This window comes from Candidatus Paracaedibacteraceae bacterium (genome assembly GCA_019636055.1).
Taxonomy (GTDB): Bacteria; Pseudomonadota; Alphaproteobacteria; order Paracaedibacterales; family Paracaedibacteraceae; genus Paracaedibacter.
Window position 1 is genome coordinate 346,029 of record JAHBYH010000001.1, and the last position, 57,671, is coordinate 403,699.

Annotated in this window: 56 protein-coding genes (2 of these 56 cut by a window edge); 26 read left to right on the plus strand and 30 right to left on the minus strand. The window is 40.6% G+C overall.

All coding sequences use genetic code 11. The features are described from left to right. The 5 genes from ileS to KF820_01670 all read left to right on the plus strand — a co-directional run. On the plus strand, nt 1–2,599 hold the 3' portion of the coding sequence (gene ileS / locus KF820_01650) for an isoleucine--tRNA ligase (protein MBX3457052.1). Its footprint begins 155 nt before the window's first position; the window shows 2,599 of its 2,754 coding nt (coding positions 156–2,754); its start codon lies off the left edge, out of view; it ends in the stop codon at nt 2,597–2,599. Next, nucleotides 2,599–3,090: a signal peptidase II gene (gene lspA, locus KF820_01655; protein MBX3457053.1), complete on the plus strand. Its 492-nt coding sequence runs from the start codon at nt 2,599–2,601 to the stop codon at nt 3,088–3,090. Before ileS ends, lspA begins: the two co-directional genes overlap by 1 nt. Further along, nucleotides 3,083–3,544: a DUF3035 domain-containing protein gene (locus tag KF820_01660; GenBank protein MBX3457054.1), complete on the plus strand. Its 462-nt coding sequence runs from the start codon at nt 3,083–3,085 to the stop codon at nt 3,542–3,544. Before lspA ends, KF820_01660 begins: the two co-directional genes overlap by 8 nt. A 109-nt stretch (nt 3,545–3,653) precedes the next feature. Beyond that, nucleotides 3,654–4,970: an insulinase family protein gene (locus tag KF820_01665; protein MBX3457055.1), complete on the plus strand. Its 1,317-nt coding sequence runs from the start codon at nt 3,654–3,656 to the stop codon at nt 4,968–4,970. After that, nucleotides 4,967–6,289 (plus strand): insulinase family protein, encoded by a 1,323-nt coding sequence (locus tag KF820_01670; GenBank protein MBX3457056.1) that lies wholly within the window; start codon nt 4,967–4,969, stop codon nt 6,287–6,289. Before KF820_01665 ends, KF820_01670 begins: the two co-directional genes overlap by 4 nt. Nucleotides 6,290–6,452: 163 nt before the next feature. On the opposite strand, the gene KF820_01675 is transcribed toward KF820_01670, so the two are convergent. From KF820_01675 to KF820_01695, 5 genes are all read right to left on the minus strand, one after another. Beyond that, complete coding sequence (locus tag KF820_01675) at nt 6,453–7,196, minus strand: DUF1963 domain-containing protein (GenBank protein MBX3457057.1); 744 nt, start codon at nt 7,194–7,196, stop codon at nt 6,453–6,455. 103 nt (nt 7,197–7,299) lie between these two features. After that, entirely contained in the window at nt 7,300–8,523 is a 1,224-nt protein-coding gene (locus KF820_01680; GenBank protein ID MBX3457058.1) for a hypothetical protein, read from the minus strand. 190 nt (nt 8,524–8,713) lie between these two features. Further along, a complete protein-coding gene (locus tag KF820_01685; GenBank protein ID MBX3457059.1) occupies nt 8,714–9,424 on the minus strand; it encodes a Bax inhibitor-1/YccA family protein in 711 nt (236 codons plus the stop codon). A gap of 104 nt (nt 9,425–9,528) precedes the next feature. Beyond that, nucleotides 9,529–9,888, minus strand: coding sequence for a hypothetical protein (locus KF820_01690; protein ID MBX3457060.1), 360 nt, complete (start codon nt 9,886–9,888; stop codon nt 9,529–9,531). A 6-nt stretch (nt 9,889–9,894) separates the two neighbouring features. Continuing rightward, on the minus strand, nt 9,895–10,599 hold the full coding sequence (locus KF820_01695) for a 1-acyl-sn-glycerol-3-phosphate acyltransferase (protein MBX3457061.1): 705 nt from the start codon (nt 10,597–10,599) through the stop codon (nt 9,895–9,897). A 183-nt stretch (nt 10,600–10,782) separates the two neighbouring features. Between KF820_01695 and KF820_01700 the strand changes: the two genes are divergently transcribed. The 5 genes from KF820_01700 (at nt 10,783) to KF820_01720 (ending at nt 14,676) form a co-directional block, all read left to right on the plus strand. Beyond that, the gene (locus KF820_01700; protein ID MBX3457062.1) at nt 10,783–11,019 is read left to right on the plus strand and encodes an acyl carrier protein; all 237 of its coding nucleotides are present in this window, start codon (nt 10,783–10,785) and stop codon (nt 11,017–11,019) included. 72 nt (nt 11,020–11,091) lie between these two features. Beyond that, complete coding sequence (gene fabF / locus KF820_01705) at nt 11,092–12,360, plus strand: beta-ketoacyl-ACP synthase II (GenBank protein ID MBX3457063.1); 1,269 nt, start codon at nt 11,092–11,094, stop codon at nt 12,358–12,360. A 16-nt stretch (nt 12,361–12,376) separates the two neighbouring features. Continuing rightward, nucleotides 12,377–12,799, plus strand: coding sequence for a nucleoside-diphosphate kinase (gene ndk, locus KF820_01710; GenBank protein ID MBX3457064.1), 423 nt, complete (start codon nt 12,377–12,379; stop codon nt 12,797–12,799). A 179-nt stretch (nt 12,800–12,978) separates the two neighbouring features. Further along, nucleotides 12,979–14,163, plus strand: coding sequence for an acetyl-CoA C-acyltransferase (locus KF820_01715; protein ID MBX3457065.1), 1,185 nt, complete (start codon nt 12,979–12,981; stop codon nt 14,161–14,163). 183 nt (nt 14,164–14,346) lie between these two features. Continuing rightward, nucleotides 14,347–14,676, plus strand: a complete 330-nt coding sequence (locus KF820_01720) for a hypothetical protein (protein MBX3457066.1) — start codon at nt 14,347–14,349, stop codon at nt 14,674–14,676. Nucleotides 14,677–14,714: 38 nt separating this feature from the next. On the opposite strand, the gene KF820_01725 is transcribed toward KF820_01720, so the two are convergent. The 5 genes from KF820_01725 to KF820_01745 all read right to left on the minus strand — a co-directional run bounded on the left by KF820_01725 (nt 14,715) and on the right by KF820_01745 (nt 20,704). Continuing rightward, nucleotides 14,715–15,197 carry a GyrI-like domain-containing protein gene (locus KF820_01725; GenBank protein ID MBX3457067.1) on the minus strand — a complete coding sequence of 161 codons (483 nt, stop codon included), beginning with the start codon at nt 15,195–15,197 and terminating at the stop codon, nt 14,715–14,717. Between the two features lie 54 nt (nt 15,198–15,251). After that, nucleotides 15,252–16,472, minus strand: coding sequence for an AAA family ATPase (locus KF820_01730; GenBank protein ID MBX3457068.1), 1,221 nt, complete (start codon nt 16,470–16,472; stop codon nt 15,252–15,254). Nucleotides 16,473–16,612: 140 nt separating this feature from the next. Continuing rightward, complete coding sequence (gene ctaD / locus KF820_01735; protein MBX3457069.1) at nt 16,613–18,211, minus strand: cytochrome c oxidase subunit I; 1,599 nt, start codon at nt 18,209–18,211, stop codon at nt 16,613–16,615. A gap of 55 nt (nt 18,212–18,266) precedes the next feature. Continuing rightward, nucleotides 18,267–19,028 carry a cytochrome c oxidase subunit II gene (gene coxB / locus KF820_01740; GenBank protein ID MBX3457070.1) on the minus strand — a complete coding sequence of 254 codons (762 nt, stop codon included), beginning with the start codon at nt 19,026–19,028 and terminating at the stop codon, nt 18,267–18,269. Nucleotides 19,029–19,186: 158 nt separating this feature from the next. Beyond that, nucleotides 19,187–20,704: a S8 family serine peptidase gene (locus KF820_01745; protein ID MBX3457071.1), complete on the minus strand. Its 1,518-nt coding sequence runs from the start codon at nt 20,702–20,704 to the stop codon at nt 19,187–19,189. Nucleotides 20,705–20,838: 134 nt separating this feature from the next. Between KF820_01745 and KF820_01750 the strand changes: the two genes are divergently transcribed. Continuing rightward, on the plus strand, nt 20,839–21,900 hold the full coding sequence (locus KF820_01750; GenBank protein ID MBX3457072.1) for a hypothetical protein: 1,062 nt from the start codon (nt 20,839–20,841) through the stop codon (nt 21,898–21,900). Here the strand turns inward: KF820_01750 and KF820_01755 are convergent. Beyond that, nucleotides 21,827–23,065 (minus strand): MFS transporter, encoded by a 1,239-nt coding sequence (locus KF820_01755; protein ID MBX3457073.1) that lies wholly within the window; start codon nt 23,063–23,065, stop codon nt 21,827–21,829. The genes KF820_01750 and KF820_01755 overlap by 74 nt on opposite strands. 104 nt (nt 23,066–23,169) lie before the next feature. Between KF820_01755 and KF820_01760 the strand changes: the two genes are divergently transcribed. Then, on the plus strand, nt 23,170–24,072 hold the full coding sequence (locus KF820_01760; protein ID MBX3457074.1) for a DUF898 family protein: 903 nt from the start codon (nt 23,170–23,172) through the stop codon (nt 24,070–24,072). 61 nt (nt 24,073–24,133) lie between these two features. Here the strand turns inward: KF820_01760 and KF820_01765 are convergent, their stop codons facing one another. Next, nucleotides 24,134–25,834 (minus strand): AMP-binding protein, encoded by a 1,701-nt coding sequence (locus KF820_01765; protein ID MBX3457075.1) that lies wholly within the window; start codon nt 25,832–25,834, stop codon nt 24,134–24,136. Between the two features lie 272 nt (nt 25,835–26,106). On the opposite strand from KF820_01765, the gene KF820_01770 reads away from it, so the two are divergent. Next, nucleotides 26,107–28,158, plus strand: coding sequence for a phosphotransferase (locus KF820_01770; protein MBX3457076.1), 2,052 nt, complete (start codon nt 26,107–26,109; stop codon nt 28,156–28,158). Here the strand turns inward: KF820_01770 and KF820_01775 are convergent, their stop codons facing one another. The 4 genes from KF820_01775 to KF820_01790 all read right to left on the minus strand — a co-directional run bounded on the left by KF820_01775 (nt 28,159) and on the right by KF820_01790 (nt 32,536). Further along, entirely contained in the window at nt 28,159–28,584 is a 426-nt protein-coding gene (locus KF820_01775; GenBank protein ID MBX3457077.1) for a type II toxin-antitoxin system RatA family toxin, read from the minus strand. Between the two features lie 163 nt (nt 28,585–28,747). Further along, nucleotides 28,748–30,655 carry a threonine--tRNA ligase gene (thrS, locus tag KF820_01780; protein ID MBX3457078.1) on the minus strand — a complete coding sequence of 636 codons (1,908 nt, stop codon included), beginning with the start codon at nt 30,653–30,655 and terminating at the stop codon, nt 28,748–28,750. A 129-nt stretch (nt 30,656–30,784) separates the two neighbouring features. Continuing rightward, nucleotides 30,785–31,315 carry a response regulator transcription factor gene (locus tag KF820_01785; protein ID MBX3457079.1) on the minus strand — a complete coding sequence of 177 codons (531 nt, stop codon included), beginning with the start codon at nt 31,313–31,315 and terminating at the stop codon, nt 30,785–30,787. A gap of 18 nt (nt 31,316–31,333) precedes the next feature. Continuing rightward, nucleotides 31,334–32,536: an ActS/PrrB/RegB family redox-sensitive histidine kinase gene (locus tag KF820_01790; protein MBX3457080.1), complete on the minus strand. Its 1,203-nt coding sequence runs from the start codon at nt 32,534–32,536 to the stop codon at nt 31,334–31,336. Nucleotides 32,537–32,623: 87 nt separating this feature from the next. Between KF820_01790 and KF820_01795 the strand changes: the two genes are divergently transcribed. The 13 genes from KF820_01795 to KF820_01855 all read left to right on the plus strand — a co-directional run bounded on the left by KF820_01795 (nt 32,624) and on the right by KF820_01855 (nt 45,640). Beyond that, a complete protein-coding gene (locus tag KF820_01795; GenBank protein MBX3457081.1) occupies nt 32,624–33,265 on the plus strand; it encodes an SCO family protein in 642 nt (213 codons plus the stop codon). A gap of 10 nt (nt 33,266–33,275) precedes the next feature. Further along, nucleotides 33,276–34,094 (plus strand): hypothetical protein, encoded by an 819-nt coding sequence (locus KF820_01800; GenBank protein ID MBX3457082.1) that lies wholly within the window; start codon nt 33,276–33,278, stop codon nt 34,092–34,094. 72 nt (nt 34,095–34,166) lie between these two features. Continuing rightward, a complete protein-coding gene (locus KF820_01805; protein MBX3457083.1) occupies nt 34,167–35,153 on the plus strand; it encodes a KpsF/GutQ family sugar-phosphate isomerase in 987 nt (328 codons plus the stop codon). A 17-nt stretch (nt 35,154–35,170) separates the two neighbouring features. Then, a complete protein-coding gene (lptC, locus tag KF820_01810) occupies nt 35,171–35,794 on the plus strand; it encodes an LPS export ABC transporter periplasmic protein LptC (GenBank protein MBX3457084.1) in 624 nt (207 codons plus the stop codon). Next, nucleotides 35,791–36,297 carry a hypothetical protein gene (locus KF820_01815; protein MBX3457085.1) on the plus strand — a complete coding sequence of 169 codons (507 nt, stop codon included), beginning with the start codon at nt 35,791–35,793 and terminating at the stop codon, nt 36,295–36,297. Before lptC ends, KF820_01815 begins: the two co-directional genes overlap by 4 nt. Beyond that, on the plus strand, nt 36,294–37,037 hold the full coding sequence (lptB, locus tag KF820_01820; protein ID MBX3457086.1) for an LPS export ABC transporter ATP-binding protein: 744 nt from the start codon (nt 36,294–36,296) through the stop codon (nt 37,035–37,037). Before KF820_01815 ends, lptB begins: the two co-directional genes overlap by 4 nt. Nucleotides 37,038–37,046: 9 nt before the next feature. Further along, the gene (gene rpoN / locus KF820_01825) at nt 37,047–38,384 is read left to right on the plus strand and encodes an RNA polymerase factor sigma-54 (protein ID MBX3457087.1); all 1,338 of its coding nucleotides are present in this window, start codon (nt 37,047–37,049) and stop codon (nt 38,382–38,384) included. Between the two features lie 49 nt (nt 38,385–38,433). After that, the gene (raiA, locus tag KF820_01830) at nt 38,434–38,991 is read left to right on the plus strand and encodes a ribosome-associated translation inhibitor RaiA (protein MBX3457088.1); all 558 of its coding nucleotides are present in this window, start codon (nt 38,434–38,436) and stop codon (nt 38,989–38,991) included. Nucleotides 38,992–39,063: 72 nt separating this feature from the next. Continuing rightward, on the plus strand, nt 39,064–39,360 hold the full coding sequence (locus tag KF820_01835; protein MBX3457089.1) for a hypothetical protein: 297 nt from the start codon (nt 39,064–39,066) through the stop codon (nt 39,358–39,360). 152 nt (nt 39,361–39,512) lie between these two features. Beyond that, on the plus strand, nt 39,513–40,649 hold the full coding sequence (locus KF820_01840) for a thiolase family protein (GenBank protein MBX3457090.1): 1,137 nt from the start codon (nt 39,513–39,515) through the stop codon (nt 40,647–40,649). Continuing rightward, entirely contained in the window at nt 40,649–42,964 is a 2,316-nt protein-coding gene (locus KF820_01845; protein ID MBX3457091.1) for an enoyl-CoA hydratase/isomerase family protein, read from the plus strand. The genes KF820_01840 and KF820_01845 overlap by 1 nt, the downstream gene beginning before the upstream one ends. Nucleotides 42,965–42,966: 2 nt before the next feature. Then, nucleotides 42,967–44,754 (plus strand): acyl-CoA dehydrogenase C-terminal domain-containing protein, encoded by a 1,788-nt coding sequence (locus tag KF820_01850; GenBank protein MBX3457092.1) that lies wholly within the window; start codon nt 42,967–42,969, stop codon nt 44,752–44,754. 70 nt (nt 44,755–44,824) lie between these two features. After that, complete coding sequence (locus KF820_01855) at nt 44,825–45,640, plus strand: NAD(P)-dependent oxidoreductase (protein ID MBX3457093.1); 816 nt, start codon at nt 44,825–44,827, stop codon at nt 45,638–45,640. 4 nt (nt 45,641–45,644) lie between these two features. Here KF820_01855 and KF820_01860 read toward each other — a convergent pair whose 3' ends face one another. The 14 genes in view from KF820_01860 to KF820_01925 are tightly spaced (at most 12 nt apart) and all read right to left on the minus strand, a layout consistent with a single transcriptional unit that may run on beyond the window. After that, the gene (locus KF820_01860) at nt 45,645–46,166 is read right to left on the minus strand and encodes a class I SAM-dependent methyltransferase (protein MBX3457094.1); all 522 of its coding nucleotides are present in this window, start codon (nt 46,164–46,166) and stop codon (nt 45,645–45,647) included. After that, entirely contained in the window at nt 46,163–46,360 is a 198-nt protein-coding gene (locus tag KF820_01865) for a hypothetical protein (protein ID MBX3457095.1), read from the minus strand. Before KF820_01865 ends, KF820_01860 begins: the two co-directional genes overlap by 4 nt. 1 nt (nt 46,361) lies before the next feature. Beyond that, the gene (locus KF820_01870) at nt 46,362–47,312 is read right to left on the minus strand and encodes a GNAT family N-acetyltransferase (GenBank protein MBX3457096.1); all 951 of its coding nucleotides are present in this window, start codon (nt 47,310–47,312) and stop codon (nt 46,362–46,364) included. Beyond that, on the minus strand, nt 47,309–48,412 hold the full coding sequence (gene wecB / locus KF820_01875) for a UDP-N-acetylglucosamine 2-epimerase (non-hydrolyzing) (protein ID MBX3457097.1): 1,104 nt from the start codon (nt 48,410–48,412) through the stop codon (nt 47,309–47,311). The genes KF820_01870 and wecB overlap by 4 nt, the downstream gene beginning before the upstream one ends. Then, complete coding sequence (locus KF820_01880; GenBank protein ID MBX3457098.1) at nt 48,412–49,242, minus strand: glycosyltransferase; 831 nt, start codon at nt 49,240–49,242, stop codon at nt 48,412–48,414. The genes wecB and KF820_01880 overlap by 1 nt, the downstream gene beginning before the upstream one ends. Further along, nucleotides 49,239–50,153, minus strand: a complete 915-nt coding sequence (locus KF820_01885) for a hypothetical protein (protein ID MBX3457099.1) — start codon at nt 50,151–50,153, stop codon at nt 49,239–49,241. The genes KF820_01880 and KF820_01885 overlap by 4 nt, the downstream gene beginning before the upstream one ends. Nucleotides 50,154–50,165: 12 nt before the next feature. Then, a complete protein-coding gene (locus KF820_01890; GenBank protein MBX3457100.1) occupies nt 50,166–51,206 on the minus strand; it encodes a polysaccharide pyruvyl transferase family protein in 1,041 nt (346 codons plus the stop codon). Further along, nucleotides 51,203–52,045, minus strand: a complete 843-nt coding sequence (locus tag KF820_01895; protein ID MBX3457101.1) for a class I SAM-dependent methyltransferase — start codon at nt 52,043–52,045, stop codon at nt 51,203–51,205. The genes KF820_01890 and KF820_01895 overlap by 4 nt, the downstream gene beginning before the upstream one ends. Nucleotide 52,046: 1 nt before the next feature. After that, a complete protein-coding gene (locus KF820_01900) occupies nt 52,047–53,396 on the minus strand; it encodes a hypothetical protein (protein MBX3457102.1) in 1,350 nt (449 codons plus the stop codon). Nucleotides 53,397–53,401: 5 nt separating this feature from the next. Next, nucleotides 53,402–54,310 carry a class I SAM-dependent methyltransferase gene (locus KF820_01905; protein MBX3457103.1) on the minus strand — a complete coding sequence of 303 codons (909 nt, stop codon included), beginning with the start codon at nt 54,308–54,310 and terminating at the stop codon, nt 53,402–53,404. After that, entirely contained in the window at nt 54,285–55,310 is a 1,026-nt protein-coding gene (pseI, locus tag KF820_01910; protein ID MBX3457104.1) for a pseudaminic acid synthase, read from the minus strand. The genes KF820_01905 and pseI overlap by 26 nt, the downstream gene beginning before the upstream one ends. Beyond that, entirely contained in the window at nt 55,300–55,980 is a 681-nt protein-coding gene (locus KF820_01915; protein MBX3457105.1) for a PIG-L family deacetylase, read from the minus strand. Before KF820_01915 ends, pseI begins: the two co-directional genes overlap by 11 nt. Beyond that, nucleotides 55,973–56,764: a hypothetical protein gene (locus KF820_01920; protein ID MBX3457106.1), complete on the minus strand. Its 792-nt coding sequence runs from the start codon at nt 56,762–56,764 to the stop codon at nt 55,973–55,975. Before KF820_01920 ends, KF820_01915 begins: the two co-directional genes overlap by 8 nt. Next, nucleotides 56,761–57,671, minus strand: the 3' portion of a protein-coding gene (locus KF820_01925; GenBank protein MBX3457107.1) for an ATP-grasp domain-containing protein. Its footprint extends 79 nt past the window's final position; the window shows 911 of its 990 coding nt (coding positions 80–990); its start codon lies off the right edge, out of view; the stop codon is at nt 56,761–56,763. Before KF820_01925 ends, KF820_01920 begins: the two co-directional genes overlap by 4 nt.

Here is a 57,671-nt window from a genome sequence, read left to right on the forward strand (position 1 = left end):
TCACTTTGGCCCCCCCTATGCCAATGGGAACATCCATATTGGACATGCGTTATCAGAAACACTCAAAGACGTCATCAATAAAACTTATCAGATGAAAGGGTACGATGCCCCCATGGTGCCGGGTTGGGATTGCCATGGCTTGCCAATTGAATGGAAAGTTGAAGAAACGTACCGTGCCCAAGGTAAAAACAAAGATGAAGTGCCTGCTTTAGAATTTCGTCAAGAATGTCGCACCTTTGCCGACAAATGGATTCCTTTACAAAAATCTGAATTCCAAAGACTGGGCATCGTCGCCGACTGGAAAAATCCCTATATCACTATGGATTTTGCAGCTGAAGCGCGCACCGTTGAGCAACTTGGCAAGTTCCTTTTGAATGGAAGCTTATATCGCGGCCTTAAACCTGTCATGTGGTCTGTTGTTGAAAAAACAGCTTTGGCTGAAGCAGAAGTTGAGTACAAAGATCATACATCAGATTCAATTTTCGTCTCTTTCCCGATCATCAAACCGAGCACCCCTGCCCTAAATGGTGTCTGCGCCGTTATTTGGACAACCACACCGTGGACCCTTCCTGCTAACCGCGCGATCGCTTACGGCGCAGAGTTCGATTACGTGGTTGTTGATGTTAATGGAACTCAATATTTATTAGCAGCGGATTTGCTTGATTTAGTTGCATCATCCATTGGTTGGGAAGGCCACAAGATTGTCCATAAACTCAACGGATCAGAACTTGCCGGATCTATCGCTCATCATCCACTTCATGGTCAAGGATATGATTTCGAGGTTCCGTTCTTAGCCGGTGACCATGTTACAACAGAAGCCGGTACAGGCCTGGTTCACACAGCGCCGGGCCATGGTGTTGAAGACTTTGAGCTCGGCAAAGCCCATGGCATTGAAGTCGCCCAACCTGTTGGTCCAGATGGCATCTATTATGATCACGTCCCACTATTCGCTGGCAAGCATGTTTACAAAGTAAACCCCGCCGTTATTGAGGCTATTACTGCAACCGGACATATGTTACACACAACAAAAATTGTTCACAGCTATCCTCACTCATGGAGATCAAAGGCGCCCCTTATCTTCCGCGCCACATCACAATGGTTCGTCAGCATGGATGAAACAGGATTAAGGGACAAAGCCTTAAAAGCAATTGATACTGTTGAGTGGTTCCCGGCTCAAGGTCGCAACCGCATACACGCCATGGTAGCAGGTCGTCCGGACTGGTGCCTATCCCGTCAACGCGCATGGGGCACCCCAATGACCTTATTCGTCCATATTCAATCAGGTGAAGTCCTGCGTGACGCAGATGTTCACGCTCGCATTGTTGATGCAATCCACAAAGAAGGTGGTGATGCTTGGTATTCCAGTCCGCCAGAACGATTCTTAGGGGATAAATACAACCCTAAAGACTATGAACAAATTTTCGATGTCTTAGACGTCTGGTTCGATAGCGGGTGTACCCACGAATTTGTCCTTAGAGATCGCCCAGATCAAGCCTGGCCTGCAGACTTATATCTCGAAGGCTCAGACCAACATCGCGGCTGGTTCCAGTCATCTCTGTTAGAATCTTGTGGAACCGAAGGCGTTGCGCCTTATAAAAAAGTTTTGACTCATGGCTTTGTTTTGGACGAAAAAGGTTACAAAATGTCTAAATCTATGGGCAACGTGGTCGCACCAAATGAAATCATTAACAAACAAGGGGCAGATCTTCTTCGTCTGTGGATTGTTTCCGCAGATTACTCCGAAGATATGCGCATTGGACCAGAAATTATCCGCCAACAAGAAGACATTTACCGCCGCCTTCGCAATACATTGCGCTATCTACTGGGGGCTTTGGATGGATATAGTAATGCTGAAACCGTACCTGTCTCTGATATGCCTGAACTGGAACAATGGATCTTCCATAAATTAGCGGAACTCCAAGAGCTGCATGATACGTGCTTAGCTAACTTTGATTTCACAGCTTTTTATGCAGCACTCCACACATTCTGCACAGCAGATCTGTCGGCTTTTTATTTCGATATTCGCAAAGATTGTCTGTACTGCGATCCCATTGATAGCCTTCGTCGAAAAGCAACCCGCACAGCTATGCACCACATCTTTGATCATTTGGTTCATTGGTTAGCCCCTGTCCTTAGCTTTACCGCAGAAGAAGCCTACTTAACGCGTTACGGCAGTGATGGAAAGAGCATTCATCTGTCCCAGTTCCCGACAATTGATTCAGCATGGAAAAACCCAGAACTTGCCCAAAAATGGGATAAAATGCGCCACATGCGTCGCGTTATTACAGGGGCGATTGAAATTGAACGGGCTGTCAAAACAATTGGGTCCAGCCTTCAAGCACAAGTTACAATATTCACAACTTCAGTAAATGCTGACTTTTTAAATGATTTTAATTTAGCAGAAATTACGATCACATCTCATGCGAAAGTCACCATCGCTCAACCCCCTGCCCAAGCCTTTGTGATGGATGATGTAGAGGATATTGGTGTCGTTGTCAGCATTGCAGACGGTGAAAAATGCGTTCGTTGCTGGCGTGTCCTACCAGAAGTAACCCAAAATGAGCAAGACTTATGTCAACGCTGTGAGGAGGCAATTTAATGTTTACCAAGAATCGAGCCTTAGGATTTCTGATTGCGATTATCACTCTTGTTTCAGACTTATGGAGTAAACACAGCGTCATCTCTTGGTTCTATAAAGGCGGGGACGCGATTGAAGTTACCTCGTTCTTTAACATTATTTTAGCGTTTAACCGAGGCGTTAGTTTTGGCATGTTTCATGCAGACAGTCCCTATGGCGTTTACGCCTTACTGACAGTCGCGATCGTCTTATCTGCCCTTGTCGGCAATTGGTTATGGCATGCCGAGAACCGTCTCCAAAGTCTATGTTTTGGGATGATTCTGGGTGGTGCCCTTGGCAATCTCTATGACCGCGCAAGCTATGGAGCAGTTATTGATTTCCTTGATTTCCATACTTTAGGATATCATTGGTACACCTTTAACATAGCCGATTGTGGAATTGTAATCGGTGCTGTATTATTACTTATAGATTTAGTGTTTTTAACAAAAAAAGAGGAAACCTCTAATGACTAAAAAGCTTATTGCTTTATCAACTTTGTCCCTGTTTTTAACAGGATGTGATTCTGTAAAACACACATTCGGTTTAGACCATTACCAAGCCGATGAATATTCAATACCAACAACACCACCGCTTTCGATGCCACCAGATCACAACCTACGCGCCCCTGAAATTAATGCGCAACCTCAAGGATATACCCCAACACAAGACAAAGCAAAACAAACTCTGGGCGTCCCAAGTATATCAGGTTCGTCTGAAACTGAATCTGAATTAGACAAAAAATTAAAAAAACAAGGAACCGCTGAAGCTAATATCCGCAAAACTATCGACAGTGAAGCATCCGCTGACAAAACAGCATCCGAACGCTTGTCCGATGTCGGAAAAGAAGTCAGCGATAACTTATCAGGTCGAGGTGGGAATATTGCAGAAAACCCGGCCTCACGGAAAAATCCAGCCAGCACAAGGTAGACCCATGTCTCAGCCCTCGTCAATTCATGTTGTTCCCCAACGCCCCGCAAAGTTTTTTTTTAAACTCCTTTGCGGATGTGCCTTTCCCATGATTCTAGGAATTCAAACGATGTCCCAACCAGCCCAAGCCGATGTTCAAGTCACAGTCTCTCCATCTCCGGTGAAAATTTTCGACTACACAACAAAACTCGGCATCAAAGGCTGGCACGTAGAAACACCTGACATCCCCGTTTTAACCCTAGCCGTGACATTCAAAGAGGCAGGCGACAAAAATGATCCAAAGGGACTCAATGGTGTGGCAGAGTTCCTGTCTGGCATGCTTGACGAAGGTGCCGGTAATTATGATTCTGTAAAATTTAAGGAGCTTCTCCTCGAAAAAAATATTCGACTCGGTCTGTCCCAGAATTCAGATTCATTCACCATCACAATGCGAGGGACTAAAGACAATATTCAAGATATGTTTGATATTTTGACGCTCATCTTAACTAAGCCCCGTTTTGATGATGATGCTTTTAGTCGTGTTAAAGAACAAATCTTAACAAGCCTTAGTCAAAATATGCATTCTGAAAATGCTGTTGCAGGCGATACATTCAATAAACAAGCCTTTGTCGGACATCCTTATAGTCACACAACTCAAAATGCTATTGATGGGACAAAAAAAATCAAACGTGAACATTTAATTCAATTTATGAAGGATTATCTGACCTTTGATAAAATTCAAGTTATCTCAGCCGGTGATATTTCATCTCAGGACATTCAGACTAAATTTGATGCAGCCTTAAAAGATCTGCCTGCCTCCGGAAAGGCAAGTCATGTTGGGTTTGCTGATCTGAAGACAACAGGTAACGTTACCGTTGTGGATATGGACATTCCTCAAAGCGTGATTCTATTTTACCAACCGGGTCTAGATCGCAAGGACAAAGATTTTTATGCAGCCTATATCATGAATAGCATCCTTGGCGATGGTATGTTTAAATCCCGCCTCTGGGATGAAATTCGTGAGAATCGTGGCCTTGCTTACGGCATTAGTAGTTCGTTACAGTGGACACAGCACAGCAACTATATCATTGGTTCCACAGCAACCGCCAATAAGGATGCCGGCGAAGTGGTCAAAATCATCCGTGAAGAATGGCAAAAAATGAAAGACAAAGGGGCTAATCAAAAAGAACTTGATTTTGTCCGAGAACGAATGGTTGGATCCTACCCACTAGGGTTCACCTCAACCCCTCAAATTGTTGGCTTGATGAAAAATTACATGACGGATGGATTACCAACAGATTTTATTAACAATCGCAATGACATGATTCGTGCTGTTACGCTGGACGATGTCAATCGCGTGGCAAAATCTCTTCTTCAACCTGAAAAACTATCGTTCATCATTGTTGGAAAGCCGGAAGGCCTTACCAAGGATGGAGAGAAAAAATGAAACTTCCACTAGCAGGACTATTTATAATGCTCGCCCAATCTCTTCCAGCGAATGCTGAAATCTTCAAGCCCCAAACAGCTAAACTCGACAATGGATTGGAAATTGTCCTTATTGAAAATCATTTGGCTCCCGTGGTTTCTGTTGCCCTGACTTATCGTATTGGAACAGCGGATGATCCTATTGATATGATTGGATTATCTCACTTTTTGGAACATTTAATGTTCAAGGGGACAAAAAAAGTTCCAGCCGGAAAATTTAAAGAACTCATTATCAGCAAAGGCGGCCAAATAAACGCCTATACAACCCCGGATGTCACGGTTTATACCTGTGACATTTCAGTTGAAAATTTGGATATGTTGCTGGAAATCGAAGCTGACCGTATGTCAAACATCGTTTTTGATGAAAAAGAAACCATGGCTGAACAAAAAGTGGTTATGCAAGAACGCCTGATGCGTTTGGATAACAATCCTTTGGGGGCTGCTTATGAAACAATTCTAAGAGCTCTCTTTAAATATCATCCTTACGGGATCCCAACTATTGGCTATCCACAACATATATTAGCTTATACAAATGACGCAGCAAAAGCCCACTATCAAAAATGGTATACGCCTAATAATGCAACATTAATTATTTCAGGTGACATCACCATGGATAAGCTATTACCGCTAGTCAAAAAGCATTTTGCCGAGACAAAATCACGCCCTGTGCCAGAGCGAAAACGGGTACAAGATCCAAATGATAAAGGCGTCCTGCAAGAGATCATTATCCGTAACCCACGTATTAGTTTTGTGAATCTGGATTGGTATTATCGGACCCCGAATCACAATTCAGCCGGAAAAGAGCATTATTACCCCTTAATTGTCCTCAGTCAAATCTTAGGTGGCAATGCAAATAGTCGTCTATATAAAGAACTTGTGGACAAACAAGGGATTGCTCTTGAAGCAAGCGCAGCCTATGAAGATGAATCCATTGATCCAAAGCATTTTGAAGTCACGGCAACCCTGAACCCAAAATTTAAGCCTGAAGATCTTAGACAAGCCGTTCAGTCTTTACTTAAAACACTAGTGGAAAAAGGGGTCACAGACGACGAAGTTAAAGTTGCACAACGTGATCTACTGGCTGGTCTTGCGTTTGCTCGTGATGGCAATGGTGGCGCGATTAAAGCTTTTAGCCGTCTGGCTTTTGGTTTTAGTGTGGATGAGATTGAGTCATACCCTGACAAAATCAAAGCTGTCACGGTAGAACAAATCAATGCCGCGATTAAGGCTGTGCTAGCCCCTGGTGCTGTGGTGTATACAGAAGTGCATCCGGAGAAATAATGATCGTCATTTAACAGCGATCATTATTTCAGCATCATACCAGTAGAGTCAATAATGACTTACTAATAATTCTTGGATTACCAGTATTCCCTGCTTTCAAGAGGAGCGGATCAATACAGGTCTCAGATCAAACGTTAAAAATCTGCAACAGAAATTATTAGCCCTAAAACTGAACGTAAAGTTTAGCCTCGAGCCCCTTTTTATCCATAAATATATAGAACATTCCTCTGCCCCAATCAAAACATTCTACGCAATCAATTTGGGCGAGAAATATCATCTTGCCTGTCTTAATTTCATCTTGAATAAAATAAGGATATCCACCAATCTTAGTACCTGAAACATCATCCGGGATATCACAGTCTTCTTCAGGGCCCTCAGCACCGAGTACCAAAATAGCACGTCGCTCTGGATATTCACTTGGGCCCAGGTAAAGCTCAGTTACCTCTATAAATTCTGGTTTCTGCTTTTCCTTAACAGCTGTCTGTTCCATACTCCCAATTTTATAAGTTGGGCTAAAAATTGGATTAATGACTTTGGTAAGTCGAGGACCTTTCGGACGCGAAGTTTTAACCATTGGCAACGTGCCACCTGGCTGAATTATCACGGCAATGTCCCCACCAAGGGGTTCATAGAAATTCGAGTCCTCTGAGTTATCCATAAAAACATAAGCGACTTTACCTTTATGGTCTGGAAAGATATCCGAATCAATTGCGATTTGATACAAAAAGTTCATTGGCTTTTGCGATGTTCGTCCTATGGGCCATTGAGGTGTGTCAAGCCAATCTGGCTGACCACCAAATTTTGTGCTTACATTTTTACTCTCTGCTTTCCTGCCGAACAATTTTTGCGCAATACGAGATAGAAGTGTATTTGAACGAACTAGTTTTATATTTTTCTTAATCTTCATCTTAGACCTCTAAAAAAGATACTCTGCAAAGCATAATTATCAAGATGAGTATAAACTCGATAAAAATCAAGAGGCGTTACCGCAGATCAAATCAAAGCAGCCATTAAGGCTGTCCTAGCGCCTGGCCCTGTGGTGTACACGGAAGTCCATCCGGAGAGGTAGTACTACTCATCCCCCCTTGCGAGGCAATATTTAGAATATCTTGCGGGCAATTCACGGCCAAAAATTGTCCATCTCGCATAACCGCTAAGTTAATTTGGCTCTGCATTAAATCCGTCAGAATACCTGACAATCCAACCTGATGCCCCCAACCAAAAAAGAATAATGGCAATCCTGAATCAGGAAGAATTTTTTCTAGTGATGGTTTTGCATTATCCTCATTGAAATAAAACTTACCAACATCCGTATTTTTTTGAAAATACCCTAAGATTCTCGCTAACCATAGTTTATTTCGCTGATAGAGGGGGATAGCATCCACCGCATCAACGTTTACATTTAGGAAATGTCCCTGGGCGTAAATTAATCTAATCTGTCGTAAATAATCATCAGCCGTTACTAATACCGTATCAGGATCATACTGCTGTATAGATTCAAGAAACATAGAATCATCATTTTCTGAGTCTGATTTCCCTTTGCAATAAATAAGTGCTTCCCCAGATGACAGTTTTGCAAAATAATCAAAATTAGTACGTTCTTCAGTAGATTCTAAACCATACAAAGATCCATTTTTGGAAAACCTCTTACGTAAAGTCGCATCCACTCCAGTTAATAAAACAGCATCTGCTTGCAAATCATCATCACCTCGATCGAGCATGTACTCACTATAAATATATGCAAATAATCCAGGTTTTGTTCGTGCAAAAACAGCAAAAAACTTTTCTTGGCGAGACTCAGGAATAGATGCCCCCTTCAGAAAGGGCATCAAACAATCCTGAAAGATCACAGAAAAATCCTCTTCAGAAATAGCATCAATAATTCGCACTAAAAAGGTTTGATCCTCTGAACTCAAATCAGAGTACCACGGCAAATCACTCACATTATCCAATGAAAAATATTTACGCATTAACCTTTCATAGTCTAACTGTGACGAACACGATATCTCTGAAACACCCACTGTACATCTGGAAATATCTTCGCGAACATATTCAGGCAGTTTATCTAGAGGGCAAGCATGGTTCGTCAACAGAATTCTAGCCTCTCTCCCCTCAAACATTGCCTTAAAATACAAAGGATGCTCAATCTCTGGAAACTCATAGGCGCAGGCTATCCAGGGAGAAAAAATCAAAATAAGACTGACGCCTATACTCTTATTAAACCAATAATTCATCTATCTTTTCCCAATAATATTTCTGCCACCTATAAAGACCAACCTTATATATACTCAACTTAGCTGAAGTTGCGGAATTCTCCATGCGCATCTTCAACTAAGATGAGTATAGGATAAATAAGGATATACGAAGCTTTTTCCAATAAAAAAGGGAGCTAAGAAGCTCCCTTTTTCTCAAAAACCAATAAACTTAGTCGCGACGATTGCCGAACAAACGAAGTAAAGCCAAGAACAAGTTGATAAAGTCTAAATACAAAGTCAAGGCGCCCATAACTGCCATCTTACCAGATGTTTCTGGGGTATCAGCTTGATAATAGATGTCTTTCAATTTTTGAACATCATAGGCTGTTAGACCTGTAAAGATGATTACGGACAAAGCTGATGTTACAAGAGTCATCATATTGCTTTGCATAAAGATATTAACTATGGATGCAACGATAACGCCAATCAACCCCATCAACATAAAGGATCCCATAGAAGTCAGATCTTTTTTGGTTGTATAACCATACAAAGCCATTGAACCAAACACGCTAGCTGTAATAAAGAAAATACGAGCTACACTTTCAATTTGATACATCATCAATACAGGCGTCAGAGATAGTCCCATCAAGGCTGCATAAATCCAATAGGTTGTCTGTGCCGTAGAAAAACTCATGGAATTAATTCTAAAACTCAAGAACATAACCAAAGCCAAAGGTGCAAGTAAAACAACCCATGTCACGCCAGGCGCAAACAGAAATGCCTGAAGTGACGGATTAGTCACAGCAAAAAACGCAGCTAGCCCTGTGACTGCAAGACCCAACCCCATATAAACAAAAACACGCTGCATAAAGCCACGCAAACCTTCTTCAAAGGCAGCAAATTGGCCGGAACGTTGTACCGTACGATTTTCATAAGCCATAATTAACCTCATTCACTTATGTTACAATTAAAAATATAGTATCAGATTGATGAAAATAAAGCAAATAACGAGAATAAATAAGCTATTCTTTCTCTTTAAACTTCTTAAGCATCAGGATCCCAATCAGCATGACGTTTGCGGGATTGATTCACCTGAACCAAAGTTATAAATAAGGTTGCTGATTGTGTTGTCCCATCAACAAAAGCCAGCTGTAGCGGAATCATATCTGGTGTAGACCTTCGTCTAATATCGAGTGATGATTGTGAAAGCACCCGTCCATTTAGGTAAAAAGTTTCCATACCTAAAGCAAGGATCCTACATTGTTTTCCCCGAAGGTCAAAATACATATCCTCACCCGCACGTTCTAAGTGTTGTTGAGTAATTTGCTGAGGAATATCCATCGATTCTGGATCTAAACCACAGACAGCTTGCAACAAGGCACCCATTGCCATAAGCTTTTTCATATCCAACTACTTTCGCAAACTCTTCATTTCACCTTCGATTCTCTCTTCTAAAGTTTTCATAAACTCTGCATGAGACAATCCCGGTTGAATGGGAGGTAAAATTGACACTGTAATTGTCCCTGATTTTTTCTCAAAACCACGACGTGGCCAAAATGCACCGGAATCGAGGGCAACGGGCACAACCGGAACACTAAGCTCGGTATACATCGCCCCGATTCCCTGCCTATATCTCGGCGCATCACCAAACCCCTTACGCGTTCCTTCGGGATAAATAATAATTCTATCACCATCCGCAATCCGTTCCTTTGCTTGCCTGACCATATCAGCCTTAGCATGACTACCTAATTTTCGATTCAACATAATGGTTTTAGTTTTCATGAAATGAAAATTAAAAAAAGGAAGATACAGCAACTCACGCTTAGCAATAAAAACAGACTCGGGAAAAATATTACAAAAAGAATAGGTCTCCCATGCTGATTGATGTTTAGAGGCAATAATACAAGGCCCCTTTGGCATATTTTCAAGCCCTAAAACGCGGTAATCAAGCCCTAGGATATGCTTAGCCCCCCAACTGTTCAAAGCACCCCATGCCTGAGGTGGTCTAAAGGCTAATTTACGACTTCCAAATAGAAAAAGAACACCCAAAATAGCACTGCCGGCTGAAACAATCACAAAGTATACATTGAACAATAAAGATTTTATTTTTTGCATAAACCAAATCCTAAAATTTTTCCCCCTACAAGCAAGGGGTTTATACCCCTGATCCTATAGAAAAACCTGTTCTTTAGAAACTGTTTTTTACTTTTGCTATGGATGGCTCTTGAATTTTATAAAAAAAGAGGTTATTTCTAGTGTTGAAAAATTGTTTTATAAATTTTTAAAGGACATCTTATAATGAGCAATGTTACAAGCCGCGTTATTGAAATCGTTGTCGACCACTTAGGTGTTGACGCTTCTAAAGTTACAGAAACATCAAGCTTCGTTGATGATCTTGGTGCAGACAGCCTAGACACCGTTGAACTTGTTATGAAGTTCGAAGAAGAATTCGGTATCGAAATTCCAGATACAGCTGCAGAAAAAATCGCAACAGTTAAAGATGCGATCGCGTTCATCGAAGCAAACGCAGCTTAAGTTTTTGTATCTCTTATTTGGGCAGCTTTTACAGCTGCCCTTTTTACCTTAAATCAAAAAATTGAGGGTCCCATGCGTCGAGTTGTTATAACCGGTATCGGTCTTGTCACCCCCCTAGGGGACGGAGCTAAATCCAGCTGGGAAGGCATCCTAGCCAGCAAATCAGGAATCAAGGGAATTGAACACTTTGAGACATCTGACTTAGCTGCCAAAATTGCGGGGATTGTCCCAAGAGGCGAGACAACCATCAAAGGGCAAGGGGTATTTAACCCTAATCTGTATATGGAACCCAAAGATCAACGAAAAGTTGACGACTTTATTTTATACGGCGTTGCCGCCGCTGAACAAGCGATCCAAGATTCAGGTTGGATGCCTGAATCAGAGGAAGACCGCTGCCGAACCGGTGTTATGATCGGGTCTGGCATTGGTGGTCTTGCTGAAATCCACAAAACAGGTAGTATCTTAGATAATTCAGGCCCACGCCGTGTTTCACCATTTTTTATTCCGGCATCTTTAATAAATCTTGTCTCTGGCCATGTTTCCATCCGCCACGGATTCAAAGGTCCAAATCATGCAGTAGTTACGGCTTGTGCCACAGGAGCGCACGCCATTGGCGATGCGTCCCGATTGATTATGTTTGGCGATGCAGATGTTATGATTGCAGGCGGTGCCGAAGGAGCCGTTTGTCGCTTAGCTATGGCTGGTTTTGCCTCTGCACGCGCTCTATCGACAAGTTATAACGATACACCGACTAAAGCATCTCGCCCGTGGGATGAAGGTCGCGATGGATTCGTTATGGGCGAAGGATCTGGAATCGTCGTTCTCGAAGAATATGAACATGCTAAAAAGCGTGGCGCTAAGATTTATGCTGAAGTTATCGGTTACGGTATGTCAGGCGATGCCCATCATATTACAGCCCCTGCCGAAGATGGCGATGGTGCTTACCGCGCTATGCAAGCAGCTTTGCGTAATGCTAAGATCAATCCGGAAGAAGTTGACTATATCAACGCCCACGGAACATCAACACCATTAGGGGATGCGATTGAAATCAAAGCTGTCAAGCGCGCCTTTGGTGACCATGCCTATAAACTATCCATGTCTTCAACAAAGTCAGCAATCGGCCACCTCTTAGGTGCGGCCGGCAGCGTTGAGACTATTTTCTGTGCGTTAGCTTTACGAGATCAAGTAGCACCGCCCACCCTGAATTTGGACAATCCTTCCGAAGGGTGTGATCTAGACCTCGTTGCTCATCAAGCAAAGCAACGCCCAATTAAAATTGCGGTCTCCAATTCCTTTGGTTTTGGTGGCACAAATGCCTCACTCGTATTAAAATCTGTCTAATTACTCGGAGTATAAAATGACACTACAAAGAACATTTTCTATCATTAAGCCTGACGCAACACGTCGCAACCTAACCGGTAAAATCAACGCAACAATCGAAGCAGCTGGTCTACGTATCGTTGCTCAAAAGCGCGTTCAACTGACACAAGCACAAGCCGAAGGTTTTTACGCAGTTCACAAAGAACGCGCTTTCTTTAACGACCTCGTTTCTTTCATGATTTCCGGACCAGTTGTTGTTCAAGTTCTTGAAGGCGACAATGCTGTTGCAAAATACCGTGAAGTTATGGGTGCAACAAACCCAGAAAATGCAGATGCCGGTACAATTCGTAAAGAATTTGCTGAATCCATCGAAGCAAACTCTGTCCATGGTTCAGATTCTTTGGAAAATGCAGCTATTGAGATTGCATACTTCTTCGCCCAAACAGAAATTGTTGGTTAATACCAATCTCTGAAATATTTAAGTCAAAAGGCGTCAACTCTGACGCCTTTTCTCTACACCTATCCTCTTGATAGAGAGGCAAAAAATCCTCACTACCTACTACTTGTTAACTTTTCGTTTGCACATTTATGCTAAAATTGGTTGTATGTATGTAATAAATATTAGGATAGAGGGTTATTATAATGTCCACAGAAGTCGTCATCGTCGCAGCACAACGCACACCAATCGGTGCATTTCAAGGTGTATTTGATGGTGTAAAAACAACATCACTCGGATCAACCGCCATCAAAGGTGCCTTAGATTCTGCTAATATTTCCGGCGACTCAATCGAAGAAGTCTATATGGGATGTGTTTTACCTGCTGGACTAGGTCAAGCCCCTGCTCGTCAAGCAGCGCTCGGTGCTGGCATCCATAAACACACGCCATGCGCTACGATCAATAAAGTTTGTGGTTCCGGTATGAAAGCAATCATGCTTGGGATTGATCAAATCCGCGCAGGTGAGACAAATACAATTGTTGCAGGCGGCATGGAAAGCATGACAAATGCCCCCTATCTTTTACAAAAAGGACGCAGCGGATACCGCCTAGGTCATGGTAAAATTTTTGACCACATGTTTCTTGATGGTTTAGAAGATTCTTATACCGAAGGTGGGTTAATGGGATTATTTGCCGAAGCAACAGCTGAAAAATATGGGTTTACCCGTGAAGATCAAGATGCCTTTGCTCGTGAATCATCAATCCGCGCCAAGCAAGCTCTCCAAGATGGAGTGTTTAAAGATGAAATCACATCAGTCACGATCCAGGACCGCAAAGGCGACATCGTCATCGCCGAAGATGAAACACCAAGCAAAGTCAATCCAGACAAAATCCCACAACTCAAACCAGCCTTTAAAAAAGATGGTACGGTTACTGCGGCAAACTCATCCTCCATTTCTGATGGTGCAGCAGCGGTTGTCCTGATGTCTAAAGATCAGGCCAAAAAGTCAGGACAGGCCGTCTTGGCGACCGTCAAAGGCCATGCGACATATGCTCAAGAACCAGAATGGTTTACAACAGCCCCAGTCGGTGCCATTGATAAACTCTGCAAAAAAATCGGCTGGAAAATTGAGGAGATTGATCTCTTTGAAATTAATGAAGCTTTTGCTGTTGTCACCATGGCTGCCATGAAAGATCTAAATATCCCCCACACAAAAGTCAATGTTTATGGTGGCGCTTGTGCATTAGGTCATCCAATTGGTGCCAGCGGAGCACGCTTAGTCGTAACACTAATTCATGCCCTTCGCACTCAAGGCAAGAAAAAAGGCATTGCGTCCCTCTGCCTTGGCGGTGGTGAAGCCGTTGCGGTTGCCGTTGAAATTGAGTAATAGAAATAAGAGCCCCAAATAACGGGGCTCTTATTTATTCACACAATTACAGTCATTCCATTTAACTCTCTGGCATCGTCTTAAATGATTATAAGGCAACACAACCAAAAAAGAATAAACAAAAAATATTAAAGTATATCGCTTTTTAATATCATGTGAACACGATATACAAAGGAAAAAATAATGGTCAAACTCTCTATCGCATCTCTTTTTCTAATTAATCTATCAACAGGCCACGAAAAAGCAGACAGTATTAGTTCTTGGGATGCCTTACTCCAAAAACTCGACATTGAGATCGCTCCTTATCATATCGCTATAGAACTGACTGCCCCTCATTCGGAAGAAAGCAATGATTCGACAAAAACCCAATACCCTCCTAGATTCTTTCAACAAGAAAACCTCTATAATTTAAACAAATCAAGTTCGTCACCTTATATAGATGCAACAATCCCACAAGCCCCCCCTATACTAGAAAATGTGTTACCAAAACTAAGTAACCATCGTTCAGAATAAAACATTAGATTATTGTCTGTTTATGCGGCAGAATAGCGCTAAAGTGATGCTCTATTTATAGCCCTTATCCCAATATAAATCTCAAACTCCGTGTGATCTGGTGACATTTTGGCCATGTCGTATTTTTCGAAATCAACCAGATATGTTCTCTGGGCATTCAATGCTGAATCTGCCCAAATTTCTTGCCACGCATTAATACAAGTCTGAGGCATCGGGCCTGCGTTAGAGGCAACATGATAGGATTGTGCAGGGATTGCTAACATATTTAATCCTTCAGGCATGGTCTCAGCAGAAGTAACTTGCTCCCCTAAGAAGTAGGTATATTCACCTGTATGATCTGAGGAATAGTCTGTATAGCAAGAATAGAGTATCCCAGGATTGGCCCGATTCGGTAATTGGGAAAAAATCTCTTCGGCAAAATAACGCCCAAACATACTTGGAATTTTTGCCTCAGCAGATGCTTCAGTTGCATTTGTTGTTCGGCACGAAATTCCAACAAGAATTATTGCGTCTTTTATCATCGTTCATCCCTCACGAAATAAGGGAATCTTAACACGAATACCCTGCACTGTCTATCACATGTACATTGCCCGTATGCTTGGATTAATTTCTTCTTTTTTCGGACGATATTTCTCCAAAACCTTGACCGCATCTTTACGGGTGATTTCCATGGACTTGCCAACATGCACGCGGATATTAAAAGCAATCTCTTTCATAATATCTGAAATCATGGCATTTAGGCTTCTTGCCCCTGTACTTTGCAGAACAGCTATATCAGCAATATAATCCAAAGCATCATCAGAAAATGACAGATCAATATCATAAGCTAGTTTATATTTTGCCTTTAATTGTATCAAAACCGATGATTTTGCTGTTGTCATAATTCTTTTAAGACTATCTTTGCCTAAAGATTGAAGCTGAACAATATTTCCCAAACGCCCGGCTAATTCTGGCAACATCCCAAAACGCTCTAAATCATGTGGCGTTAAAACCTTACCATTACTCGGCTTTAGGTTTGGAAAAGCACCGCCTGCAATGAATAAAACATTTGATGTATCAAAAGCCTCACCATTATTCAGGATGATTGTTGTGCCTTGTATTGGCGGCAAAAGTTCTTGCTGAACACGCGTGACAACCTCTAGTTTACTTCCATGTTCGAGGCAGATTTTATCAAACTCATCCATAAAGACAATCCCTTGTTGAGCACAAGCAATAATTTCAGAACGTTTCGGTTTGTCTTCTTGCGACTTTTTCAAAAAGGTTTCAGCATTAAGATATAGAATATCAAACATATATTGCCATTTAGATCCGATATACCCCTGAGTCGTCCATTCAGTCGCATTTCCAACAACCATCGGCACGTTCATTATTTTAGATAAAGCTTGAATCGTCGATGTTTTACCAGTCCCCGTCGGCCCAACCATCAGTATATTGGGTTTAACAAGTTCAACGTCAGCGTATTGAGCAAGTTTAGGATCTAATTTTAGAGCAGATTTAAATCGTAAGTTAACCAAATGATCATGAACAAATGTTGCCATACCTTTCATAGCATCATCCTGACCAATTGTAGATTCCGTCAAATGTGCATATATTTCATCCGGATACAAAATATCTCCCATGTCTAACTTAGGGGGAACATACAGACTCAGGGCAGTTGGTATTGCTGATGTGTCAACAGCGGGTGTTTCGTCAACAGCCCCCTTAGGCGTTTCATCAAATAATAAATCAAGACCATAATCTTCAGAATGAACACTAAATATTGATAGAAATAGAGAAACATATACACCCTTAATCATACCCAAACCTCATTGTACTTCGTTACTTACACTTCAGTTTGGCTTATATAATATTAATAATTTACCAATTAACGTAATTATATTACAAAAATAAAAACCCTCTTTTTACTAGAGGGTTTTTATATCAAAACTAAGGTTTATTATTTTATCTTAGGTTGTTCATCAAAAGAATGGAACGCCGGTGGAGATGGTATGGTCCACTCCAGTGTGTCCGCCCCCTCACCCCATGGATTTGCAGGGCAAGGTATTTTATCTTTAAAGATACGGTACAAGACATAAAAGAAGAATAACCCGGCAAACCCTGACAAAAACCCACCTAAGGAAGCAACATAGTTCCATGGTGCAAACGCATCCGGATAATCAGGAATACGTCGAGGCATACCGGACAAACCTAAAAAGTGCATAGGGAAAAACAGAACGTTAACACCAATAAAAGTCAACCAAAAATGGATCTTACCCAATGTTTCGTTATATTGATACCCTGACATCTTACCAATCCAATAGTAAAATCCAGAGAATAAACCAAACAAAGCCCCCATAGAAAGAACATAATGAAAATGCGCCACAACATAATAGGTATCATGGAGAGCAACGTCGACAGACCCATTCGCCAAGACAATCCCTGTTAATCCACCAATGGTAAACAACAGCACAAACCCAGCAGCAAAGATCATTGGTGTTTTGAATTTCAATGCACCGCCCCACATAGTTGCGATCCATGAAAAAACCTTAATACCCGTCGGCACTGCAATAACCATTGTTGCAACAGTAAAGTACGCGTTAGCCTTTACATCCATCCCCACTGTAAACATGTGGTGAGCCCAAACAACAAATCCTAATACTGCAATCGCAACCATAGCATAGGCCATTCCTAAATAACCAAAAATAGGTTTACGTGCAAAAGTAGAGATAACTTGAGACACAATTCCAAAAGCAGGCAGAATCATAATATAAACTTCAGGGTGACCAAAGAACCAGAATAAATGCTGGAACAAAACAGGATCACCACCTCCTGCCGGGTTAAAGAACGTTGTCCCAAAGTTACGATCTGTAATCAACATGGTAATCCCACCAGCCAAAACAGGAACAGCTAACAATAGCAAAAATGCAGTGACCAACATAGACCAGACAAACAACGGCATTTTGTGGAATGTCATCCCTGGGGAACGCATGTTAAAAATGGTCACGATAAAGTTAATCGCCCCCATAATCGACGAAGCACCAGCCAAGTGAAGACTGAATAACAAATAATCAACCGCAGGCCCTGAATGATACTGAGCATCACTCAAGGGGGGATAGAATGTCCAACCGGTCCCTGCTCCGCCGGCAGTGACACCAGATAATAGTAATAAAGCGAGAGACGGAACCATGAGCCAAAAGCTAATATTGTTCATGCGCGGAAATGCCATATCGGGCGCCCCAATCATCAAGGGCACAAACCAGTTCCCAAAACCACCAATTAACGCAGGCATCACCATAAAGAAAATCATCAAAACACCATGAGCAGAAATGATGACATTATAAAGTTGATAGTCAGCCCCCAAAACCAAACTTCCCGGGTGCATTAATTGTGCTCGAATAATCATCGAAGCAGCCCCACCTAAGATCCCGCCAACCATGGCAAAAATAATATAAAGGGTTCCGATATCCTTATGGTTGGTGGATAATAACCAACGTCGCCACCCTGTGGGATGGTGATCGTGATGTCCATGGTCTGCAACTGCGGTTGTACTTGACATTTTTCACCTATTTCTTACAACTAACCTAATCTAATGCCCCATAGAGGGGCTACTTTTAACTTGCCTGTTTAGTTTTAACCCAAGTATCAAACTCTTCTTGGGAAACGACTTTCACAGCAATCGGCATAAATCCGTGCTTAACACCACAGAGTTCCGAACATTGGCCATAGTAAGTCCCTTCTTTATGGACTTTAAACCATGTCTCGTTTAAACGACCCGGAACAGCGTCTTTTTTAACACCAAACGATGGAACGGCGAAACTATGAAGAACATTGTCAGATGTTACCAATAACCGAACCGCCTTACCAACAGGAACAACGATCGGATTATCCACATCCAGCAAACGAAGCTGACCGGGTTTAAGATCCGCATCCTCAATCATTCGACTGTCAAATTCAACTTTATGATCAGGCAATTCATATGTCCAGTACCATTGACGCCCAATAACCTTAACTGTCAGATCAGCATTTTCAATACGATCACTAAAAAATAGTAACTTCAAAGACGGAATGCCAATAACAACCAAAATTAAAACAGGAACCAATGTCCAGACAATTTCAATAAAGGTATTATGAGAAACCCTTGACGGGTTTGGGTTTCGTTTTTCATTGTATCGCCATAGGGTATACCCCAACAGCAACGTCACAAAAACACCGACACTAATGATAATGACTAACAAAAGATTGTGCATCTCAGTTAATCCATCCATCGTTGGCGTTGCCGGTGACTGGAATCCGATTTCCCACGGCTTTGGTGCATCAGCCATTGCAACACTGGTAACAGCAAACAGCCAAGCCATTTTCTTGATAAAACTCATAACCCAACTACCACATAAATAAAATACTCGCTAAATGCATTGTGACGGGTTTTATCGTTCAGCACAAGAGGCTAAGACTCATTTTTCTGGTGCGCTCAATTGACGCAGACAAAAATAAAAGGGAGGATCTCCCTCCCTCTTATTAGGCATCCAGAAACTTAGGCTACATCCATCATGTCAACAAGTTTAGTCACACCGTCCCCTTTTGCCGCCTTTATTTTAATCAGTTTTTCTGCTTCGGCAAAGGCAGCGACTGCATTGACACGACCTTGACCAAATAATTCCGGTTTAAAACTAACACCATGAGTATTATCTTCCCAAAACTTATCGCAGGAACGAATTAAACAATCCTTAAGCTCAATGGCAGACAATTGTGGATAATATTTATTCATTAGTGTTAAAATCCCGGAAACATGTGGAGTTGCCATGGATGTTCCTGACATTTTATCAAATGTGTCTCGCTCAACAGTTGCCATCACATTCTCACCGGGTGCAAAAACAAAATTCTGGTGCATTGATCCGGGCAAATTAGAGAACCGACTAACCGTTTGACCATCCTCCTTTAAAGATCCGACAAGCAAAATACGGTTTGCTAACGCCTTATTCTTAGACAAAATCCACGCACCATGCGTTCCAAACCACAGTCCTTTATCCCAATAGGTCAAAAAATCAGGATTTAGGTCATCCGAAACATACTTAGAATCATTTCCCGAAGCCATGACTAAGATACGATCGTGTTTTTCCAACTCGTCTAAGAGTTTATCAAAATTACGCATTTGATTTTTGCGAACTAAATAGTGGAAGGAAGCACTAATAATTTTTGCATCACTATTTTGAATCCGCTCAATCAGCTCATCCACGCCCTGAAATTCCACAGGCAAAACGTCTGCACCAAAGGCGACCCCTTTATAATCACCAGATATCTCATCAGCAGCAATCGTTCCTGCAACGTGTGTACCGTGCTGATCATTACGATCCACCTCATCCCCCTCTTCGGGATGTTTGACATGCTCATCCTTAATCGTAAATTTAACATGACAATTATCGACAAAACCACAGTCCCACACAATAACCTTAGCCCCATCACCATTAATACCAGCAGCATGAAGCAGATCAACGCCAGTCACATGATGGGGATGCAATGGCCCATGCAACAGATAGGCTTGTGGATTGCTGTGCGTTTCAGTGTCAATATCTTTCCATTTTTGAAGTTCAATATATTCTGAATCAATAAATTCTTTAAATCGCTGTGAAAACTTAGTTTCACTAAAGTTAGGATAAGAATCATATTCATCTAAGTTAAATTGGTTCATGAATTGATTCGCGTACATAATCCAATAGTTATGATCATCAAGTTTTTTCCGAACATAATTAAATAGATCTGATTTCTTATAAAACAATTGTCCAATCGTTGGATATTGATAGGGATTATACATTTTTTGTTGGTTATACAGGTATTCTGCACGCCGAACCTCTACATTCAAATCTGATTGATCAAAATGAAAAGTGTCGTCATAGTACTCAGCTCCTAAACGGCTCACAATTTCGCTTTTTACAAGCAAAAAATCACGTTCGCGATTCATATCCATACTTTCGAGATCTGGTGGTTGCAAAGCAAATGCAGCAGATGTTAGGATTGGCAGAAACAATACTTTTATTAAATAATTATATTTCATAATTACCTCCTGTAATGAAATATTATTTTATTTGACATCACTTTTTGGAAATTATATTATACAAGGTAAAAAAACAGTTAATGACTTCAAAAAAATATTATTATTCAGCAACTTAATACAAGAGAGACAAAATCATGCAGCTCTTTAAAACTTTTTATTTAGTTTTAATCTTAAGCTTACAATCAGTTGGGAATGACCTACAAATAACGCCTTACAAGATTACAGGCGTATTGGGTTCAATCACTATGGATCGCTTGACAAAAGCGAACCCCGACAACCCTGAAGACCTAAGGGTTGACGCAAAACTATTTCTAACAAGTCATACGATTTGGGGTCACGATGATACAGATTGGCCAAACGTCACTGTAACGATTCTTCAACGGGGAGGAGAATCCTTATCCGTCTTAAAAGTCACAGATCGATTCAATAAAAAATCTGTCATTATTAAATGTTACGACCCTAAATTAGTCGATTTACAAGAACGCGTAATAAATATACAAACCGTTGCTGATTCTGACTTTATAAGACAGATCCGATCAACAACCGACCCTCATATGCCAACAGTCATTACCGCATCCTATTTAATAGCCCACAGCAACCAAATTATTGAAGTCATGAATACAGCATCAGGGTATGAATTATGGGACGTATTCTTTCACAAAACATTTAAAGAATTCCCCTTTCATCCAACCGATGAGGAATACAACCAAATCTTAAAGAAATTCGGATTGAGCTTAGCAGCCTTCCATTTAGCCGGCGTCCAACAAGAGCGCCGCCACCGTCTAAGTAACCCTCAAGATAAAATTTCATTTTTTATGACAAAAATACTGTCTGATGCCAATCTAGGGAATTTCATCTTCGATCCGGAAACCCAACATTTTTCCTTTATCGATACAGCCCTGATCGCGTTAAGCCTTGACCAACCTGAGGATTTTATAAGAGATCTTCAAATGACTTACTGGCATACATTCGATAATGCCCGGGAAGATCTGCAAATGACGCGAAAAGAATTCAACACCATCTTTATGTCTATCATTGAGGGTTATTGTAGTCACCCCCTTTTCAGTGAATCAAGCAGTGAAGCCATTAGAGCAAATATGGTTGACGCCCTAACATTCGCACCTAAACCGCATTTTCTTCGACAACTGGAAGTTTTTTTAGAGCCAAACCAGCCAAAAGACCAACCATTATTATAGCTATTGCAGGGACAAATAAGTTCTGAGTAAAATCAACCAATGCTGTCACCACATAGGGGGCAGTCCCTCCAAAAACGGCAACGCAGACATTGAACGATACACCCGCAGCGGTGTATCGAACATGGGCAGGAAATGCTTTTGTAACAAGAATAGGCAGGGTTCCATAGGCTGCTCCCATCAGACAACTAAAGATAAGCTGCAGAGATGCTAAAGCCATAACATCGCGAGAATTAATCAACCAGGAATACAAAGGCCACGCAAAAACAGCAAAACCAAGGCAAACACCTGCAAGAACGATCTTAGCCCCTATTCGATCTCCCAACCATCCAAATAGCGGAATAAAAAGGACTAAACTCCCCATAGAAACAGTATTCCAAAATAAAACAGATTCTTCGGGCATCTTAAGAAATAGCGTGGCATAGGTTGTCATAAACACAAATAAAACATAAACACCAACCCCATCTAATAGGATAATCCCCATGGATCGAAGCAAAGATGATTGGTGCTGCGTTAAAATCTCTTTAATTGGAAGCTGACTTTTGGTTGCTTTATTTTCATGTTCTGGTACATATTTTCGAATAGCTAGACCAACAATGGCAGAAAGGCTACCAAGTAGAAAGGGGATACGCCATCCAAAACTTTCAAGATTTTCCGTTGACATCATTGCCGTCATTAATGTCGCAGCACCAGAGCCTAAGAACAATCCACCCAATGTGCCAAATGAGGCTAAGCTTCCGGCAAACCCTTGGCGTCCCTTTGGTGCATTTTCGATCACAAAAATAAAAGATCCCCCATAGTTTCCGCCAACTGCCAACCCCTGAAAGAGTCGAATCAGAACTAAACCAATACTCGCCCAAATCCCAATAGAATCATAGGTTGGCAACATCCCTAACAAAGTTGTCGGAGCCGCCATCGTCAACAAAGACGCAGATAATGCATATTTTCGACCGACTCGGTCGCCAATATAACCATAAAAAATAGCCCCTAGTGGTCGCATGGCAAATCCTGATGCAAAGACAGCAAATGTCGACAAAAGAGACGTGACAGGATCAGCTGAGGGATAAAACTGCTGAGAAATAATCTTAGCAAAATAGCCAAACAGAGCATAATCGTACCACTCGAAAGCTGTAGCAAGGGAGCCAAAGACAAGAGGCTTAACGTTCATTTTGGACAGCATCGGTATTTACTTTATCTTAATAATTTAGATCTAAATTTTAAGTATAGACTATAGTGTTAGCACTGGGTTTGCAAAGAAAAAGCGAGGATCAAATGGAAAAGACAACCCCCATAAAATACGACGGAACTGTCAGCCATTTGTATTGGCTTGTTATCAAGATGTTTTTATTAAATATCGTGACACTCGGACTCTATACATTCTGGGGTTATAGCAAGATTCGCGCCTATTTAACACGATCCGTTTTAATCAACGAATCCAGATATTGCTATCATGGAACCGGCCTTGATATGCTCATCGGCTTTATGAAAATCCTATTTGGCCTTATGGCTGTGATCCTGATCCAAGGGGTCATCTTAAAGGTGGGGCTCCATTTTCTTGGATGGTCGTCAGATGGTTACATTATTACTAGTTTAGTGATGGATTACATTATTATTGTTAGTTTTCTATCTTATGTACTATGGCGTACCAGCTCTTATCAAATGAGCCAGACATCTTGGCGTGGCGTACGCTATCGCCTAAGCGGCAAAGCATGGGACTTTACTAAACTTGTGATAAAAACCCTTATTCTCAATATCATTACACTGGGCTTTTTATCCCACAAAACAATGGCAGCCTTATATGCCTATATTTTTAATCATCTGCATTTTGGCAATCAAGCATACAGACTTAAAGTTAAGGATAATCCGTTGCTGTGGAGTAACGTGATTTCAATTATCCTTTTTATACCAACCCTTGGCCTGAGTCGAGTTTGGTACATAGCAAAATTTAGACAGTATCTCTATGGGAATTTGGAATTCATGGATTTGAAGTTCAAAAACACCATCACTTTTGGCCCCCTAGCCAGACTTTATATAACCAACATTTTGATTTTCATCCTAACATTAGGTCTGGGATTACCTTGGATTATCCACAGAACAATTAAAAACTATATGGAATCCATTGAAATCATTGGCAATATGGAAAAAGCGAGATTTATTCAGATGGAAACATTGTAAAATTTTCCAAATATTTTTATGGTTTACTAGTACGGAAATTAGATCAGTCCTACAGAATAACCTAGGGTTTAAGAGCTTTTAAATCGAGACTATCCAGTCCCGGGTCAAAACTATATTCATACAATGGATCCAACAGGTCGTGAATATACAGAACAGTGGCGGCATGGCGTTTGATTTTCCCACTCGTTGTTGTTGGAATCTTCCCGCGTCGCATATAAATAATCTTATTAACCCCAAGCATATAATGTTTACGCAGCAAATATAACATCTGGCTACCATGGGCAACGGGATCAACGTCCCGATCAATTTCACGCAACACAACAACTTCAGATTCATCATGACGCGTAATCATTAATGCTGCACACCGATATGACGGATCCAGATAGTCGTGACTTTCAACAATTTCTTCTATCTCTTCTGCAGAAACAAGCCCATGGCTGGTCTTAATTGAATCTTTAATCCGGCCTGTAATGAACAGGCATCCATCAGCAGAGACAAATCCTGTATCCCCTGTTGCGATATAGGACTCATCTAGGCCATTAATTTTTCTGTTAAAAATAGCAGATGTACTTTCGGCATCTAAATAATATCCATCCGTCAAAGAATTACCAGAGACCCAAATTTCTCCTATTGAATTGGCAGGCATTAAATCCCCGGTAAATCGATCAACAATTTTTATAGACATCCCACAAATTGGATTGCCACAATTAGCGATATAAATAGGATCTGCATCATATGTTAACGGGCTAACAATGCCCTTTCTAAGAGCAAGGCGCTGAAAACCATACTGCTCCATAGCTTGGGATGATTGCGTACACGTGACCATCAGAGTTGCCTCGGCTAAACCATACGCGTTCAGCATAGCATCAGGATTTAAGCCACTTGATGCAAATGTTGCTACAAATTTGTCAGTCACCCTCGGCTGAATCATTTGCGCACTATTTACAAGAATTCGCAAACTTGATAAATCAAAGCAGTCATGTTTTGCTTTTGCTCGCCGTGCACATAAGTCAAAGGCAATACTCGGCGCAACGGAAATAGTAGCACGCACGACTGATATATATTCTAACCAACTAAGAGGATTCATCATGAAGGCTGATGGTGACATCAGGTACGTTGTAAACCCTACGTAAACAGGCAGAAAAATACAGCCGATCAATCCCATATCATGGTAGGGTGGCAACCAAGAACATCCAATATCACTCGGTGTTAAATTAAAATATTGCTTCATATTTGCAAGCCCGGCAATCAAGGATTTTTTGGTAACTTGAATGGCTTTTGGGTTTCTGGTTGTCCCCGAAGAACATTGAAAAAAAACACAATCTGCCGTGGGGTTAGGTGATGATAACGTTTTATCGGTTGATAAGTCTAGCGCAGTTACAATTTCACAATTCAAGTGTTTATTTAACTCATCCAAAGGAGCCACATCATCAACAATAATAAATGCAGGATCTACGGTTTTTGTTATTTCTTTCAACCGAGCAATATCATGAACATTTCGAATAGGATATGTCGGCAAAAACGTCATCCCTGAATAGATACACCCAAATAAGACTTTAATAAAACCTATCGACTGCCGCATGGCAACATAAACGATCTTTCTCTCTGGATTATTCTGAATAATCGATGCAGCAATACATAGCGCATCTCTATGCAACTCCCTATAGGTTACAGTCTGAGATGATTCATCCCTTCCTTTGAACGAGAATGCTATTTTATCGGGAGATTCCTCTGCTAGTCTCATCAATAGTTGGGCTATCATCCTGACACCTTAATGAATTTTTATTATCAATGCCAAGTCTAGGATACGAGTGGTTAAGAACAGGTAAAAAATCGAGGTGTTTTTATTACAGATTATTTCACATATCAGCCCCATATTAAGTATCAGTAAAATCCTTTTATTTTAGAAAAATACAGATTATTATATAAAGTGAGGGAAATTAATGTATTTTTAATCTTAAATAACAGAATATACAATAAAATTGGAATTATATTCTAAATAACATGTGTAACATCTTCAGGGAGTGTCAATACATGATTAGACAATTTTTAAAAGAAAAAACAGCAGTTACAGCATTAGCACTATTATTAAAAACAGCAATATCACACGCTCAACAAGTCCCTGTTCAGTTTATCGATCAACTCCCGTCAACAGAGCGAGAAAAAATCGTTGAGGTCACAAAAAACCTACTAGATAACCCAACAGCTCAAGGGACAGAATTATTTCATTTGTTATCAACAGATAACGACGATGACTCACAAACAATCGTTCTTGATTCATTTCAAATTAAAGATCTTGTAGATGATAACAGTTTCCTGAACGACGATATACCAACAACAAGTTTAAATACCAATACACAAGAAGAGCGCCTCAAAAGTTTCCTTAATCTTCTAGGTTTTGGTGGCTCATATTTTAATAAACCCGTGAATGTAGAAAGTTCCTTAGCCCAATACATGCCTGAAATCTACATTCGCACACTCCATGGTGTTCAAAATATATTTTTTTCACCAGCCCCTTTTACAGATGCTAATTTTGCCGAGAATATTAGTTACTATGACTCGTTGAAAGGTCTGTCCCATTTAATTCCAATCTCTGTGTCAACTCAAAAAAGGCATGACGCCTTATTAGCTTATGCTTTTTCAGGAAAGAAAAATTCTGAGTTAAAAGTAGAAAGCCTGTCCAATCGGGGCCTTAATGGCGTTCGGCTGCCTGTTGTTGAGTTAATCGGTAAATTTCTAGCACAAAAATTAGAGAAACATATTAGTACTAAAAAAGTCATTTTTTCCGGTTCCGGTTTTTCCGGAGCAATCGCGCAAGAGGTTGCATACCATTTAAAACTGAAAAACCCAGACCTTAATCTTAACATCGTTACAACACAAGCTATGCGTTATCTTGCCGGTGATTTTACACGAGATTACGAACACGTTGTCGGATGGAAAAATATCATATCGATCAATACAAATCGAAATTGGTCTGTAGAGCTAGGTATTTTTAATTACCAAAATGTTTACTTTGATTGTCTTGGACAAAAAGTTCGCCTAGAACTTACCAGTCCAACAAATAGCTGGTTCTCGTCAATTGCCCAAAATGTTGGTTTTTTGCAAACTCAGGCCACAGAAAATGATAAAGGAGTTATATTTAAAAACCAAATGAACCCTCAGGTAAAACTTACTCGAGTCTTAGGCAAGATCCAAAAAGGTTTAGCCCAAACAACCCCCATAGAAGATCGGGATTTTGCAAAACTGGCAGAAATTATGGACTCCATCTCAAAGAGTCAGGTGCGCTCCTCAAGCAATGCTCTTGCAACCTTAGTTCAGGGTGGATTATTTTTAAAAACATCAACAGGACGGTTAGAACATGATAATCTTGTTACAATCAGGGCAATATTTAATCAACAGGTCAATACACCCATTTTAGTCAAACTAACAGATTCAGCCAGCATGGCCTTACCAGCATCCTATTATGATCCAATTTATGATGTAACAATCACACTAGCGCATGCTGTAGGCGATAGATCTGCTCATGATAATTTGAAAAACATTCTAGATCAGAAAGATTTTACCCAAGCTGCCACAATAGAAGGGCAAAAGCTAGGTGAAATTTTAGCGGCTCTCCACCTTAAGACCGGCTGTCTTTGCCACGGAGATTTCCATTTAAACAATATCCGATTTGACCGGGATGGACATGCGTATATCATTGATATAGAAACCCTAGCGAATGGTATTATCGATGGAAACCGTCGGGATTTAAATGGCTTTCGAGATATTTTAGATTTGATTGCCAAGACAACATCGCATATGTATAAAAGTCGCACCTATGGCGCCAATAAAGGATGGGGACTCATCACCACAACAAAAGATCCGACTGAAACAGAAAAAGCATTTGCAACCGGAGTTCTAAAGGGCTATATCATATCACTTGACCCGCAATTACTAGAACATGTCAAAAAACAATACCGAGATTTTCAAGTCATCTATGGCGGAGATATTAACAAATTTCTACACGGAGGCTTTTTCTCAGCCTATAGTAATACTATTTTTACCCAAGTCTTTAAATGCCCGATCATCGAAGAGCTGTTAACGTAATCACAAACTCCCCGCTCGTGTCTCAAAAGCACGCATCATTCGACTGACAGCCTCAGAAAATACAGGCGTTAGAATAGATTGCAACATTGGATTACTGAATTCAAAATCAATGTAAAAGTCAATTTCAGTCAATTTGTCATTTAAGGGTGTTAAAACCCAATGATTATTTAAATAGGTAAAGGGTCCTGTTAAATATTCAATATCAACTCTGTTTGACGGGGTCAAATGCACCCGACATTTATAAGGATAGGTTAAAAATTTATAGCCGATCTCAACATCAGCTGTAAAATAATTATCATGACGATCATAGACGTTAGCAGACTCTACCCATGGTAAAAACTCCGGATAAAGGGCCACATCAGCAATAATGTCAAATAATTGCTGCGGGGTATAGGGTAGCACTTTTTTTTCTGCATGTGTCGGCATTGATTAGATCACCTTTTCAATCGACCTCTCCCATAAGGGGAGAGGTCTTGTCGTACTAGATTATCAGAATAGATAATACGGATGAATTTAAGGGTGAGGCTGCGAAAAGCCGATGTGCCGAAAAATTCACCATAGGGGCTTGTTTCTCATAATTAGTTATAGTTTACGGTTCTTGAGATTCGTCAATCACCATCTTAATGGCATCCGCGACTGACAAAACTTGTTGTTCTTGTGTTCCTAGTCGGCGAATAGCGACGGTTCTCTCATCAGCCTCCCGTTTACCAGCAACAAAGATCAACGGCACTTTCTTGACGGAATGTTCACGAATTTTATAATTGATTTTCTCATTCCGTGTATCAAGAATGGCACGAATTCCCTGAGCCTTAAGTTGATCGACAACTTGTTCAGCATAAGCATCGGCTTCTGAGGTAATGGTTGCAACACATACTTGAACAGGTGATAACCACAAGGGGAACTTCCCTGCATGATGCTCAATCAAAATACCGATAAAGCGTTCAAAGGATCCAAGGATGGCTCGGTGCAACATAACAGGACGATGTTTTTTACCATCCTCGCCTACATAGGACGCATCAAGACGTTCAGGCAAAACAAAATCAGCCTGCAGTGTCCCACATTGCCAATCTCGGCCAATCGCATCTCGCAAAACAAACTCAAGTTTAGGACCATAAAAGGCCCCTTCTCCCGGGTTCAAGGTAAAATCAAGCCCAGATGCAATCGCTGCTTCTTTCAATGCAGCCTCCGCTTGATCCCAAATCTCATCAGAACCAGCTCGTTTTTCAGGACGATCAGAAAATTTAATCCGAATATCGTCAAAACCTAAAGCACTATAGACTTCTTTTAAGAAATCACAGAATAGTTTTGTTTCATCAACAATTTGTTCTGGCGTACAGAAAATATGCGCATCATCCTGAGTAAAAGCACGCACACGCATGATTCCGTGTAACGCCCCGGACGGCTCATTACGATGACAGGATCCAAATTCAGCCATGCGTAAGGGCAAGTCACGATAACTTTTGATCCCTTGTTTAAAGATCTGAACATGGCATGGACAGTTCATCGGCTTAACAGCCATCATCTTATCTTCAGACTCAACAACAAACATGTTTTCACGGAATTTATCCCAGTGACCAGAGGCCTCCCAAAAACTAGAATCCAAGATCTGAGGTGTTTTCACCTCGACGTAATCTCGCTTGTCCAAACGTTTACGCATAAAGTTTTCTAACAAGCGATAAACCGTCCAACCGTTTGGATGCCAAAATACTGATCCAGGCGCTTCTTCTTGAAGGTGGAACAAATCGAGTTCATTGCCCAAGCGACGATGGTCACGCTTTTCAGCCTCTTCGAGTTGATGCAAATAATCTTTAAGTTGTTGTTCAGTGGCCCATGCTGTTCCATAAATCCGTTGCAGTCGTTCATTGCGATGATCACCACGCCAATAAGACCCAGCAACGGACATCAGTTTAAAGGCTTTACCTAAACGCCCCGTTGATGGCAAGTGCGGACCACGACACAGGTCGATAAAGTCACCTTGACGATAAAAACTAATGACTTGTCCTGCAGGAATATCACTAATAATTTCAGCTTTGAATTTTTCCCCAATACGTTCAAAAAACTTGATCGCTTCCTCACGTGGCATTTCCGTACGCACGATCGGCTCATCCCGTTTAACAATTTCGTGCATACGGGCTTCTAATTTGGTCAAATCATCGGGGGTAAATGGTTGTTCCCGATAAAAATCATAATAGAAACCATTTTCAATAGCAGGCCCAATGGTTACCTGTAGATCCGGGTAGAGTTCTTTTGCAGCTTCGGCAAGAACGTGCGCCGCATCATGGCGCAATAACTCAAGCGCATCAGGATCGTTTCGGCGGACAATTTCAATAACAGATCCGTTAGGAACAGACGATGTAAGGTCCCGCATTTCCCCGTCAACCTTAATTGCCACAGCATCTTTTGCCAATGATGTTGAGATGCTTGTTGCAATTTCTAAGCCATTTTGAGGTGAAGAGAATTCACGGACACTTCCGTCTTTTAATTTTATTGCAAACATTGTCTATTCCTATAATTTTTACAGATAATGGGGCCGTAATTGTCCCCACTAATATAAGATATAGCTTAGACTCTGTTTTCTTGCAAGGATGAGTTAAGATAACTATACCCTTGAAGGAGAGGTTTAAAACTACCCCCTTGGCGCATGTTTCGCTAGAATTCGTTGTAACGTCCGTCGATGCATTTTAAGACGACGTGCTGTCTCAGATACATTATTCCCACATTCAGAAAACACACGCTGAATATGTTCCCATTTTACTCGATCTGGTGACATCAACTCGTCAGATAAAGATAAATCTGCCCCTTTGTTTTGTTTTAAAGCATTATGAATCAAATCTGCATCTGCAGGTTTTGTCAGATAATCAACAGCACCATATTTAATAGCCGCAACTGCCGTTGCAATATTCCCATAGCCCGTGAGCATCACAATTCTGGCATTTTGATTAGCGGATTTAATCCCCTCAACAAGATCGAGGCCATAGCCATCGCCCAACTTCATATCAACAACGGCATAATCAAAGGATTGATCGGCCAATTGGATTCGTGCTTCATCCAAACTACCAGCCAACGTCACGGCATATCCCCGACGCCCCATCACGCGACCAAGCTGCTCACGCAGGGGCAAGTCATCATCAACAATAAGAAGAGTATTGGTTTGCATGATTTTACTCCTATGTTGTTACGAGCTCTGCAGTTTCACATCGCAGACAGCGCCCTTATTATTATAAAAATACACAACTGCACCACATTTTTCCAACAATCTCTGTGCGATAAAAAGTCCTAGCCCCATATGGATTTCATTTTTATCATCCAATCGCCCTGAAACATAAGGCTGACCCAATCGATGCACAACATCATCTGAATACCCAGGCCCGTCATCACTCACACAAATATGCCGATCTGAAACATCAATCGTCACGGTTTTAGACGCGAACTGAATTGCATTATTAATAATGTTCATCATCGCATGTGTAAATTCAGCTGTCAGCTTAATCTGCCCGCCACGCCCCTGAATATGTATTTCTTTTTTACGAGAATTATTACACCGTTGCACAATCACATCCATAGCCACCTCAAGAGGAAGACTCTGATAAGGAGCCGTATGCTCTTTTGAAAAGTTTAGTGATAAATCCTGCAAAATATCACGACACCGAGCAACTTCTTGCGCCAGTAAATCTACGTCTGGTTTAAAATCATCATGAATATGAGTTTGCAACTCTTTGACAACCAACATAATCGTTGTCAACGGCGATCCAAGTTCATGAGCTGCTGCGGCAGCAAGTCCACCAAGAGAAGCTAATTTTTGCTCCCGCACTAAAGCAAGCTCCGTTGCCTGCAACGCTTGCTCCATTTTATGGCGATCGGCTGATAACCGGCCAAGATAAGTCGCAATAAAAATCATGCTAATCCACAGAGCAAATAAAACAGAAATTCTCAGGTGCTCTGGCAAATGCAACCCCATCTGAAACCAAGGCAGTTGATATGGTGATATATAAAGAACGCCCCCCCACACCAAACCGGCACTGGTCACTAAAATTGCTTGTCGCAAAGGCAGAAAACTTGCCGCAACAACAACAGGCGCTAACATCATGACAACAAAGGGGTTATTCAATCCTCCCGTTACAAACAAAAGTGCGCCCAATTGCCCCAAATCATAAATCAGATACAAATGTGTGTGATGGGATGGAATACTAATTCTACGTTTTTGAGAAATCGTCAAAATTAGATTCACAGCCATAGACAAAGCAATAATAGACCAAGCCAATTGCCGTGGGTACACCATGTGGAAATAAAGGTCAACAATCATCAAGGTAATTGTTTGACCCAGTAATGCGACCCACCTGAGATTAACAAGCGTCGAGAACGGTATAAGTGACATCATTGATCAACCTTTCCCCATCATGAGTGACATCCAAAAGTCTTTATGATAAATCTAAACTAAGGATACACAAATCATAAGAGTTTCACCATGAATTTACGTCTTTTACGCTTAACACTCATAGGCCTAGCTATTGGTGCCGTTATTTTCGGTGGAGCTGCCCTTTACATTAGTGGAAAAACAATTAACTTTAACCAAGACCAGCAAACTGCCCTCCCTAATCTTGGAGGACCCTTTACTCTCGTTGACCAACATGGAAAAACACGCACTGATGCTGAATTTCGAGGCAAATATATGCTTGTTTATTTTGGCTATACCTTTTGTCCTGATATTTGTCCCTTAGGGTTACGTAACATTAGCTCTGCCATTGATCTTTTAGGACGCGACAAAGATCAGGTTGCCCCTATTTTTATTACCATTGATCCTGAACGAGATACGGTTGAATCGCTAAATTCTTATGCGTCAACCATACACTCATCTTTTATTTTGCTAACCGGTTCACAAAAAGAAATTGATACCGCCATCCAGGCATATAATGTTTATGCAGCTAAAGCCCGCCCCGACGGAACAATTGCTGAATACCTCATGGATCACAGTTCTTTGGTCTATCTCATGGATCGAGATGGAAAATTGGTTGATTTCTTCGCCCATACCGAAGAACCTCAGAAAATTGCCGATCGTATCTCACGATTTTTAATCCAAGATATGAAGCAGAATATATCTACCAAATAGGAGAATAATTTTGCGAACTGCGATTCTTTTTGTCTTTACTTTATCCCCCCCCTTACACGCAAGCTCTGACCTACAACAATACGTCGAAGCAAATCTGCCAACAAAAAATCACGTCAAGCAAATCGAGTGGCATAGAGAAAAGTATTGGGTCAAAATGGCTGACCCCAGTAAAGGGTGGCTTTCTTGTTTTGGTAAGAAAATAGGGTCGTGGCTAACCCCTGACATCATCCTAACACCAACAGCTGATTGCGGCACTGATATGCTAGCGACAGAAGCAAAACGACTGAAGATTTGCGAAAAAAAACAAGGCCATTGCAGCCGATTGATTTTGCAGGATAAAAATTGGATTTTAGTGACTGATGTCGGCCTAAACATGGAGATGCTTGTTCGCCACACCCCGACAGATCAACGTTCCGACCTTATTCTAAAAGGACTCAAAGCCATCACAGAGCTCCACAAAAAAGGAATCGTCCAAGGTCGCGCAAGCCTTAAAGACCTCACTCAAACAAAATCTGGTGAGATCTATTTTATTGATCTTGCTGAAAATCCGGAAGAATCTATGTCTTTTGACGAAGCATGCGCTCGCGATTATATCAATTACTTCATGACGTCGCTAACGTTTATCCCCCAAGAATCAGAACAAAAATTTGCTAAAGATTTCATGAATCAAATTCCAGAAAAAATAAAACCACTAATCAACAGAAGCCTAAGTAATCTCTCTTGGCTTGGAACACTAGCCAACTGGATCGATGCCTTTTCAGGACGCGATATCCGCAAATTTGCAAGAACCTATCGGGTATTGAAAAGCTCCAAAGTTTTTGCCTCTTAGCCCTTTCATCTTGATTTATCGCCCCATTAACCCCATATTGGTTTCAGAGACAAATTAGGGAAAAGAAATACCATGACGACAACAACAGCGACCCTTAAAAAAACAGCATGTGCTCATTTAGATGCAGCTCTCGACGTTTTAAAAAACGAAGCTGACGCTATTCACGTCATGGCAAATCAACTGGATCATCATTTCTCGGATGTTGTTGACCTTCTCCTAACAACAAAAGGTCGTGTTATTGTTACCGGCATTGGTAAAAGTGGCCACATCGCTCGCAAAATTGCTGCAACCTTTGCGTCAACCGGACAGCCCGCTTTTTTCGTACACCCAGCCGAGGCTAACCACGGTGACATGGGAATGATCACACATGACGATGCAGTTATTGCTTTATCAAACTCGGGCGAGACCGCAGAACTTGCAAACCTGATTGATTTTACGCGTCGTTTTAATATCCCGCTTGTTGGGATGACACGTAATCCAGAGAGCACCTTACACAAACATTCAAGTCACCCATTATGCCTTCCAAAACACCCGGAAGCTTGCCCTTTGGGATTAGCGCCGACCACATCAACAACGATGATGCTGGCCTTGGGTGATGCTTTGGCTGTTGCTCTTCTCACAGCACGTGGCTTTACTCACACAGATTTTAAAACCTATCATCCCGGTGGTGCTTTAGGTGGAAAGTTACGCAAAGTGGCAGAGTGCATGCACACAGGTGAATTACTTCCCACCTGTCATGAACATGAGCTAATGCAAAATGTTATCTTAACCATAAGTCAAAAGGGATTTGGCTGTGTTGCTGTGATTAATGAATCCAGTGACCTTGTTGGCATTATTACGGATGGTGACTTACGCCGCCACATGGGTGATCGTTTATTAAACCAAACAGCTCAAACAGTCATGACTAAAAATCCAACAACAACCACAGCAACCACCCTGATGACAGAAGCCCTAGCATTAATGAATAATAAAAAGATTACATCTTTGTTCATTCTAGAGGATAATAAACCCATTGGTATCATTCATATCCATGATTTCTTGCGCGCAGGAATTCAGTAACGTCGGATTCTAATTTAATGAAATACATCAGGAAACGCCGCTCATCTCGGCTTAAAAGACTTTTCCCATTCATAGCAATCGTTATTATCTTTCTGATCGTTTTTTGGCCTAATCTTCGCAACATAACTAATCCAAAAACGATACAAAATCCCGTGATTGTGTCGACAATAGCCCAAAGCCATCAAGATACCCCACCAAAAGAAGAGCTGGCCAACGAAGCACGTGATTTACACTTTGAAGGTGTTGATAAAAACAATCAACCTTATACGTTAACAGCAGTTCAAGGCACTGAGTCAAAAGATGGTATTATTGAGCTGCTGACACCAAAACTAACAATGAAGCTTAATTCAGGGGAAACTGTCACCCTGAACTCAGACAAAGCAATCTACGATAAGGCCACTGAAAAAATAGAAATGATTGATAATGTTCACCTTGTCCATTCAACGGGGTATGACTTTACCACGAAACGAGCTTGGCTTGATATGGCATCATCTATTGCTTTTGGTCACGATCCTATCCAAGGATCAGGTCCTCAAGGACAGCTATATGCTAAAGAAGGTTTTAATTTGGCAGACAAAGGAAATAAGATATCGTTACGCGGACGTCCTGAACTATTCATCCACAAAGGAAACGAGAAATGATTAAATCTATCCTTACATTAATATCTTTATCATCTGTTTTCGCAAAAGCACCGCAAAATCCTCCTTTACGTATAGTTGCCGACAATATGGACTGTGATCAAAATCAAGGAATCTGTATTGCAACAGGCAATGCCTTTGCCGAACGCCCCCACGACCCAGAAAGACGAACGATTCGCGCTCACAAATTTACAGTTCATTTTTTAAAAACAGAAAAAGGTAAGGCGTCAACTCAAGGTGAAACATCTTCAACAGAATTAAAAGAACTCCATGCCGATGGTCATGTTGTCATGACCGATAGCAACACTATTATTCGATGCAATCGTGCTATCTACCGCCATGCATCCGAAGATGTTGAACTATTTGACCATGTACACCTGACTCAAGGTGAAAACCAATTGAATGGTTCCTATGGCTATGCAGATTTGAAATCCAAGAAATATCGTGTTACAAATAAAGAAGATCAAGTCCAAGGATTATTTGTTAAGAAAACACAATCAAAATGACACCTGAAACTCACACAAATCATGGATTATGGGCAGAAATGCTCGGCAAATCATATCAAAAACGCCCGATTCTGCGTGGCGTTAGTCTTCATGTCAATCGTGGTGAGGCAGTCGCGCTTCTTGGTCCAAATGGCGCAGGAAAAACAACTTGTTTTTCGATTATGTGCGGGTTAATCCAACCAGACACAGGTGCTGTCTTTCTTGACGGTGAAGACATAACCCACAGCCCAATGTATAAACGCGCTCGCAAGGGAATTGGTTATCTTCCTCAAGAAATGTCAATTTTCCGCGGCATGTCTGTTGAACAAAATATCATGGCCGTCGCTGAATTATTTTATGCTGATGAAGATGAACGTCATGCCTGCGTTGACCGACTATTAGCTGAATTTTCAATAACCCACCTAAGACAATCGCCGGCAGCAGCTCTTTCGGGAGGTGAACGTCGCCGGACTGAAATTGCCCGGGCATTGGCTGCGTCACCGGACTTTTTATTATTAGATGAACCATTAGCAGGGATTGACCCGATTGCGGTCAATGAAATAAGAGAGTTAATTTTTCATTTAAAAGAACGAAATATTGGCGTTTTAATTACCGATCATAATGTTCGAGAGACTTTAGAAATTGTTGACAGAGCCTACATCCTTCACAATGGCAAGGTTTTAATGGGCGGAACCCCGGAAGAAATTATTTCTTCAAAAGATGTTCGTCGCGTTTACCTTGGAGAAAGGTTTTCCATGTAATCTGAGAATATGACTCAGATACATACATCTCAGAAGCAATCGCAACAGCTTAGCCTGTCGCCTCAGATGCAACAATCCCTCAAGATTTTGCAGATGAGTTCGCTTGAAATCAAAGAGATGATTGATACTGCTTTGTTGGAAAACCCGTTCTTAGAGGCTGCCCCATCAAACACTGCCCCCCTCTCAACGGATTCAGCAGAGCAAGACAATCCTTATTTAACTTATTGGTCAGATCACAACTCAAAAGCTTTGGATGAAACAACATTTGACACCAATGCAAACCCCATTACACTCAAGGATCACCTCACCAAACAATTTGGTTTATGCCCCACTAAGAATGATATTGGTTTTATCCTTATTGATGCGATTGATGAAACAGGTTTCTTGATAGAAAATGATTTATCACAAGATATATTAGATCATCCGGACTACAACGCAACACTCCGAATTATCCAATCCTTAGACCCTCTGGGAGTTGGCGCCCGAACATTAACAGAATGTTTTAAACTACAGGCGAAAGAAGAAAATAGATTAACCTCTGAATTTGAATATGTTCTAGATAACCTGATGTTGTTGACAGATAAAGGCCCCGAACAATTGGCAAAAAAATGCAAAATATCCATATCTCAACTCAAAGAGTACATCGCTATTATTAGGAATTTTAATCCCAAACCCGGTTTATCCTTCAGTACGAATGATCAGACACAGTACATTATCCCTGACATGATTTTCCGAAAAAATCATTTTGGATGGACTGCTGATATCAATCCAGAAGCCTACCCCAATATCAAATTTGATCGCGCCAGTTATCAAGCTGTCAGTCAATCATACAAATCGAATGATGACCTCATTTATGTCAATAAGCAAATATCCAATGCCTCATGGCTGATAAAAAGCCTAGAACAACGTGTTGAAACCTTATATAAAGTCTCAAGGGCTATCATCAAACGCCAAGAGATATTTTTAAACAGAGGAATGAACTACCTTGCCCCCTTAAAACTAAAAGAGATTGCCGAGGAAATCGGCATGCACGAAAGCACAATCAGTCGTGCTGTTAATGGTAAATATGCAGCAACCCCTTTTGGCGTCGTAGAATTAAAATCATTTTTTGCAGGAAGTGTTAGTGTTGATCAAGAAGGTCTGTCAAATAAAACGATTCACATGCAGATTAAAAATCTGATTGATATGGAACCAAAGGGACGCCCTCTTTCCGATGATCAAATCGTTATCTCGCTTAAAGCTGTTGGGATTAGCGTTGCGCGACGCACTGTGACCAAGTATCGCGAAGCATTGCATATTCCCTCATCCTATGAAAGAAAAAAAGTGAGCGCAGCACTTTCATTATAGAATTTTTGCCCTATTATCGTATAATGGATACGTAAAAACGGAGGAAACAATGAAAATTATCGTAACTGGAAAACACTTAGATATGGGCGACAGCCTCAAGGATCATGTCGAAACCTCTGTGAAAACAATGGTTGATAAATATTTTGGTGATGTTATCGAAGCCCATGTCAACGTTGATAAAGTTAACCACCATTTTGAATGTGAACTATCTTTTCATGTCAGCAAGCACTTTGTTGTCCACACCCGATCAGAAGATTCTGATCCTTATCGTTGCTTTAATCTTGCCATGGAAAAAATGGAAAAGCGGACACAAAAATATCGCAGTCGTCTACGCGCAACAAAACGCCATGACAATGCCGTTGAAAAGGAATTATCAGCCCTAACGTTTGTTCTAAACTCCGAAGCCGAGGATTCAGGAACCGACGATCAACCAATGATTATTGCTGAAATGAATTCAATTGTCCCAACTGTTTCCGTCAGTGATGCCGTGATGCACCTTGATTTAACAGAACAACCTGCCATGATGTTCAAAAACTGTAACTCCGGGCGCATGAACGTTGTTTATCGCCGTCAAGACGGAAATATCGGCTGGATCGATCCTTCGTAAAATTTTATTTACTTTTTGCAAAATATTATGCTAAATCTCTCTGTGATATTAACTATAATCACAGAGGGTTTTATGAAAAAACTATTTTTATCACTCATCGTTGCTAGTTCCGTTTTTGCTGCAGAACCACAACAAGAACAGCAATTAGGTAACTGGACAGAAACATTTCAGACAGCAGCTGGCCCCATTGAACACACACCAACATCAACAAGAATGGGTTTTATTTCCTGCGGTAAAAGCATGAAAATGTCAGCTGGATCAAATATTAACGGTTTTGTATTTCCTGCTAATTTAGAGCTCACAACAAACTCCACCCGTGAACAGTTTGTAACAGCACTTAAAGCTGGAAAAATCTACACTGGCAACTAAAACGTGTAACATAGCCCCTCTTGATTCATAATCTCGAGGGGTTTTTATTCCTCCTCATCTTAACCAAAAATTAGGTAATAAATAGCGCGTGAAATCCACAATCCTGTTTGGTATAATTTTATTAAAGCTTAATTATATTGTTAGGATTTCTCATGAAAAATGCTGTGATTGTTGGATATGTTCGAACCCCCTTTTCATTTGGCGGAAAAGGTGAGCTGACTAAGGTACGCCCCGATGATTTGGCTGCAACAGCTGTCAAAGCTCTGATTGAACGCACTAAAATTAACGTCAATGACATCGAAGACCTAATCTTGGGCTGCGCCTTTCCTGAAGGAGAACAAGGATTAAACCTAGCTCGTCTTGTCGTCTTGAATGCCGACCTCCCCATCACCATTGGCGGTGTTACTGTCAACCGTTTTTGCGGATCATCCATGCAATCTATACACCAAGCAGCAGGAGCTATTGCCTGTGGTGCAGGTGAAGTTTTTATCTGTGCCGGCGTTGAATCCATGAGTCGCGTCCCCATGGGGGGGTTTAACCCGCTACCAAATCCAAAACTCTATGACCGTATGCCGGGCGCGTATATTGGCATGGGTGATACAGCTGAAAATGTGGCAAGCAAATGGAAAATTTCTCGCCAAGAACAAGAACAAATCGCCGTTGAGTCCCATGCAAAAGCAATAAAAGCCCAAGAAGACGGACGCCTGTCTGATGAAATAACGCCTGTCCAAACAAAAGCAGGTCCTGTTGAAAAAGATTCCTGCATTCGCCCGGGGACAACTTTAGAGGCCCTAGCAGGACTAAAACCGGCTTTTGACACCAATGGTACCGTAACAGCAGGAACCTCATCACCAATTACAGACGGCGCTGCTGCTGTGCTCGTCTGCTCAGAAGACTATGCGAAAAAGCATGGCTTACCAATGATTGCCCGCATTAAGAGTTTTGCCATCGCCGGATGCGATCCCGACATCATGGGCATTGGTCCAGTTGCAGCAACGAAAAAAGCGTTGGAACGAGCTGGATTGACAGCAAAAGATCTTGATGTTATTGAGCTTAACGAAGCATTCGCCTCACAAGCCATCGCTTGCGTTAAAGAACTCGGTCTAGATTGGTCAAAGATTAACCTTGATGGTGGCGCCTTAGCCCTAGGACATCCGCTTGGAGCGACAGGAGCACGAATCACCGGTAAAGCCGCAGCTCTTTTGCAACGTGAGAAAAAGAAGTATGCCCTGGCGACCCAATGTATCGGAGGCGGTCAAGGGATTGCAACAATTCTGGAGGCAATTTAATGGTTAAAGAAATTAAAAAAGCAGCCGTTATTGGCGCCGGTGTGATGGGAAGCGGCATCGCAGCTCACATGGCAAATGCAGGCATTCAAGTCCTGCTACTTGACCTTCCCCAGTCTGGATTTGGCAAAAAAAATAAGCTGGCAGAAGATGCTATCGAGAAAATGAAAAAGTCAGACCCTGCCCCATTTATGTCAAGTGATGCTGTTAAACGTGTCACCCCAGGAAACACAGAATCTGATCTTGAAAAACTCGCCGAATGCGATTGGGTTGTCGAAGCAATCATTGAAAAGATTGAATATAAACACGACCTTTATGAGAAAATTGAAAAAGTCATTCGCCCTGGGACGATCGTCTCATCCAACACATCGACAATCCCGATGGAAAGATTAGTAGAGGGACGTAGTTCTGATTTTAAAAAGAATTTCTTTATCACCCACTTTTTTAACCCCCCCCGTTATACTCGCTTGCTTGAGATCGTCTCCAGCAAAGACTGTGACAAAGAATCTCTAAAGACATTGAATGACTTTGCCGACATCCATCTTGGGAAGGGTGTCGTTCACTGTAAAGACTCCCCTGGTTTTATTGCAAACCGCATTGGAACATTCTGGATCCAAAAAGCCATGGTTGAAGCACTTGATCGCGATATTACTGTCGAAGAAGCAGACGCCATTTTCTCTAAGCCTATGGGAATACCAAAAACCGGTGTGTTCGGCTTGGTTGACCTGGTTGGTCTGGACTTGATCCCCCTTGTCACCCAAAGCATGCGAAATGCTCTGCCAAAGACAGATCCGTTCCATACGTCTTATAAAGATATTCCCGTCATTCAAAAACTAATTGATGATGGATACACGGGTCGTAAAGGCAAAGGCGGATTTTACCGACTAAACAAACATGATGATGGATCAAAGGTAAAAGAATCCATCAACCTTAAAACTGGTGAGTTTTCCCCGTCCCAAAAAGCTAAGATTGCAGCCCTGAGTGGCAAAGTAAAACTAAAGACATTATTGTCCGGCACAGATAAATATGCAGATTTTGCCTGGTCAGTTTTGTCCGAAGTCTTAAGATATTCTGCCGATATTATTGATGAAATTGCCGACAATATCGCCGATATCGATTATGCTATGCGCCTTGGTTACAACTGGAAATTTGGTCCCTTTGAATTGATCGATCAGATTGGCGCCAAATGGTTTGCGGAACGCCTTAAGCAGGAAGGTCGTCCAGTCCCCTCAATCCTCGAGGCTTTGGAAGACAGTACATTCTACAAAATAGACAATGGTCAAATTCATTACTTCACAGGTAAGGAGTATACAGAACTAAAACGTCCTGACGGTGTCTTACTCCTGAGTGATATTAAGCTTAAATCCAAACCGATTGCTAAGAATGCATCGGCTAGCTTATGGGATATTGGTGATGGTGTCGTCTGCCTTGAATTCACAAGCAAAATGAACTCACTTGACCCTGAAATCATGAAAATGATTATGAAATCCATTGAAATCGTCAAGAAAGATTATAAGGCCTTGGTGGTTTATAACGAAGGCACCAACTTTTCAGCTGGCGCCAACCTTGGCCTAGCCCTCTTTGCAATAAACGTTGCCATGTGGCCTCTTATTGAAGATATCGTTAAAGGTGGGCAAGATGCCTATATGGCTCTTAAATACGCGCCATTTCCAGTTATCTCTGCACCATCTGGTCTTGCATTAGGTGGCGGATGCGAAATTCTACTTCACAGCGATGCCGTGGTTGCTCATGCCGAATCATATATCGGCCTTGTTGAAGTCGGTGTTGGAATTATACCTGCATGGGGTGGGTGTAAGGAAATGTTAACTCGCACCTTAACAAGCAAGCGTCGCCCGGGTGGTGGTATGGTTGCTGTTGGTAAAGTATTTGAAACAATTGGCACAGCCAAGGTCAACAAATCTGCCTTTGAAGCGAAAGAAAACTTCTTTATCCATGATCAAGATCCAATAGTTATGAACCGCGATCGCGTTCTTGCCGATGCCAAAGCTCATGCTCTAAAAATGGCAGAGGGATACACACCCCCCGAACCGGTAACGCTGGATCTTCCAGGTGGTGGGGCTCGTGTTTCCATGAACATGGCTGTTAAAGCCATGGTTAAGATCGGCAAAGCAACCGAATACGATGAAGAAATTTCCAAGAAATTGGCTTATGTTCTAACGGGTGGCGATGATGAAGCCACAACAGAAGAAGAAATTCTTGCCCTTGAACGTGAAAAATTTATGGAATTAATTCGCAGCCCAAAAACCCATGCTCGCATGGAAAGTATTCTTGAAACCGGTAAACCATTGAGGAATTAATCATGCCTACCTATAAAGCCCCCGTTCGTGATATGATGTTCGTCCTTGATGAGGTCATCGGGACAGACCGTGTATTATCTATGCCCAAGTTTTCTGAGATCAACAAGGATTTAGTTGAAGCTGTATTTACAGAAGCTGCCCGCTTAACCGAAACTGTCCTGCAGCCGTTAAACCAGAGCGGCGATAAAGAAGGATGTACTTGGAATGACCATACTGTAACTACCCCAAAGGGCTTCAAAGAAGCCTATAATGCCTTCGTTGAAGGGGGTTGGCCGACCCTAACAGGGAACCCTGAATACGGCGGCCAAGGATTGCCCAACATTATTTCGATGACGACCGAAGAAATGATTTGTTCTGCTAATCTGTCTTTCAGTCTTTATCCCGGCTTGACGCGCGGGGCTTCCATCATGTTAGAACGCCATGGCAGCAAGGAGTTAAAAGATAAATATCTTGCTAAGATGATTCAAGGAACATGGGCGGGTAGCATGTGTTTAACGGAACCCCATTGCGGGACAGACTTAGGATTGCTGCGCACAAAAGCTGAACCTCAATCTGATGGAACATATAAACTCACAGGAACAAAAATTTTTATTTCCTCTGGCGAACATGACCTCACAGAAAATATCCTGCATTTTGTGATTGCCCGCACCCCAGAAGCCGTTTCCGGCATCAAAGGAATCAGCTTATTCCTCGTGCCCAAATTCATGGTCAAGGATGATGGATCTTTGGGTGAGCGCAACCCCGTATTCTGTGCATCAATAGAACACAAGATGGGCATTAAAGGATCATCAACATGCGTCATGAACTTTGACGGAGCCACAGGTTATCTAGTAGGAGATCTCTATAAAGGGATCAACAATATGTTCACCATGATGAACACAGAACGTCTTGGTGTTGGCATGCAAGGCCTTGGCATTGCTGAAGTCGCCTATCAAAACGCCTTGGTTTATGCTCGCGACAGGTTGCAAGGTCGCGCGTTAACTGGGACTAAATACCCAGACAAACCAGCTGATCCACTGATTGTGCACCCCGATATTCGCCGAATGTTGTTGACCATGAAATCGCTCAATGAAGGCTGTCGTATGCTTGCTGCCTGGGTTGCCGAATCTCTAGATATCATGGAACACAGTGAAGATGCAGTCCAACAACAAGAAGCTGATGATTTTGTTCAATTGATGACACCAATAATCAAAGCTTTTCTAACCGATGTCGGTACCGAATGTGCCAACTTAGGGCTTCAGGTTTATGGTGGCCATGGATACATTCAAGAATGGGGGATGGAACAATTTGCACGCGACGCCCGCATTGCTCAGATTTATGAAGGAACAAACGGCATTCAGGCTCTCGACTTAATTGGCCGTAAAATGCCGGCCCATACAGGGCGTTACTTACGCCAGTTCTTCCATCCCGTCGAAGCTTATCTAAAGGCTCATGAAAGCAATGAAGCTATGACTGAATTTATTGGACCACTGGCCAAGGTTTTTGGGCGACTCCAACAGGCAACTGTGGGCACAGCAACAAAAGCTTTGGGTAATCCAGATGAAGCAGGAGCTGCTGCAACCGATTATTTGCGATTATTCGCATTAACCGCACTTGCTTATCTATGGTGTCGTGCTGTTGAGGTGTCGAACAAAAAAATGGGGCAAGGTGAGGATGAGTTTTATGAAGGTAAAATTCAAACGGCCAGGTTCTTTATGACAAAGGTATTACCTCAATCATCAAGCTTGTTCTCACAAATTATGTCGGGATCTAAGCCATTGATGGATATGCCTGACGTCCGCTTTGGGTAAACAAACATCTCTCCTCTTGCGGGAGAGGTAATTTTTGCGTCAAATTCGGTTTATAAAAAGGGAGAACAATATGTCCTTAAGAAATAAAACCATATTCATTACAGGTGGATCACGCGGAATTGGCCGAGCCATCGCCCTAAAATGTGCAGCAGATGGGGCGAACATTGTTGTTGCCGCCAAGACGGATACACCACACCCAAAACTACCGGGGACAATTCACACGGTTGCACAAGAAATTGAAACAGCAGGCGGGCATTGTCTTCCGCTAAAAATGGATGCCCGCGATGAAGACCAAGTCCAAGCTGCCATTGCAGCAACTGTTGAAAAATTTGGGGGAATTGATATTTTAGTCAATAATGCCAGCGCCATTAACCTGACAGGAACCTTACAGACACCCATGAGTCGTTTCGACTTGATGATGTCTGTCAATATGCGTGCAACCTTTGCAACATGTCAAGCCACCCTGCCCCACTTAATGAAAGCAGAAAACCCGCACATCCTGACATTATCCCCGCCTCTTAACATGGATCCAAAATGGTTTAAAAACCATGTGGCATATACCATGTCAAAATACGGGATGAGTATGTGCATGTTAGGCCTGGCCGAGGAATTCCGTGATCACGGCGTTGCCTGCAATGCCTTATGGCCAGTGACTGTTATTGCAACAGATGCCTTCAAAGCCATCGATCCCAACATCCCAACGGATAACATGCGCAAACCTGAAATTGTTGCAGATGCTGCCTATGCCATCTTTAACCGCCCAAGCCGCGACTGCACAGGCAACTTCTTTACCGACGAACAAGTCCTCAAAGAAAATGGCGTAACCGACTTTTCCAGTTACGCCATGAAAGATGGGGCAAAACTAATCCCTGACTTCTTTTTGTGAGGGGTTAGGGTTTTTGTGCTTCTACGACAATAAACTCAAAGTATTCATTACCGTTGTTATATGTACGACCAACGGTTTCCAAATAAGTAACTTCAAGACCTTTTGACATAAGAAGCTCTCTGTATTCTTCGGGATGCATAAATCTAAAAGGGTACTTTTGACCGGTAAATGCAGCGTCCTCTCGAGATATGGAATCAAGCGTATCGGAATCTATTAATGCTGAATTCCCTGGCCGAGTAAAAACGTCCGATCTCTTTGACGGAAAGTATGAAAAGAACTTGCCACCTGGTTTTAATAAACGTGTAATTTCAGCTATAAACTTTGCCCCTAAGTCTTTAGGCAAACAATTAGAGGAAAAAACATCGACTATGAAATTAAATTCTGAAGCTGGAAAATTAGTCTGAGACATATCTTGGGCAGTCAATTGTGCATCCACTCCGTATTTATGCATCATTTGTCCACATAGAGCCAAAGACTCTTCAGACAAGTCAATCCCAAATGTTGAAAAGCCTTCTTTTGCAATCATCCTAAATTAGAACCTGATCCACAACCGACCTCAAGCACCTTTACATGAGATCTATCTGAGTGGGGAATGGAAAATAAGTTACGTCCCATAAAGCGACAAAGCTCTTCGTTCGGATATCGACGTTGAGCCCCAAAACCCATTTCTCCATATGATTGTTCATAGTATTCTTTGACTTGATTAATTACAGCATTCATTTTATTTTAATTCCTTTGTCCACAAAATTACTGGATCTAACATCTCAGAAAAACCCTTCTTAAAAAATTGGATATTACACGCTTTTGGATCAGTTTCATGGGTATCAAAATTCCCAAAACTTAATCTTTTAGAATTTCCACGTGCTGCTGACTGACAAACCCCATCATAAACCATATAGTGTGATAGTCCATGCTCGAACAACTCCCGCTCATAAACCCCAGTAAAGTAATGCGTCGTATTGACATAATCAGCAAAGAATGAGGCTGCAACTAACGTTCCATCAAGATAAGCTAGCGTCATTTCTCCTATTCCTGCCTTTGCCATATCGTATTGTAATTTCCAACTCGCAGCAGATCGAGTCTGCCTTCCTGAAATTTTGATATGAAATTCCATAAATTGCTCTAACAAACTGAAATCTCCAGATTCCCTATTTACCCTTTGGATATCAAGGCTCTTACTTCCCCAATTAATCAGAGATTTATAACTCTTACGAATTCCTGCTTTATATTTCTCTGCTGAAAAATTCATAAGATTTATAGTCATGGAAAATGCCTGTTTATGGGAAAATCTTGCATTTAACAGATACTCTCCAAAAACCGACAAACCATTATTTATAAACTGATCTTGGAAACATATCTCATGACAACCATTTTCCCGAGCAAAATTACAAAGAGTCTCAACAAGACAGCTAATCAACTTCTTGTTATTATAATGTTCATCAGAAAAAAATGTTATAATCACACCATCATTTGGCAAAGAAAGCCTACCATCAACTCTGCTACATTGAACAAAACCGATAATTAATCCATCACAGTCAATAGCCACATCTAGTGGTTGATACGAATTTCCAAAATATTCAGCATAATATGCTGAAAACAAATCAATGGATTTTTTCGTATATGAAGATACGAGTTGCGTCCCTGCTTTTTCATGAAGAGAAATAAGCCTCATGCCCCCTCACTATAATGCGATCTAAGTATATCCACTATCCGTTGAGACACACCTGGTAAACCATAGACAACACTCCCATCTGGAGAGTCTTGCTCAATCAATCGATCAAATTCAGAACAAATAAGTTTTTTATTCGATCCAACTAACATACCATATCCGCTAGAGACAACCTCTGGACGTTCTGTATCTTCTCGCAAAATCAAAATATTCTTACCCAAAATACAGCTTTCCTCTTGAATTCCTCCGGAATCAGATAAAATTAGTTTACTCTCTTTGATAACCCACAGCAAATCCACATAATCCAATGGAGGAACTAAATGGAGATTAGAAAGATCAGACAAACGCTCTTTTACCAAGGTGTATACATTCGGGTTGGGGTGTACCGGCCAAATAAAAGATATATGGTGATACCTCAGGCAAATGTCATGAATAGCATCACAGATATCAATCATTGGCTGCCCAAAATTCTCACGTCGATGAGCCGTAATCAGAACTTTCTCTCCGGATCTCTCTAGAACATCTTTCACCTGTAAATTTGACGGTCTGTGTGTATTTAACGCCCATTCAACAGCATCTACAATTGTATTCCCAACATTATAAACATTAGCAGTTATTGCCTCTTGCGTTAAATTATGAACGGCCAATTCAGTTGGCGTCATATGAAGGGTTGCGATTCTTGAAATTAAATTGCGATTGGCCTCTTCTGGGTATGGACTATACAAATTCCAAGTCCGCAATCCTGCTTCAATATGAACAACGGGGATTTTGCTATAAAACCCAGCTAATGCGGCAGAAAAAGCTGTTGTTGTGTCTCCTTGGACAACAATATAATCAGGGGATTCTTTATCTAAAATCTCTTTGATTTTCAATAAAACAGATGTTGTAATGTGATATAGATCTTGACCTTCTTTCATGAGATCAAGGTCATAGTCTGGTTTGATTCCAAATAGATTTAAAATTCCATTTTGAAGGTCTCGTTGTTGTGTGGTTGCACACGTCAAACTCTTGATATCCGGCTGTGATTCCAGTTCACGAATAAGAGGGGCCAGTTTAATGACTTCTGGTCGCGTTCCAAAAATAGTTAGCACTTTTATCGTCATCAGACAAACCTTCTTTTAATTAGTCCAAAAACTTCACTTAAAAAGACTTTAGGACTATACCAAAGCACCATAAGCAAATAAAACTGACGCAATGGGTTATAAATATCACGAGCCCGCAAATGTGCATAGAAAATGGCTGCTTGCTCATGGCTTTTAACGAATTTGGGATAGTATTGGCGCTGAACAGCAATACCTTTTTCAATAATGTCGCGTTCCCGTTGAGCTGATAAAGATTTAGAATGACGCCGATACAGATAGAGGTTATCAGGTACATTCTTAATTTTGCTCACCCCAGCAATTCTTAGCCAATACTCATAGTCTTCACATAAGAATAAAGAAACATCATACTCACCTATACGCTGAGCAATATTTGCTCGATACAGAAAACAAGCCCCCACCACGTTTCTAAAAATAAGATCTGATGGATCACCTGCATCTAAAGAGCTTATCGTTAACCCGTGTTCATCCATAATATCCATAGAAGTATAAACAAGGCCAAGATCTGGATCTTGATCAAGTTCATGAGCCATAACCTCTAAGGCATTTTCTTTGTATTCATTATCACATGATGTCCAAGTGAGGTATTCGCCTTGAGCCAGGGAAAAACCCTTATTTAGAGATGCAGGCAATTTTAAGTTTACATCATTACGATGATAAGTGATTCGTTTATCTTGTGCTGCATACTTCTGCGCAATTTCACTAGATGCATCTGTAGAACAGTCATCAATGATAATTAATTCAAAATCATCATAGGTCTGATTAAGAACAGACTGAATGGACTTCTCAAGATAATCAGCACCATTATATACGGGAAGAATGATGGAAATCATTGCCTATTCTCTAATTGCTTCCGCCAATACAGAGCATCCAAAAAGTATTTTACAGGCCAACTGATTTCAGTATTCTTGAAATACGTGACAAACCAGCCACTCCCCCCATAAAATCCACCAGTTTTGTTTTGTTTTGATAGCACAAAATCAAAAAGCTTATTCCCCTTTTCCAGTTCACCCAGCTTATAGTAACACAATGCATACTGAAAGAGAGCCGTCAGGCAAACCCAACGCACATTATGATATGCAGGAATAGATCCGTTGCTTTTTTGATAATTCAACTCTAGATCTCTAAGAGCTTGCCTAGCACGATCATGCTGACCCAGATCGATCAAAGCCTCAACAACATAGGCATGAAAATGAGATAGGAATTTAAAATCAGTCAAATCGGCCAAGGATACATAATATTGAACAGCCCGAGCAACTGCATCTAAATAATCTTGCCGAGCATATTTTTCACCTGCCAGCTTTAACGGCTCAATAGCATACAAATGAATATATTCACTTCCAATCCCAGAAAAATGTTCAGTTGTCGGAGTATGGATTCTCCCCTGATCATCAATTTGGGTGAGCAACCAATCACATCCTTTTAAAAAGGAATCTTCATATTCCTTGCCAAATGGGATCAATTCATACATCCCCTTTAAGATTTGACCTGTATCAAAAGTATAAAGAGTCTGTAAGGCAGTATCCTGCCAACCGCCCTCGGTTGTTTGAATTGAAACCAGCCAATCGCCGTAAGATTTTGCTAAATCAGTTTCTCCCCATTTTAGTAACGAGGGAATAAAGTACCCTGTTACTTCGGGATATGGCATGCTGAGCGACGAACTGTGAGCAATACCACCACCGATGGAGTTATCAACAATCCACTGCTTTGCTTTTTGAAGGGCATTCTCATGTTTAACTAACATAGATTTAATACCTTAATTTAGAAAATTAATTAATTGTGTTTGTATCTCTTGTTGCGCTGATTCAGTAAACTCTTTCATACGTAACCGGATTTTATCCCGATTTTTATCAAGACTATCAATTGCGGTTATTATATTTGTATCAGATGTTATTTCCAACGCATAATTTTCCAACCCCAGTAATGCCATAAAATTTCGATTTTTTGGAAGATAAGAAAAACTTAAAAAGGGAATTGCTTTTTGTACAGCAAAAATACCCGCATGTAATCTCATGCAAACTAAAAGAGAGCAATCATCAAAAAGATTATCAGAAAAAACATCTGGTACATGTTCGCAATATTTTTTCAAAAAGTTAACATCGTTTTTTTGATAATCGGGAACATTCTGAGGTTGATCTGGGGTATAAAATGGGATCGCTTGAATTAAATACTTCTCTCGCAAAGAATCAACTATATCATAATAATCTTGAACAGGAATGACATCTCGAATACCAAACCGTGATAATTGACCCAGCATGAAACTAAGGGCACGATTCGCCATAAATGAATATTTGATATATTTTGGTTTAGGCAGAAGATTTAATCCTAGAATGTTATTATTTTTGGTTCCTTGAACGACAGGAAAGGGCTCCAAAAAAGTTAGATCTTGACTTAACTTTAGAACGCTTTTTTTATCAAGAGGCAAGAGTTTCTCATAGCTATTTTTATCTCTAACAAGAAAAAGTGAAGCTTTATCCAATAGTGCCTGAGCAAATTTCAAGGGATTCCCCTTTAGATCTGTTTCCACACTGATTCCTGCAACTAATAACTTTGTTCCAATACCATGAATAAATTCATGATAATTATGTTGAGATAGAATCAACCCACCACCACCAATTATCACTAGATCATAGTCATCGAATTGTGAGGTAGCTCCTTTAATTGCATTATCGTGCAGATCATAAAAATCTACACCATCAATACCACCTAGCCCCATTAAAAAGTGGTTTAAGCAGTATTTTATACGCTCATCCCCGGCATTATCATGGCCATACCAGCCAAAAACAGCTATTTTCATTTTTTCGTCGCAATAATATCAATATAATCCACAAATGGATTTTTAAGTTGTAATTTTAAAATCCACAATAGAGTTTTTCTCAATCCGCAAATGTCTAAAACCTCAAATATAAATCTCTTAAGCGGATTTTTTATATCTATAGCTTTATCAGCTAACCTGTCTATTAATCTAGATGAAATGACATAATCATGACGGGTTAACTCTCTTAGAACCTTTGAGTTTGTGATGTAATGAATTTCCTCCATCAAATACTGTGGGTTCCTGCCACGGAGTTTTAGATAGACCTGGGCAATCCACTTTGGTAACAATGGGATCCATAAAACTCTGTAATGGGGTTCAACAAAACAACTAGCATAATTTACATTTTTAATAAATAATTTCCCACCCGGCTTTAAAACACGCGACACCTCTTTCAGCAAATCACGGTAATCAGGCAAGTGTTCCAGTACATTCCAAATAGTAATAACATCAAAACTATTGTCTGAAAATGGAATAGCCAAAGCTGACTGGTGTAAATAAACTTCATCAGACGAAACTACTGATTCACCAAACTCAACATCAAACCGATGGCGAGCATAACCAACCAAAAAATCTGAAATCTCCATTCCAGTGGCTTCTATTCCATCTTTACGCAATAGGTAGACAAAAGATCCAAAACCACTCCCTATGTCTAAAACTTTTGTTTTCTGAGATACATAACGAGCAACACATTCTTTAAGATAGTCTGCAAATGTGGTTTGAACATAACTATTGTACCTGCGTGTCACTGCATCTTGATCAGCAGCAACACCATCAAATCTTTTCTCAAGAAATCTAATCACATGTTCTTTGCTATACATTTTATTTTTTCCTGACCCAGTACGTATTTGGATATATTTTTTTGACTTTATAATTAATCCCCAATGGATCAACCTCTTCAAATAGGCTAAGTCTTTTTTCAATATCACGCTTTGTATACTCAATCAATGTTTCTCGAGCAGCCTTAGCTACGTTATAGTGTAGCGGCAAATATCGTCGAATAGCCAATTTAAATCGAGCAAGCCAAGGTCGAGTGTCTTTGAGTTTATATGGAGTCATCCCATCAAACGCCCCCCCAACATCATTAAGGATCGTTTCTTTTAGAATCTGCGTGCTTTTACCTAAGTTGGAAAAACAAGAGGTTAATATACTCTTAGATCGTTTAGAAATATCAAATAAATCCTCTGACTTATGACTTTGCGTTCTTAAAATAAAGGAAATTTGACCTATTGCTTGCTGAACAGTTAATGGAACTGTCCCGAAAGCAAGAGCCCATTGTTCTTTTCCCGTATGAACCTCTTCTCCACCAATAGAAATTACAGGTTTCTCCATCAAGAAACTCTGTAAAGCAGTCGTACAATCTTTATGCAAAACTAATTTTGCACTGGCTATTACTTGATTAGAAGTCCCTTCTTTTGATATAAAGACATTAGGATATTGCCTTAAAAAATCATATGCTTCTATAAATTCAGCTGGATGCGGGCGAATCAAAAATTGTTCATCAGGAAAACTTTGAATAATATTCAGCAACCATTCTTTAAAAGCTAAAAATTGTTTTGTCTCAATTTGTTGCATCTCATAGATATGATCTATGGTTTCTTGACTGATTTGCTGGCAATTTTTGATCTGTTCCTCGCAAGACATCCCATTACATGAAGCAAAATTCGTATTAACTAAGATATATGTTTCTGGCAAACTTCTAGAACGCAGCTGCTGATGATACGGAATAAATCGAGGGACACACAAATCAAACCCCGGGTTTCCTGTGACTTCAAATTTAGAAATAAGATCAGCAGAACTATTTTTTGCTAAAAGATCATTTTTCTGATAACTTCCCCACAAAAATATTTTCCTCATTTTTCCAAGGGTATTTACAGCAGTTTCATTCGTTATACTATAAACGAGAGCCCCCATTCCTTCATCCGTCAAATCATAAACATACAACCCTTTTTTAGCCAAAGATTCGTAATATTCAGGAATAGGATTTATTCCTTTCTCTAAAAAAACCCCCTGAATGTTTGTCAAGGATAATTGATCACGTATGTATGCAGGCAAACCAATAATTACATCAAAGTTATCGTCAATAAAATAGCGGGCAATATTTAATTTATAATCAAGCTCTCGTACAGGAATCTCAACTGGTAGAAATAAAATAGGTCTATCTATAAGCATAACTATTACTTGGAGCTCAGAACGACTGTGATATTACGTCCTATACCACACCGAGCAAAGGAACGATATAATTCTAAAGCATTATCAAGTCCAGCTTCCTGAATTAATAAATCCATACGAACCCGTGCGAAATGAGCGCTCTTGCCTTGTTTTGAGTCAAAAACATAATTACTGCCTTTATGCATCAAAAATACATCAACTGGAAAAGAACAATACATATCCTCAATTTTATAGCCTTGAGACTCAAGAAAAGGAACAATATTTGAAGTATTAAAATAAGTTAAATGATCCGGAGGACAAAACCAATCAGCTTCATTAGTCATTTCTAACTCTAACAACCTATTTTGCAATTTACTGAAATCATTTGGAACAGTAACAAGAACATATCCCCCCGGATTAAGGAGACTTTTCATTTCAGCCATCATCTTCTCAGGATCTAGAACATGCTCAAGTACATTCTTTGTTGCGCAAACATCAAATTTTCGGCCATCGCGTTTTAGTTGATCTAAATGATTAAATAGATCATCAGCTTTAAAGTAGTCTTTTAAATATGGATGCCACTTTGAAATCCCAAATTCGCTGAAATCGACTCCGGCAACTTCATATCCAGCTTTATGGGCAGCATCAAGCAAAAAACCCTCACCACAACCAAATTCAGCAAACGTGCTTCCTTTTTTCACATTCAGCTTAGATAAAGCATGTATACATAGTTTAGCCTCAAACCTTTTATGATCAAGTTCTTCTGATGTATATTCCGTATCGTATGAATTATAGTTTGTGTCACTCTCTTGATAATACTTATTACGATAATAATCTGACAATTCCTCCTGAGTGGGTAAGGGTGATGCTCTGTAAAAATCATGGACTGTCTTCTGTTTCTTATACACTTTATTTTCCTCTTGATTTGATTTCATTTATAGAAATAGGATCACCAAATTTGTAATCTTCCATAGCTTTATGGTTTAGTAAATCTGGCATAAACTTTGGTTCTAGCCCAAGTCCAGGACGTATAACTCTGATGTTTTTTTCAGTAAAGCTCTCTCCTGCTCTAATGGTGTCTGTCGCATAAATACTCCTGCGGAACACTTTATTCCCTAATTCAGCAGCACTTCGAGAATAGTTAACCGTTCCTATCGCTAATGATGCATTTAGAGCTTCCTCACATAGATATTTAAGCTCATGTGGCTCAAGAGAAAATGCAGAATCAACCCCCCCATCACGACGAGATAAAGTAAAGTGTTTTTCAATAACTTGCGCACCAAGAGCCACAGCAGCAATTGCCACTGTGTTACTTAGAGTATGGTCAGATAAACCCACCTTAATGTTAGGAAATTTTTCTTTCAGATCAAGCATAGTCGCTAAATTAGAATTTTCTATAGGTGCGGGATATTCACTGACACAATGTAAAAGGGTCAAATCATCACACCCACTCTCTGTAGCTATAGCTACAGCTTCTTGAATTTCTGCAAATGATGCCATACCAGTAGACATTATCATAGGCTTTTTTTTCTCAGCTATATAACGAATTAGAGGCAAATGAGTCAGCTCAAAAGAAGCAACTTTGTATAGAGGAGCCCCAAGCTCTTCCAGAAAATCAACCGCACTCTCATCAAACGGCGTTGAAAAAAGTGTAATCCCTATTTTGTCTGCAAAGTCAAATAATTCTTTGTGCCACTCCCAAGGAGTATGAGCTTGTTGATACAACTGATACAAGTTATATCCATCCCACAAACCTCCTTTAATATTAAAACCTGGTCCATCATGATTGATAGTGATGGTATCTGCTGTGTAAGTTTGTATCTTAACAGCACTAGCACCCGCTTTATGCGCCTCTTCAATAATCTGAAAAGCTCGATTAATATCACCGTTATGGTTACCAGAAAGTTCAGCAATAATATATGGTTTAGAGTTCATTATAGACCCCCCTTAGCAGAATAAATGCTTCTGCATGTTGTTTAAAACAGTCAGCCCCTCTCATCTGTGAAAGAGCTAAAATCTTTTCCATTGACCTCGCATGAGGATAGCCTCTCATTTCAGAGGCATAACAATCAAGATACTTCATTTTTTCATTAATGACATCCGATATATCAATGTACAGATTAGGCACATAAGGCTCTTCTCCTAAGTTCCAATGGGTACTAGAAGGGACCTCAAATGATAATATTGTTGGCACAAAACATTCGCTTCCTGGCCTACTTGCGGTTAAAACCGCATTCGCTGTTAATCTGTGGTCTAAGTTTAGGTCATGTCTGTAATGTGTAAGAATTGTATCTGGCTGTGTTTTTAGCAAGAATTTCTCAATTTCTTTTACCACTGTTAAAAATGGAACCGTATCTAATTGATTGTCTGGAAAATCCAAATAATCAGATGTTTTGGGCCCTAAGAATTTAACAGCTTTTTCATATCCCTCATGACGTATATCCATGTCATTCGCATCAATATGATCTCGAGCTGATATACCATTGGTCATGAATAATAGATGAACATCAAACCCTTTTTTTTTGCACTTTAACAAAGTCCCGCCACATCCAAAAACCTCATCGTCAGGATGCGCAGCAATAACTGCTATCGTTTTTTTAGACATGGGTATTCTCCTTCAGATACTGGACATAGTTTTTATCCGCCATAGCAACTACCCCATGATGAACAAATTCTGAGTTATTAAAAAAATCTATCTCGCTCCCGTCTAGCGCAGAAATATAACCACCAGCTTCTAATAAAATTAGATATGGAGGTAGCAAATCCCAATCACGGATAACAACATCTTTAAAAAAGAAATCAGCCGTCCCATCAGCAACTCGACAAATTTTCAAACCAATACTTCCTGATTCAATGTATTCAGATTGTCTCATTCGCCCAATAATTTCCTTGAGAGAATCAATTGGTTCGGGATAATTATCTATTACTCTAATCACATCCTGATTTTTTCTTACAGCTAATGGGCGATAATTTAAAAATGCACCTGCGCCACGTATGGCATAGAACATATGATCAAATTCCGGGGCATAAACTACAGACACGACAGGAAGCCCATAATTTAACAATGCCAGCTGAATGACATATCCAGGAAAATTATGAACAAGGCTAGACGTACCATCAATCGGATCGATCACAATACTATATTCAGAAGATTTAATTTTAAATACGTCTACACTGTCTATGGACTCTTCTGAAAGAACTGGAATAGAAGGGAATAACTGCCCTAAAGATTCCACAAGAAAATTATGAATAATTATGTCTAGCTCAGCTTTTACTTGTGTTCCTTCTGTATAAAAACTGAGATCATTCTCTTTTTTATAACTGATTATTACAGATCCAGCTTTTCTTACAATATCTTGAATTTTATTAGCAATCTCTACATAGTTCATTTGTAAGAAATTATCCTGTTAGTTAAATCATCATATACACTCAAATCAATATATTCCTCTAATGTCCCCCTCAACATAACTAAATTTTCTTTAATTTCAGTGTAGTTACCATATGTTGTTCCCAAAAAAACATCCAAGGGGGCTAAAAACTCATTCATACCTGCCTCGATTGTAAGCGAGACTGTAGTCGAAAAACGTGGATTAATTTCAAAAATATAAGGTTTAGAATCAATTTCATTAATTATTAATTGAACATTAACCGGGTTATCTAACTTGAATTTTTTGACAAGATCAACACCGAGCTGCCATAAGACATCATTTTTTTCAACAGCAGCAAAACGTGTAATACCTTTTTTATCGATAATTTTCTTTGAAACAACAGCCAAGAATTCACATTTAGAATTTGCCACCACGGAAATAGTGTATTCATCACCTTGGATGAGGGATTGTATTATATACTGATCATATGACCCTTTTAATATTTCTAAAGCCTCTTTTAAATCATCCTCATTTTCTATAATTCGGATTCCACGACTTCCTCTACCACTACGTGGTTTTATAATAGCAGGAAATTCAACCCCATCTAAATTATCACCTAACAAAAACGTCTTAGGAACATCAATTGCATTACGAGAAAGCTCTTTCATCAGTTGATATTTATCGATTGCCGTTTCAACAAATTTAACGTTAGGGCAAATTACTTTTAAGGCATCACTTTCCAGAGACTTTAACGGAATAATCTCCTCATCAATAAGGGGATAAATAAAGTCAACAGCAAAATTGGAGCAAATATCTTGAATTCTAGTCAAGAAATTAGGGTGACTAGAATCGGGAACAACAATATTGACATCACCAAAAAGCAAACCATATGCTTTTGGATTTGCATCAACTGCAACCACTTTAAAGT

What these genes read in the sequence shown, in the direction of transcription:
- lspA (MBX3457053.1), top strand. Translation starts at nt 2,599, where the DNA reads ATGTTTACCAAGAATCGAGCCTTAGGATTTCTGATTGCGATTATCACT.
- KF820_01660 (MBX3457054.1), top strand. Translation starts at nt 3,083, where the DNA reads ATGACTAAAAAGCTTATTGCTTTATCAACTTTGTCCCTGTTTTTAACA.
- KF820_01665 (MBX3457055.1), top strand. Translation starts at nt 3,654, where the DNA reads ATGTCCCAACCAGCCCAAGCCGATGTTCAAGTCACAGTCTCTCCATCT.
- KF820_01670 (MBX3457056.1), top strand. Translation starts at nt 4,967, where the DNA reads ATGAAACTTCCACTAGCAGGACTATTTATAATGCTCGCCCAATCTCTT.
- KF820_01675 (MBX3457057.1), bottom strand. Translation starts at nt 7,196, where the DNA reads ATGAAGATTAAGAAAAATATAAAACTAGTTCGTTCAAATACACTTCTA.
- KF820_01680 (MBX3457058.1), bottom strand. Translation starts at nt 8,523, where the DNA reads ATGAATTATTGGTTTAATAAGAGTATAGGCGTCAGTCTTATTTTGATT.
- KF820_01685 (MBX3457059.1), bottom strand. Translation starts at nt 9,424, where the DNA reads ATGGCTTATGAAAATCGTACGGTACAACGTTCCGGCCAATTTGCTGCC.
- KF820_01690 (MBX3457060.1), bottom strand. Translation starts at nt 9,888, where the DNA reads ATGAAAAAGCTTATGGCAATGGGTGCCTTGTTGCAAGCTGTCTGTGGT.
- KF820_01695 (MBX3457061.1), bottom strand. Translation starts at nt 10,599, where the DNA reads ATGCAAAAAATAAAATCTTTATTGTTCAATGTATACTTTGTGATTGTT.
- KF820_01700 (MBX3457062.1), top strand. Translation starts at nt 10,783, where the DNA reads ATGAGCAATGTTACAAGCCGCGTTATTGAAATCGTTGTCGACCACTTA.
- fabF (MBX3457063.1), top strand. Translation starts at nt 11,092, where the DNA reads ATGCGTCGAGTTGTTATAACCGGTATCGGTCTTGTCACCCCCCTAGGG.
- ndk (MBX3457064.1), top strand. Translation starts at nt 12,377, where the DNA reads ATGACACTACAAAGAACATTTTCTATCATTAAGCCTGACGCAACACGT.
- KF820_01720 (MBX3457066.1), top strand. Translation starts at nt 14,347, where the DNA reads ATGGTCAAACTCTCTATCGCATCTCTTTTTCTAATTAATCTATCAACA.
- KF820_01725 (MBX3457067.1), bottom strand. Translation starts at nt 15,197, where the DNA reads ATGATAAAAGACGCAATAATTCTTGTTGGAATTTCGTGCCGAACAACA.
- KF820_01730 (MBX3457068.1), bottom strand. Translation starts at nt 16,472, where the DNA reads ATGATTAAGGGTGTATATGTTTCTCTATTTCTATCAATATTTAGTGTT.
- ctaD (MBX3457069.1), bottom strand. Translation starts at nt 18,211, where the DNA reads ATGTCAAGTACAACCGCAGTTGCAGACCATGGACATCACGATCACCAT.
- coxB (MBX3457070.1), bottom strand. Translation starts at nt 19,028, where the DNA reads ATGAGTTTTATCAAGAAAATGGCTTGGCTGTTTGCTGTTACCAGTGTT.
- KF820_01745 (MBX3457071.1), bottom strand. Translation starts at nt 20,704, where the DNA reads ATGAAATATAATTATTTAATAAAAGTATTGTTTCTGCCAATCCTAACA.
- KF820_01750 (MBX3457072.1), top strand. Translation starts at nt 20,839, where the DNA reads ATGCAGCTCTTTAAAACTTTTTATTTAGTTTTAATCTTAAGCTTACAA.
- KF820_01755 (MBX3457073.1), bottom strand. Translation starts at nt 23,065, where the DNA reads ATGAACGTTAAGCCTCTTGTCTTTGGCTCCCTTGCTACAGCTTTCGAG.
- KF820_01760 (MBX3457074.1), top strand. Translation starts at nt 23,170, where the DNA reads ATGGAAAAGACAACCCCCATAAAATACGACGGAACTGTCAGCCATTTG.
- KF820_01765 (MBX3457075.1), bottom strand. Translation starts at nt 25,834, where the DNA reads ATGATAGCCCAACTATTGATGAGACTAGCAGAGGAATCTCCCGATAAA.
- KF820_01770 (MBX3457076.1), top strand. Translation starts at nt 26,107, where the DNA reads ATGATTAGACAATTTTTAAAAGAAAAAACAGCAGTTACAGCATTAGCA.
- KF820_01775 (MBX3457077.1), bottom strand. Translation starts at nt 28,584, where the DNA reads ATGCCGACACATGCAGAAAAAAAAGTGCTACCCTATACCCCGCAGCAA.
- thrS (MBX3457078.1), bottom strand. Translation starts at nt 30,655, where the DNA reads ATGTTTGCAATAAAATTAAAAGACGGAAGTGTCCGTGAATTCTCTTCA.
- KF820_01785 (MBX3457079.1), bottom strand. Translation starts at nt 31,315, where the DNA reads ATGCAAACCAATACTCTTCTTATTGTTGATGATGACTTGCCCCTGCGT.
- KF820_01790 (MBX3457080.1), bottom strand. Translation starts at nt 32,536, where the DNA reads ATGATGTCACTTATACCGTTCTCGACGCTTGTTAATCTCAGGTGGGTC.
- KF820_01795 (MBX3457081.1), top strand. Translation starts at nt 32,624, where the DNA reads ATGAATTTACGTCTTTTACGCTTAACACTCATAGGCCTAGCTATTGGT.
- KF820_01805 (MBX3457083.1), top strand. Translation starts at nt 34,167, where the DNA reads ATGACGACAACAACAGCGACCCTTAAAAAAACAGCATGTGCTCATTTA.
- lptC (MBX3457084.1), top strand. Translation starts at nt 35,171, where the DNA reads ATGAAATACATCAGGAAACGCCGCTCATCTCGGCTTAAAAGACTTTTC.
- KF820_01815 (MBX3457085.1), top strand. Translation starts at nt 35,791, where the DNA reads ATGATTAAATCTATCCTTACATTAATATCTTTATCATCTGTTTTCGCA.
- lptB (MBX3457086.1), top strand. Translation starts at nt 36,294, where the DNA reads ATGACACCTGAAACTCACACAAATCATGGATTATGGGCAGAAATGCTC.
- rpoN (MBX3457087.1), top strand. Translation starts at nt 37,047, where the DNA reads ATGACTCAGATACATACATCTCAGAAGCAATCGCAACAGCTTAGCCTG.
- raiA (MBX3457088.1), top strand. Translation starts at nt 38,434, where the DNA reads ATGAAAATTATCGTAACTGGAAAACACTTAGATATGGGCGACAGCCTC.
- KF820_01835 (MBX3457089.1), top strand. Translation starts at nt 39,064, where the DNA reads ATGAAAAAACTATTTTTATCACTCATCGTTGCTAGTTCCGTTTTTGCT.
- KF820_01840 (MBX3457090.1), top strand. Translation starts at nt 39,513, where the DNA reads ATGAAAAATGCTGTGATTGTTGGATATGTTCGAACCCCCTTTTCATTT.
- KF820_01845 (MBX3457091.1), top strand. Translation starts at nt 40,649, where the DNA reads ATGGTTAAAGAAATTAAAAAAGCAGCCGTTATTGGCGCCGGTGTGATG.
- KF820_01850 (MBX3457092.1), top strand. Translation starts at nt 42,967, where the DNA reads ATGCCTACCTATAAAGCCCCCGTTCGTGATATGATGTTCGTCCTTGAT.
- KF820_01855 (MBX3457093.1), top strand. Translation starts at nt 44,825, where the DNA reads ATGTCCTTAAGAAATAAAACCATATTCATTACAGGTGGATCACGCGGA.
- KF820_01860 (MBX3457094.1), bottom strand. Translation starts at nt 46,166, where the DNA reads ATGATTGCAAAAGAAGGCTTTTCAACATTTGGGATTGACTTGTCTGAA.
- KF820_01865 (MBX3457095.1), bottom strand. Translation starts at nt 46,360, where the DNA reads ATGAATGCTGTAATTAATCAAGTCAAAGAATACTATGAACAATCATAT.
- KF820_01870 (MBX3457096.1), bottom strand. Translation starts at nt 47,312, where the DNA reads ATGAGGCTTATTTCTCTTCATGAAAAAGCAGGGACGCAACTCGTATCT.
- wecB (MBX3457097.1), bottom strand. Translation starts at nt 48,412, where the DNA reads ATGACGATAAAAGTGCTAACTATTTTTGGAACGCGACCAGAAGTCATT.
- KF820_01880 (MBX3457098.1), bottom strand. Translation starts at nt 49,242, where the DNA reads ATGATTTCCATCATTCTTCCCGTATATAATGGTGCTGATTATCTTGAG.
- KF820_01885 (MBX3457099.1), bottom strand. Translation starts at nt 50,153, where the DNA reads ATGTTAGTTAAACATGAGAATGCCCTTCAAAAAGCAAAGCAGTGGATT.
- KF820_01890 (MBX3457100.1), bottom strand. Translation starts at nt 51,206, where the DNA reads ATGAAAATAGCTGTTTTTGGCTGGTATGGCCATGATAATGCCGGGGAT.
- KF820_01895 (MBX3457101.1), bottom strand. Translation starts at nt 52,045, where the DNA reads ATGTATAGCAAAGAACATGTGATTAGATTTCTTGAGAAAAGATTTGAT.
- KF820_01900 (MBX3457102.1), bottom strand. Translation starts at nt 53,396, where the DNA reads ATGCTTATAGATAGACCTATTTTATTTCTACCAGTTGAGATTCCTGTA.
- KF820_01905 (MBX3457103.1), bottom strand. Translation starts at nt 54,310, where the DNA reads ATGAAATCAAATCAAGAGGAAAATAAAGTGTATAAGAAACAGAAGACA.
- pseI (MBX3457104.1), bottom strand. Translation starts at nt 55,310, where the DNA reads ATGAACTCTAAACCATATATTATTGCTGAACTTTCTGGTAACCATAAC.
- KF820_01915 (MBX3457105.1), bottom strand. Translation starts at nt 55,980, where the DNA reads ATGTCTAAAAAAACGATAGCAGTTATTGCTGCGCATCCTGACGATGAG.
- KF820_01920 (MBX3457106.1), bottom strand. Translation starts at nt 56,764, where the DNA reads ATGAACTATGTAGAGATTGCTAATAAAATTCAAGATATTGTAAGAAAA.